This is a genomic window from Stenotrophomonas sp. SMYL11 (assembly GCF_036320005.1).
Classification (GTDB): Bacteria; Pseudomonadota; Gammaproteobacteria; order Xanthomonadales; family Xanthomonadaceae; genus Stenotrophomonas; species Stenotrophomonas maltophilia_A.
In genome coordinates, this window is record NZ_JAWIRS010000004.1 from 132,655 (window position 1) to 188,422 (window position 55,768).

Consider the following 55,768-nt stretch of genomic DNA (forward strand, 5'->3'; position numbering starts at 1 on the left):
CGATGACCACGGTGCCGGTACGCGAATTGACCACCACCTTGGCCGGGGCGCTGCCCGGGGTCAGCTCCAGGTTCTCGATGCGTGCCAGCAGGCCGATGCGTGCGCCCGGATCGGTCGGCGCGGTAACCGCTACGGTCACGCCGTCGACCGCACGCGCGGCACCTTCGCCGAAGGCGTTGTTGAGCGCGGCGACCATGCGCGAGACCGTGGTGAAGTCGTTGTTGTGCAGGTTCAGGGTGATGTCGCCGCCGTTGGCCAGCGGGTCGGGCAGGGCGCGTTCAACGGTGGCACCGTTGGGAATGCGGCCGACGCTGGGCACGTTAACCGAGACACGGGAACCATCCTTGCCCTGCGCACCAAAGCCGCCGACGATCAGGTTGCCCTGGGCGATGGCATAGATCTGGCCGTCAGCACCGCGCAGCGGCGCCATCAGCAGCGAACCGCCGCGCAGCGACACCGCGTTGCCGATCGAGGACACGGTGATGTCGATCGGCTGGCCCGGCTTGGCGAACGGCGGCAGTTCGGCGTGGATCGCCACGGCGGCCACGTTCTTCAGCTGCGGGTTGACGTTCGGCGGCACGTTGACGCCCAGTTCGCCCAGCAGGTTCTTCAGGCTCTGCACGGTGAAGGGTGCCTGGCTGGTGCGGTCGCCGCTGCCATCCAGGCCGACCACCAGGCCATAACCCACCAGCGCATTGCCGCGCACGCCGCCGACCTGGGCCAGGTCCTTGATGCGCTCGGCACTGGCAGGGGCGGCCACGATCAGCAGCATCAAAGCAGCAAACGACGCCGCGCGGCGCTGCCAGGAAGACGAGAAGAAGGAATTCATGGCCATACTCAGAACGGCGTCAGGCCGGAGTTGAAGAAGCGGCTCAGCCAGCCCATCGCGTTGGACTGCGCGACAGGGCCGCGGCCGCCGTAGACGATGCGGGCCTCGGCCACGCGGCTGGATGGAATGGTATTGTCCTGGCTGATGTCGCCGGGACGCACGATGCCCTGCACCTGCACCAGTTCATCGCCCTGGTTGAGACGCAGGTTCTTCTGCCCCTGCACCACCAGGTTGCCGTTGGGCAGGCGCTGCACTACGGTGACGGTGACGCTGCCCTGCAGGCGGTTGCTCTGCGCGCTGTTGCCCTTGCCGGTGAAGTCACGCGCGCCCTTGGCCGTGGCACTCAGGATGTCCTTGCCGCCGAGGGTGACCGGAGCGCCGAGAATGGACGGCGTACCCAGGCTCAGGTTCGATTCCTTGTTGGTGGCCGTGTTGGCGCTGGTCTGCGCGGTGGTGTTTTCCAGCAGGGTGATGGTCAACAGGTCGCCGACATCACGCGCGCGGCGGTCCGAATACAGCTGCAGGGTCGGGCCGGCAGCGTAGATCGCACCGGCGGTCGGCTGTGCCTGCGGCGGCATGATCGGCTGGATCGGTGCCATCGTCGGGTAGGGGCGCACGTCACCCGCGATCACGCAGCCACCGAGCAGGGCGGCCACGGCGCAGGCGAGGGCAGTGCGGGCGAAGTTGGAAATCGGCGACATGGCAGTTTCCCGGGTTGGCCGGTCAGAGCTTGTTGTTGAGATAACCGAGCATCGAGTCGGTGGTGGAGATCGCCTTGGCGTTCATCTCGTAGGCGCGCTGGGTTTCGATCATCGACACCAGCTCTTCCACCACGTTGACGTTGCTGCCTTCCAGCGCGCCCTGCACCACAGTGCCGAGGCCGTTGAGGCCGGGGTTGCCGTTCTGTGCCGGGCCGGACGCAGTGGTCTCCAGGAACAGGTTCTCGCCACGTGCCTGCAGGCCAGCGGGATTGACGAAGTCGGTCAGGGTCAGCGCGCCGACTTCCACCGAGGCGGCGCCGTCGGCCATCTTCACGCTGATGGTGCCGTCGGTACCGATGGTGACCGACTGCGCGCCTTCGGGAATCTGGATTCCCGGCTGCACCGGATAGCCGCTGTTGGTGACCAGCTCGCTGTCCTGGTTGATCTTGAACGAGCCATCACGGGTGTAGGCCGAGCTGCCATCAGGCATCTGAACCTCGAAGAAGCCGCGGCCGTTGACCATCACGTCCAGGGCGCGGCCGGTCTGCTGCTGGCCACCCTGTTCAAAATTCTTGGCGGTGGCAACCACGCGCACGCCGGTGCCGAGCTGCAGGCCGGTCGGCAACTGGGTCTGCGCCGACGAAGAGCCGCCGGGCTGGCGCACCTGCTGGTACAGCAGGTCTTCAAAACTGGCACGGTCCTGCTTGAAGCCGGTGGTGTTGGTGTTGGCGAGGTTGTTGGAAACCACCGACATGCGCATCTGCTGCGCATCCAGTCCGGTTTTCGCGATCCACAATGCCTGGTTCATCTTCGATGTCCTGTCTGGTGAAGCCGGCCGCGTGGTGCGGCCCTTGTATGCGGGTGTGCAAGCGGTGTGCCAGCGCCGGCATCAACCGGCGCCGGAATTCCGTCAGCTGCCCAGGCGCAGCATGCTGTTGGCGCTGCGCGCGTTTTCGTCGCCGTGCTTGATCACCTGCACCTGCATTTCGTACTGGCGCTGCAGCTGGATCATCTGCACCAGCGCGCCAGCGGCATCCACGTTGCTGCCTTCCAGCTGGCCGCTGTGCACGGCCGTGCCCTGTGCCGGTGCGAACGGTTGTAGCGGGTCGGTGTTGCGGAACAGGCCATCCAGGCCACGCTCCAGGCGTTCATCCGGTGCCTGCACCACTTTGATGCGACCGATCTGCGCCATGGTCTGCGGACCTTCGCCCTGCGGGATGATCGAGAGCGTGCCGTCTGCACCGATCTCCATCGCCTGGTAGGGCGGAATGGCGATCGGGTTGTTGTTGTCATCCAGTACCGGACGGCCGCTGGAGGTCACCAGCTGGCCGTTCGGCGTCACCGACAACGCCGCGCCGCGCGTGTACGCCTCGCTGCCGTCACTGGACTGCACGGCCAGCCAGGTGCCGGTCTGCAGGGACAGGTCCAGCGGCTTGCCGGTGATGTGCTGCGAGCCGGGCGTGCGATTGAATCCGGCGTCGACATGCAGCGCATCCACCCGCGAGGCAAAGCCCGGGCCACGGATCGGGAAGGCTTCCGTGTTGGCCAGCGCTTCCTTGAAGCCGGGGGTATCGGAGTTGGCGAGGTTGTGGCTGAGCGTGCCCTGCGCCTGCAGGGAGGCGCGGGCACCGGTCATCGCCACGTAAAGGGCTTTATCCATGCGGGGAGTTCCGTGACGGGGTCAGCAGGTCATCAACGGATGTTGATGACGGTCTGGGTGATCTGGTCCTGCGTGGTGATCATCTGCGCGTTGGCCTGGAAGTTGCGCTGCGCGGTGATCATGTTGACCAGCTGCTCGGTGAGGTCGACGGTGGACGCTTCCAGCGAGCCGGCCTGGATCTTGCCGAGGTTGGAGGTGTCCGGCATGCCGGTGCGCGGGGTGCCCGAGCTGAAGGTATCCACCCACAGGTTGTTGCCCTTCGATTCCAGTCCCTGCGGATTGTTGAAGGTGGTCAGCGCGACCTGGCCCAGCGGCTTGTCGGCACCATTGGAGTAACGCGCGTAGACCACGCCGGTTTCCGACACGGTGATCTCGTTGAGCTTGCCGGCGGCGTAGCCGTCCTGCTGGGTGTTGCGCAGCGCGAATTTTTCGCCGTACTGGGTCGAGCCGCTCACATCCAGCGTCATGTTCAGCACGCCCGCACCGGTGGTCGGGGTGAAGGTGCCGAGGCTGACCTTGCCGTTGGCCGGATTGGTCAGCTTGCCGCTGTTGTCAAAGGTGACCGGGGTCGGCGCGCCGGCCGGCTGGCCGTCAACGTAGTTGCGCACGGTCCACTCGTTCGGGTTGGCACCCTTCACGAAGTACGAAACCTGGATGTGGCTGACACCCAGCGAGTCGTACACGGTGATGCCACCGCTGGAGTGGTTGTAGCTGTTGGAGTCGGTCGGGTCGAATGTTGTGACGGTCGGCTGCTTGGCGTTGGCCGGCAGGGTGAAGCCGACCTTCACTTCGCTGGTCTGCTTCGGCGGGCTGTCGGTGGTCAGCAGCTGCAGGTCGACCATGCGGCCGGCATCGAAGTTGGTGCCATCGGCATTCGGTGCGAACACCTGCAGGCGAGCGCCTTGTGGGTTGACCACATAGCCGGATGCATCGGTCTGGAAGTTGCCGGCACGCGAGTACACGCGCGAGCCGTTCATGTTCATGGTGAAGAAGCCCTCACCGGAAATGGCCATGTCCAGGCTGCGACCGGTCTGCTCGTTGTGGCCTTGCTTGAACTGCTGGGCGACATTGGAGACACGCACACCGGAACCCACCGCGTTCTTCGACAGGCCGTAGCCGGTGGCCGAGAACAGGTCGGCGAACTCAGCGCGCGATTCCTTGAAGCCGGTGGTATTGACGTTGGCGACGTTGTTGGCAGTGACGCTCAGGTCGGAATTGGCGGCATTGATGCCGGACAGCGAGACATTGAAGCCCATGGGATGCTCCTGGTAAGTACGGGGTGTGCGGCTCAGCTGACGCGGAGCACGTAGTCGATCGGGGCCGTGCCCAGGCCCTTGAGATTCAGGTACAGGCCGTCGGAGCCGACAGTCACGCTCTCCACCGGGGCCTGTACGTAGGTGGACAGCTTTGTGCTCTTGCCGGCGGTGTCGACGTGGTTGGCGACAACCGAGTACTTGCCCGGTTCCATGCGCTTGCCGTTGGCGTCCTTGCCGTCCCACTTGAAGGCGGTTTCGCCGGCGGCCTTGGCTTCAACGCTCAGCGAGGTGACCTTGGTGCCGTTGGCATCGGTGATGTCGACGGTGATGATGCCGGCCGAGGGCGCGGCCACCGTGCCTTCGACGCTGCCTTCCTTTTCCAGCACCAGCTTTTCCGACGGCACCAGTACCTGGTGGCCAACCAGTGCGGCACCGCGCAGCACCTGGTCGCTGGCCATCGATTCCTGGAAGCCCTTTACCGTCTTGTTCAGATCGGTGATGCCCTGCACGGTGGACATCTGCGCCATCTGCGCGACCATCTGCGTGTTGTCCATCGGCTTCAGCGGATCCTGGTGCTGCAGCTGCTCGGTCATCAGGCGCAGGAAATCGGCCTGGTCCAGCGTGTTCTTCTTCTTGGTGGCGTTGCTGTTCGGGGCGTTCAGGCCGAGCGCGGCGTAGACGTCCTGGTTGGTCTGGTTGTTGACGGCGGTGGTCATGGCGATATCCGGTGCTGCGGGCCTCAACGGCCCATGGTCAAGGTGGCCAGGGCCAGTTCCTTGGCGGTGGTCAGCATCTCCACGCCAGCCTGGTAATTGCGCGAGGTCGAGATCAGGTTGACCATCTGCGCCACCGGATCGACATCGGGCTGGTAGATGTAGCCATCGCCATCGGCCAGCGGGTGGCCCGGTTCATAGCGCTTGATCGGCGCGGCTTCGCTCTGGGTGATCTCCTTGACCTTCACCGAGGTGATGTTCGGGTCGTTCTTGCTGGTCACCGCCTGGAAAATCGGTTCCAGCGGCTTGTACACGGCGTCGGCGGAACCGGCGACGGTGTCGGCGTTGGAGAGGTTGGAGGCGATGGTGCTCATGCGCACCGACTGCGCCTGCAGCGCGGAGCCGGCGATATCGAAGATCGGCAGGTTGCTCATGGCTTATTGCCCCGTGATCGCGGTCAGCATGGAACGCACCTTGCTCTCGACGAAGCTGAGCGAGGCGCGGTATTCCAGTGCGGCGCGACCATAGGCGGCACGCTCGGCATCGGGGTCGACGGTGTTGCCGTCCAGGCTGGGCTGCACGCCTTTGCGCGCGATCTGGAACGGGTTCAGGCCACTACTGATTTCGTAGTGCTGCTCGTGGGTGGTGGTCATCAGGCCGTTGGCATCCTGCCCCTGCGCATGGCGCAGGGCGGCATCGAAGTCCAGATCCTGGGCCTTGTAGCCGGGAGTGTCGGCATTGCCGAGGTTGCTGGCGATCAGCTTCATCCGCTGTTCGCGCAACGGCATGGCCTGGGCGTGGACGCCCAGGTAGTCGGTAATCAGGTTGCGCACGGTGCACTCCCACAGGAACGTTGCCCGGGAAGCTGCAAGGGGTGTGCCAAATTCGAGAGGGTAGTGCCGGCCGCTGGCCGGCTTCCCGGATTGTCCGCGGTTGCCGGCCAGGGGCCGGCACTAGCGGATCAGAGGCCTCAGGCCGCCATCGCGACCTTGCGCAGACGGTCCAGCACGAAATCGGCCAGTTCGTGCGGCGAGTACTTGGCGACGAAGGCGTTGGCGCCGACGCGCTCGACCATCGCATTGTTGAATACGCCCGACAGCGAGGTGTGCAGCAGGACGTACAGGCCGGCCAGGCCCGGATGGCGCCGGATTTCCGTCGTCAGCGTATAGCCGTCCATGGCCGGCATCTCGATGTCCGAGATGACCATGGCGTAGCGCTCGGCGGGGTTCTCGCCCGAGGCGTGGATCTGCAGCAGGTGGTCCAGCGCCTGCTTGCCGTCGGAAAGCAGGGTGGCGCCCACCCCGAGCTGGTCCAGTACGCTTCGGATCTGTTGGCGGGCCACGCGCGAGTCGTCCACCACCAGCACCTGAAGTTGCGGGCCGTCGGCGGGCATTGCCATCGCCGGGTCGAGTACTGCTTCACTGCGCACCTGGGCGATATCGGCCAGCACGCTTTCAACGTCGATCACCTGGATCAACTCGCCCTGGAAGCGGGTCACCGCCGTCAGGTAGCTCGATTCGGCGCCCAGTTCCGGAGGCGGGTGGATGTCTTCCACCGCGATGTTGACGATGCGCTCCACGCCGCTGACCAGGAAACCCTGGATCGAACGGTTGAATTCGGTGACGACCAGGTAGCCGGGCGAGGTGTCCGCATCGGGCTCACGCTCGGGGTGGCCGATGGCCAGGCCCAGGTCCAGCACCGGCACCGAGCGGCCACGGACGTCGGCCACGCCGGCGAACTGGCTGGGCAGTCCGGGCACCTGGAACAGCTCCGGGCGGCGCAGGACTTCCTGAACCTTGAAGACATTGACGCCAAAAAGCTGACGTCCGCCGAGGCGGAACAGCAGCAGCGCCAGGCGATTGTGGCCGGCCAGTCGGGTCCGCTGGTCGATCCGGTTGAGCAGGTCATGGGACATGGCTGCTGTATCGGCGGGGTGGGCGCCGAACTTGAGCGCTCTGTCGACCGCGCGTTCCCCACCGTTTTTGTAGAGTCGACTGTTAGTCGACTTCTCTTTGATCCGATCGCGGAAACTCCGCGCTTCGCGCGAAAGTCGACTAACAGTCGACTCTACCCATCCGGCCCCATTCCCATTCCCATCCCGGTCCCGATCAACCCGCCCTGTCGCTCTGGCACACCCCTTGCACGCACCAGGGCCAGATCCCATCAACAGGAGGCGCCATGCGCCGGGTCACATCGCTCTTCGCCATCGCGCTGGCCCTGGCCACGCCGTGGGCGGTTGCCGCCGACTGGCAGCCGGTGGCCAGTATCCGCACCGCGGCGTTGTCGACGCTACCGGCAGGCAGCGAGGGCGAGGCCCAGGTGGCCGATGCGCTGCGTTTGCCCAGGTGTGGTGGCGCGCTGCAGGTGCAGCCCACCGCCAACACCACGGTTGAAGTCAGCTGCCCCGATGCCGGCGGGTGGCGCCTGTTCGTGCCAGTAAAGGTGCGGCGCAACCAGACCGTGCTGGTGCTCAACCGCGGAATCGGCACTGGAGAAACCCTCACCGCCGCCGATATCACCACTGCCCAGCGTGACGCCGCCCGGATTGCCGGTGCGGTGCTGGCCGATCCAAATGCAGCGATCGGCCGCATCGCCCGCCGTCCGTTGCAGGCCGGAGCCCTGCTGTCGAACAACGATCTGGTGGTGCAGCGTCTCATCAAGCGAGGAGACAATGTGGCCCTGGTTTCGCGTCGCGGCTCGGTGGAGGTCCGTATTGCAGGCCGTGCGATGGGCGATGCCGGTGAAAACGAACGGGTCTCGGTGGAGAACCTGTCCTCGCGGCGGATCGTGCAGGGCACGGTCGATGCCGCTGGTGACGTAATCGTGGCGCGTTGATTTACCGCAAAGTATCCCTAAAGATCACGGCCCTGCGGCCGTTATCCCTTGTGAACGGCAACTCCAGGACACCCCATGAGCCAGAAAATCGACGGCAACCTGCAGGTCCCCCAGGCACTGCGCAGCGTGACGACCCCGGCCAACAAGCCCGGCGTCAGCACCGATGCGGCGGCGCGCCCGGTCGAAGCGGCCGACAGCCTGCGCCTGACCGGCGAGGCCACCAATCTGCAGGCCATCGAGCGTGAGCTGACCACCGCCCCGGCAATCGACGCCCAGCGTGTGGCCGCGGTGCGCGAGTCACTGCAGAACGGCACCTACAGGATCAATCCGGACGCGATCGCATCGCGCATGCTCGAGCTGGACCAGCAGCTGCACGGATGACTGCGGCGATGAGCGAGCCGCTGCAGCGTCTTGCCCAGGCCCTGGACGTTGAACGCCAGGCCCTGGTCGAGCACGACGTGCACGCCCTGATCCGGGCCACTGGTGCCAAGCTGGAGGCGCTGCGTGCGCTGGAAGGCGCGCCGCCGGTGGGCGAGGGTGAACAGCTACAGGAACTGGCCGAGCGCAACCGTGCCAACGGCGTACTGCTGTCGCGCCGCCGCCGCGAGGTCAACTGGGCACTGCGCCAGCTCGGCCGCACCGAAGATGCCTCGGCCTACGATGCCAAGGGCCAGGCGCACACCGTCACTGCGCGCCGCCCACTCGCCGTCGCCTGACGCGACGGCGGTCGCACATCCCATCCCCGCGGGCTGAAGCCCGCCGCACGACCGCGTATATTGGGCGCCTGTTCGAATGCCCCGAGTCGCCGTGTCCGCTGCCAACGCCCTGGTTACCGCCCCCCTTCCGCCGCAGCCGGTGCTGCAGGCGCTGCTTGAGCGTCTGCGTGAAGGGCTGCTGCTGTTCACCGAAGACGGGCAGGTGGCCCTGGCCAACCCGGCCGCGCAGAACCTGCTGGCCAGTGGTGAGGGCGGCGGCCTGCCACCGCCGCAGCGCCTGCGTGAACTGCTGCCGCCTGATGCATTGGAGCAGGCGCGCCAGCATGGTCACTGGAACGGCAGCCTGCCGCTGGGCGAGGGCGTGGTCATCGCCCATCTGTATCACCACGGCCCGGTCGGCCAGGGCCACTTCCTGGCGTTGTTCCGCCATATCGAGGGGCAGGAAGACTATGAGCGCGAACTGCAGCAGCGCCATGCAGAGCTGCGGCAGGCCTACCTGCGCCTCAACGGTACCCAGGAAAAACTGCTGCAGTCGGAGAAGATGGCCTCGATCGGCCAGCTCGCCGCTGGCGTCGCGCACGAGATCAACAACCCGATCGGTTACGTGCACTCCAACCTGGGCAGCCTACAGGAGTACCTGCGCAGCCTGTTCACCGTGATCGAAGCCTACGAGCGTGCATTGCGGGCGCCGGACCCGAAGGCGCTGATCCCGGAAATCGACGATATCCGTGACCGCCTGGACATCGATTTCATCAGCCGCGACCTGCCGCAGCTGATGGCCGAGTCGCGCGAAGGCATCGAGCGGGTGACGCGCATCGTGCGTGATCTGAAGGACTTCTCGTATTCCGGCCGCGACGAGTCGTGGAAGCTGGTCGACCTGCACGCGGGCCTGGAATCGACCATCAACATCATCTGGAACGAGCTGAAGTACAAGGTCACCCTGGTTCGGGAGTTCGGCCAGTTGCCGCTGGTGGAATGCCTGCCGTCGGAGTTGAACCAGGTCTACATGAACCTGCTGCTCAACGCGGGCCATGCCATTGCCGAGCGTGGCACGATCACCGTGCGTACCGGTGTTGATGGCGATCACGTATGGGTGGAGTTCGAAGACACCGGCGGCGGCATCTCGCCGGATTTGCGCCAGCGCATCTTCGATCCGTTCTTCACCACCAAGCCGGTGGGCAGCGGTACCGGGCTGGGCCTGTCGATCTCCTACAGCATCATCAACAAGCACCATGGCCGCATCGACCTGGACAGCACCCCGGGCGTGGGCTCGCGCTTCCGCGTGGTGCTGCCGGTGAAGCAGCCGCGCTGACCGTTTCTGGTAATGCCGGCCGCTGGCCTGCAACCTCATTGAACCCGGCATCCAGAGCAGCCGGCCAGCGGCCGGCTCTACCAGAGGGGATCGTTACCGCAGCGGGCGATCCTCGCCGCCATCTCCGCTCTCCACCGGCGCCGGGCCAGCATTGCTGCGGCGCTGCTCCTCATAGGTGCGGAACGCCTGGTGGATGTGCTTGCGCAGCTCGTCGTCGTTCCATGGCTTGGTCAGGAAGCGATAGATCGCGCCGCGGTTGATCGCGTCGGTCACGGTGTTCAGATCGGTGTAACCGGACAGCACCAGGCGGATCGTGTCCGGGTACAGCATCTTCACCCGGCCCAGGAACTCGGTGCCGCTCATGTCGCTCATGCGCTGGTCGGACAGGATCACCTGCACGTCATTGATTGCCAGCAGGTCGAACGCATCGCGCACGTTGCCGGCGGCCAGGATGCGGTAGCCGTCGCGGCGGAACAGGCGCACCAGCGAGCGCAATACGTTCTCTTCGTCGTCCAGCAACAGCAGCGTGCGGTCCGGACGGGTCTCGGCAAAGGCTTCCGGACGCAGGTAGCGGCGGCGCAGGGTCATGCCGGCGGCATCGGCCGACATCGGTTCGCCGAACAGGTAGCCCTGGAACACATCGCAGTCGTTGCGGCGCAGGAAGCCCAGCTGGGCCTGCGATTCAACGCCGTTGGCGATCACGGTCATGCCCAGCTGATGGCCCATGGCGATGATCGCGCGGGCGATGGCCGCCTCACGGTTGCCGGCCGGCGCGCTCTTGATGAAGCTGCGGTCGATCTTGAGCTTGTCCACCGGGTAGCGGACCAGGGCACTCAGGCTGGAATCACCGGTGCCGAAATTGTCCAGGCTCAGGCTGATGCCTTCGTTGCGCAGATTGGCCAGCGTCTCGTGCACGAAGTTGACGTTGTTGGTCAGCGCGCTTTCGTTGATCTCCAGCGTCAGCATCTGTGCCGGCACGCCCGCGGCCTGGATCAGGCCCATGACTTCAGCGAAGAAGTTGGGACGCAGCAGCTGCAGGGTGGAGACATTCACCGCGATGGTGAAGTCGTCGAAGCCCTGATCGCGCCACAGGCGTGCCTGCTTCAGTGCCCCTTCCAGCACCCAGGTGCCGATCTGCACGATGATGCCCAGCCGCTCTGCCGTGCGCATGAAGCGCTCCGGCACCAGCATGCCCAGCGTCGGCGACTGCCAGCGAAGCAGCGCTTCCATGCCGACCACGTGACCATCGCGGGCGCTGACCAGCGGCTGGTAACGCAGTTTCAGTTCGCCGTTGGGAATGGCGTCCACGATCTGGCGGGCGATGATGCTTTCGCTGTGCGCGCTGGGCGGGGTATCCACCGCGTGGATGCGCACCGCGTTGCCGCCTTCGCGGGCCGCCTGGTACAGCGCGTCCTCGGCATGGTCGAGCAGGCGCGAGGTGCTGCTGGCATGGTCCGGGCACAGGCTCACGCCCAGCTTGCCGGTCATGAACAATGTATAGGGCAGCACCGACAGTGGCAGCTCCATCTGCTGGCGGATCTCTTCGGCGAAGTCCTCCGGCAGCGGAACGTCGGCCGTGCGTGGCACTGCGATCAGGAACTCATCGCTGCCGTGGCGCCACAGCTTGCCGCGACCACGCAGGTAGGACTGCAACCGCTGCGCCACCAGCACCAGGGCCTGGTCACCCACCTCGGCGCTCATGTTTTCGTTGACCGAGGCGAAGTGGTCGATGTCCACGTGCATCAACATCAGTGCGGTGCCGCCCGAGGCCGCCTCGGCGACCATCGCCTGCAGCTCGGGATTGCCGGCGCCAAGCCGATCAGGCGCATCATCGATGCTGACCGGGGGCTGGTTGGGATTCCACATAGGCTCAGTAGTCCGGTGACTCAACGGCGGCCATGCTGGCCGCCTGGTAGGGGAGGTGAACGTCGATCAGGGTGCCTTCGCCGTGTGCGGATTCGATCCGCACATGGCCACCGACGCTCTGCGCACGCTCACGCATCACGATCAGGCCCAGCCCGCGCGGGCCATCGGGGTCGAAACCCTCGCCGTCGTCGCGGATCTGCAGGTGCAGGCCGCGCTGGCCGACATCGCGCAGCTGCAGCAGTACCTGGCTGGCGCGGGCGTGGCGCAGCACGTTGGTCAGGCTTTCCTGGGCGATGCGGAAGCAGGCCTGCTCGATGCTGTTGTCGGGACGATGCGGCAGCGGCTCGATCTCGGCCAGCAGTTCCACCGGCGACGAACGGAACAGCACCCGTGCCTGCCAGCTCAGGGCTGCTTCCAGGCCCAGCGCGTCCAACTGTGGCGGGCGCAGCAGGGTAGAGATGTCGCGCAGCTTGGCCACCGTGGTATCGGCCAGGCTGACGATCTGTGCCAGGTCCTCGCCGCGGCGCTGCGGATCGTCCTCGTCCTGAGCGGCATACGCAGACAGTTTGATCGCCGTGATCGCCTGGCCGATATCGTCGTGCAGGTCGCGCGAGATCGCGCGGCGCTCATCCTCCTGCAGCGAGAACAGGCGGCCGGCCATCGCCTGCAGTTCACGGTTGCTGGTTTCCAGTGCACTGCGGGTGCGCTCGGAATCGCTCAGGTCGCGCACGATCAGCAGCTTGCAGTCGCGTCCGCCATAACGCACTTCGCCCACCGCCAGGCCGGCATGGAAGCTGCGGCCATCCGCGCGTTGCATCGCCACCACGCTGCTGTGACCGGGCCCCAGGTGTGGCTGGCCTGCACGCAATTGGCTGCGCACGCGGACCAGATCGGCGCTGTCCACCAGTGCTGACAGGGGCTCGCCCAGCAGAGTGTGGCTGCCATAGCCGAACAGGCTGGCGGCCCAGGCGTTGGCGTACAGCACGTGTTCGTCGGAGAGGATGACCACGCCGTCGGGCAGTACCCGTACCAGCTCGCGGAACTGTTCCTCGCGCTCGCGCAGCAGGCGTCGCGACTGCTCGCGCTCCGTCACGTCCTGCAGGGTGCCCAGCACGCGGTTGCGGCCGGCCTCGTCGATGCCGCTGGCAGCACGCAGATGCACCATCAAGGCGCGCCCATCCATCGACAGCAACGGCAACAGCACGTCCACCTGGACCGGCTCGCCGGAGCAGAGCTCGGCCAACAGCTGTTCGGTCTGGGTGGCGGTGGCCGGGTCTGCCGGGACCAGCAGTTCGTCGAAGCGATGCCAGCGCCGCGCCTCGGGCGGGCGGCGACCGAGCAGGCGATATACCTGGTTCGAATAGCGGCCAAGTCCCGTGGAGGGGTCCAGTTCCCAGGCGCCGATGCGCGCCAGCTCGTGGGCTTCTTCGACCCGCGCCAGCGCCTGGTCACGGCGCAGCTGGGCCAGGTCTTCAGCGGTGCGGTCGATGGCAATCAGCAAGCGGGCGTTGTGGCCGTCGTAGCTGATCGCGTTGGAGCGCAGTTCCATCTGCCGCAGGGAGCCGTCGCGCAGCTGCAGCTGGGTACGCAGGATGCACAATTCCTCCGGTGCCTCGCGGATCGCCTCCAGCTTGGTCTGCAGTGCCTGGTCCTGGCCTGGCGGCCACAGCGAATCGATGGTCTGCTCCAGCAGTTCGTCACGGTCCCAGCCGAAGGCCGTACAGGCCGCCGGATTGGCATCGAGGATCGCCAGCGTATCGAGGTCATAGACCAGGATCGGGCCGGGGTTGCCCTCGAACATCTGCCGCAGGCGCAGCTCGGAGGCCTGCTGGCGTGCATGGGTGTGCAGCACGTGCTCGGCCAGCGGGCGCAGCAGCAGATACAGCAGGCCCGCGCTGGCAAGGGCGAAGAACGAGCCCTTCAGGCCCTGCCACAGGGCCGCCTGCTGCGGGTCGGGCACCAGTGCCTGCACTGCGCTGTCGGTGGAGATCATCCAGGCCAGCGCCATTGCCAGGTAGCTCAGCACCACCCGACGCCGGTCGCGGCTCAGCGCCTGCGCCATCCGCGGGTCGGGAACTGGGGCGTTGCCGGTCGGTTGAGCGGGCATGGACAGGGCGGAAGAAAGGGGCGCCGGCCATCTTACCGCGCAGGTGCGCCCAGACCACTCAATTATCCGCCGCAGGCGCCGTTAACCACTGCGTGCCCCGCTGACGGGCGTGTCATCCGGAGCAAGATCGCGTGGACCAAGGGATCATCGCCAGCCTGCTGCAGCACCCGCTTGCGTCGGCGCTGGTCATCGTCGACCGCACGGGCCGCCCGCTGGCGGCCAATCCGGCTGCGCGCGAGCACGGCCTGCCGGCGACCGTGGCTGCGTATGCGCCGATGCTGGAAGATCTGCGCCTGATGGCCGCCGATGGCGGCATCGTGGCCTGCACGCTGCCCGGTGGCCCGCACGGGCACTACGACGGCCACCTGCGCGCCGTGCATGATGGCGCCGGCAACCTGCTGGCCTTCACGCTGAGCATTCCCGAGCCGGTGCCGCTCGGCGGCGGTGGGCGCTGGGAGCTGGCGCTGGACAGCGCCGGGCACAGCCTCTGGGACTGGGACATTCCCAGCGACCGTGTGGTGCGCACCCCGGCATTGGGCGATGAAACCGCCACCGAGATTCTGGCCCGTGTGCACAACGAGGACATCGCCCAGGTGCGTGCCGCGCTGGACCAGCATCTGCGTGGGCAGAGCGAGCAGTACAGCGCACAGTTCCGCTTCCGCCAGGCCGATGGCCAGTGGCGTTGGGTACTGGACCGCGGGCGCGTGGTCGCGCGCACCGCCGATGGCCAGCCGCTGCGCATGGTCGGCACGCATACCGATATCGAACAACAGAAGCAGCTGGAAGGGCTGCTTCAGGAACAGCAGCTGCACCTGAGCGAGGCCCAGCGCATCGCCAGCATGGGCAGCTGGTCGTTCGACCCCAACAGTGGTCATTTCTGGTGGTCGCCGGAGCTGCGTTCGCTGCTGGCGCTGGAGCAGGGCGCCGTACCCGGCCAGCGGCGCTGGCTGAAGCAGCTGCACCCGCGTTCGCGTGGCGCGTTGCGTGCGGCCTGGCGACGCCTGTGGCGCGATGGTCGCGCCGCCAACCTCGAGCTGGAGCTGACCCGCGGCAATGAGCCGTCACAGCATCTGCGGCTGTGGATCCAGCCGCTGCTGGACATGGACGGCCAGCCCAAGCGCCTGCTCGGCCAGGTGCAGAACATCACCGAGCAGCACCAGACCGACGCGTTGATCCGCTGGCGCACCGAGCTGCTCAATCGCGTGTCCGCGCTGGGCCGCATCGGCGGCTGCGAGATCGAGGTACAGACCCGGCACATGCAGTGGACAGAGGAGTGCTACCGCATCCATGGCCTGCGCAAGGAACCGATCACCCTCGACCAGGCGTTGGCGCTGTACACGGAGGACTCGCGCAACGCGTTCGAGGCGGCACTCGCCCGTATCGCCAACGGCGGCCTGCCCGAGCAGCTGGACCTGTGCTTCTACCGCCAGTCCGGCCTGCGTGTCTGGGTGCAGGTGCTGATCGAGCTGGATCGTCGTGACGGACTGCCGCCGCGCTTCGTGGTGCTGTTCCGTGACATCACCCGCGAGCGCGAGGCCAACGAGCGCATTGAACTGCTGGCCCACTACGATCTGCTGACTGGCCTGCCCAATCGCGTGCTGCTCGGCGAGCAGACCGCCGAGGCCATCGAGGAAGCACGCGATCGCGGAACCTCGCTGGCGATGCTGTTCATCGACCTGGACGGCTTCAAGACCATCAACGACAGCTTCGGCCACGCCACCGGCGATGCGCTGCTGAAGGCGGCGGCCACGCGCCTGCACCAGAACCTGCGCAACAACGACCTGTTCGGCCGCTTCAGTGGCGACGAGTTCATTGTGGTGCTGCGCGACCTGGCCGAGCCGGAAGACGCCGGCCACGTGGCGCGCAAGCTGATCGCCTCGTTGGCCGAGCCGCTGCGCCGTGGCGAGACCACGTTGAAGGTCGGCGCCAGCGTCGGCATCGCGATGCTGGGCGATGCGCAGACCGACTTTGATTCCCTGCTGCGTGCTGCCGACGCCGCGATGTACGCGGCCAAGGAAGCCGGGCGCAATACCTACCAGTACTACAGCCAGGACGCATTGGCCCGCATCCAGCGCCGGCTGGACGTCGAGCATGCCCTGCATGGGGCCATCGAGCGCGAAGAGTTCAGCCTGGCGTACCAGCCGCTGCTGCACGCCCACCACGGCGAGCCACCGGCGATCGAGGCACTGTTGCGCTGGCACCGGCCTGGCATCGGCTACTGCAGCCCGGCCGAGTTCATTCCGATTGCGGAGAAATGCGGTGAGATCGTGCGCATCGGCGACTGGGTGCTGAATGAAGCCTGCCGCCAGGCGACCGCCTGGGACCGTGCTGGACTGCATTTCGACCGCATCGCGGTCAATGTGTCGGCGGTGCAGCTGCGCGACCGCGGGTTCGCCGAGCGCGTAATCGAGATCTGCCACGCCCACGGCTGGCCGCCGCAGCGGTTGGAGCTTGAGCTGACCGAGTCGGCACTGATCCGTGACACCGACATTCTGCGGCATTGCTTCGATGTGCTGGAACGGCACGGCGTACCGCTGGCGGTGGATGACTTCGGTACCGGCTTCTCCAACCTCAATTACCTCAACCGCTTCCCGGTGGGGCGCCTGAAGATCGACCGCAGTTTCGTGCAGGGCATGCTGCACGATTCGGGCACGGCCGAAGTGACCCAGGCGATCGTGCACCTGGGCCACGCGCTGGGCATGAAGGTGGTGGCAGAAGGCGTGGAAACGCACCAGGAAGAAGACATGCTGCGCCGCCAGGGCTGCGACGAGATTCAGGGCTACCTCTACTCGCGCCCGCTCAGCCCGCGCGACCTGGCGCAATGGCTGCGGCAGCAGCACCCGGCACCTGGGCGCACAGATGCTGCCAGCGAGGTCGTGCTGGCACGCTGAGGGTAGCGCCGGGCCTTGCCCGGCGGGATCGCCGCACGCCGACGCACCGCTCTGGTAGGTGTCGACCTTGGTCGACACGAATGCCCGAGCTCGCGCTCATCCACGCATGGCTTGGAGCTACCGGTTATCGCCATCCGGTTGGGTCGGCGGCTTCCCAGGTGCTATCCCGGCAAGAGCTTCCAGCTCGGCGAGGCGATCCGCCTTCACCAGGTGCGCAGCGTTCCAACCGCCTTCGGAAACCGCGGGCGAAAAACTGTAGATCTCATTCGGAGCCAATGGCCCAAGTCGGTCACGTGCATGGGCATGCAGGGGCCGCTCATCGTCGTCGGTGACGTCAAGATAGGGCCCATCCAGGGCCTCCAGCAGGAACGCCAGTTTCCAGTTGCGTTCCACCGCATCGGCGGGGTCTGGTAGATCCGATTCTGTTGAGACGTGTCCGCTGTGCGGATCGATGCTGATCTGCGCGGAGGTGTTCTCCCCACACAGAAGAATCTGGCCGAAAGCCGTCACCGCGTAGACATGGAAAATATCGGCACCCTCCATGGGATTGCCTTGCAGGAACGCGGTAGCAATCTCCGCATACAGGTGGGGATCGACCAAGGCGAGCCTGTCGTCGCGATAGCGTGCGAGGCCATCGCGTCGCCACAGTGCCAGCAGCAGGTTGGGTAGCACGCCTTCCCATGCCGCCAGGGTGGCTTCGGGAACTGCTTCAACCTTGGAGCTCGGAATGAAGCCCTGAAGGAACTCGTCAGGATTCAACTCCGTTACTGGAAACGCGGTGTTCGGTACGGCCAGTGCATTCCAATCCGTGCTGATTGGCAGGTAGTCCAGGAAGGCGAGTAGTGTCTCAGCCCGTGCAAGTTCCGGGCTGCCCTCGTGGGTTGGAATGACGGTCACCGAGCTTCCTGAGACAAGCAACAACGTGCCCGCAGGAAGGCCATGCCAAGGCTTGGCCAGCACCAGATACCGCTCCGGCGCCTCGTCGACATCAACGTCCAGGATGATGACCTGTGGACCACCCTGCAGGCAGCCGGTGGAGACCTCGACGGTTGCGTCGGTCGCACCTGCATCAGGATCGTTCACATCCATAGGCGCGGAGTACGGCTGCTGGAAATCGCCGAATGACTGGAGAGCTTGATGAAGCGCAAGCAGGGAGTCCGGACCCAGGGCAAGCGGTTCTGCGGCAACCGGGAGTTGCAGGGCAAGTGAAAGGCAGAGGGCGGTGCTGGTCATGGGCTGTGGGCTGATCTGAACTGAAATCGGCCCTGCACGATGAGGGGCTGTCCGGCCCAGGTCCATGCAAACAATCCGAATCTGCGCGTCTTTATCAGCGACATCCACGCATGGCGTGGATCTACTGCAATGCGGCAACCGTTCGCTGCGGAAATTCGGAGCGAAGCCGTGCGCGCACTGCTTCGACCACGTGTGCATAGCGTCGGCGCTGGATGAAATAGCCCATGTGGAACAGCAGCAGGGCCACCAGCATCGGCGACGCAGCCGGGCGGACCAGGATGATCCGCACCAGCATCACTGTCAGGCCCAGCGCGAACCAGCTGCACCGCCCGACCACCCGCACTTCCCTGCGTCGTGCGTCGATCATCACCCGCGCAGCAGCGGAAAGTAGCGGCCGCTAAAGCTCGGCGCGAAGCTCTCGCGAAAGGCGATACTGCCGTCAGGCAGCGCGCGGAACACCAGGCGAAGCCAGGTATCGGCCGGCAGATCATGCTCCAACCCAGCCAGCTAAAGCTGCGCCAGCTCTGCTGGCGCAGCGGCGATGCGCTGATTGAACAGTACGATGCCGGTGCGGAAGAAGAACGGCGCCCACAGCACCAGCAGCAGGCCTTCGATCAACAGCACTGCGATCAGGGCGATGGCCATCGGTCTTCCATGAGCGGGACCGGGGCATCATGCCACAGCGATTACGCCACGCCAGTAGATCCACGCCATGCGTGGATGTTGCCCGGAACGAGCCGCGGTCCTGGCGGGGTCGTCCAGTGAAACGAGCAGTCTCCTAGGTTCAATCCTCTTCCACCAGATCGCTGAGATCCAGGATCTGCGGATCAACACTGTGCGCGACGATGCTTCGGAGCATTCCAGCCTTTGGCCTTAGGGCGTAGCAATGCATCGTATGGATGGGATTGAATTCCAGCCACGGGCAGGACGAGTGCCCCACGATAACCGGCATGTTGAAGTTTATGTCCTTGGGGTCATCGAGTGGCAGAGTCCACTTCCCGCCGTGATGCTCCCACACGACATCGCCCAGATATCGTGCAAACACAATCCTCAGGCCCTCCTGTTCGTCCTCCGACTGCGTTGCAGCCATCGTCGTGTACAGGGTCTCCAGGCGATCAAGGCTCTCCAGGCTGCGGTCAAGGTCGACGCCGCGCTGCTGCGCTTGTTCGATCAGCCATTCAATCTGATCGTCCATGATGATCAGAAACTGTTCGAAGGCTTCTCGCGCTTCTTCGGAATTGAATGCCATGCGGCCACCAGGGAGGGAGAGCGACGAGTGTGCCCCGGGCCTGTGATCCACACCATGCAACAAGTCCGAAAGGGTGGAGGGGCGATCGCATGCACCCACGCATGGCGTGGATCTACCGGTTCATCAATGCGATGCCCGCCATGGAATAGCTGGCGATCAGGAGCCCCAGCAAGTACTCCGCCACAATGATCAGCCAGTAGGTCATCGGCTCGATCTCGCGCCACACATCAATGGTGCCGTAGCGGTGGTGGCTTAGATGGACGTGCCCGGTATGGATGGCCGTTGCCGCCGCCCAGGCAGCCAGGAAGGCCATCAGCATGAAGAGCAGGCTGCCGAACAGGAATGCGACAGGTCGATGCCGGGGTGGCCGCAAAGTGGCGTAGGCGGGGCGCCAGGTGAAGGTGACCGCGATGAGCACCATCACAGCAAATCCCAGCCAGGTCATGAACGTGGTGCTCATGCGACGACACTCCGTGTCCAGCCGTAGGTGGCATGGGCGGATCATGCCATGGGTTTGGAGCGGGTGGTGGTGAAGGCCATCCACGCATGGCGTGGATCTACCTCAAGGCTTCCCCATCCAACCCCAGGTCCCACGCCAGACCCAGCAGCGCGTCGTCCGTGCGGGACAGGGCAGGGCGCGCATCGGCCAGCTGCTGCAGCTCGCGGATCTCCTCACGTGCCACCTCTTCCAGCTGCTGCAGCTGCTCACGCACGCTCGCGTTGCGCGGGCGCTCGGTGTCGGTGAGGGAGGGCAGGGCGCGGATCAGGGTCATGGTGCGTGTACAGGATGCATCCAATGGCGGGTCACAGGCAAAGGCCCCGGACGAACCGGGGCCTTGCGGGCTGCCGGTGGCGGCAGCGGACATCAGGATCAGAACAGCTCGACGGTACCGGCGCCCATGCTCTGCTGGGCAACCGGCTTGTGCGGCGGGCGTTCCCATTCGCTGCGCAGCTCGCGCAGGCGGCTGCCGGTGCGCTGCAGGGCGGTGGCGATCTCTTCGTCGAACACGCCGCCATTGCGGTGCAGCAGCTCCTGCAGCGCCACCGCCTCGCGGTTGATCGCGGTCAGGCGGTCCAGGTGAGTGTGCACGCCGCCCAGCGCCTGGGTGGCGATGTCTTCGAACTGCAGGGCGCGCACGGCCTCGGCCACGCTGCCATCGATCGAACGGGCGCACTCGGACACTTCGCGCATGCCATCGCCCAGCGAGGCATTGATCTGCGCGACGTTGTCGAGCATGGCCGCCGCTTCCTGACGCGCTTCGCGGGAGCGGTCCATGTCACGCGAGGCCATGTGCGAGACCGTCTCGCGCACCTTGGCGATGGCGTCCTTGGAGCTGTGCGCCAGCTTGCGGATCTGCTCGTTGAAGGTGGTCGAGCGCTCGGACAGGTTGCGCACTTCGTCGGCCACCACCGCGAAGCCACGACCGGCTTCACCGGCACGCGCGGCTTCGATTGCGGCGTTCAGGGCCAGCAGATTGGTCTGGTCGGCAATCGACTTGACGTCTTCCAGCAGCGCGAAGATGCCATCCAGGTGCTGCGCCATCTGGTCGATGTGCTGCACGGTGGTGCTGCTCTGGCCGCTCACCTGTTCCAGCGCTTCCACCAGCTGCTCCATGCGATGGCTGGCGTGCTGGGCGAAACGGGCAACGTCGAGGCCGGCATTGCCTTCATCACCGGCGCGGTCGACGATGCGCGACAGGGCCTGGCTCTGCTGGCGCGACTTGCGGTTCATGGCGTCGAAGCTGCCGCCCAGGCTGGACACCGCCTGGCGGATCAGGTCACGGGCGCGTTCCACTTCGCCGCGCGAACCGTCGATCTCGTTGCCGACGAAGTTGCGCAGTTCGGTCAGCAGCTGGTCCTGCTCACGCAGGACGCGGGCATGTTCCGGGGAACGGTGCGCCTGGGCGCGGGTGGTCCACCACGCAAAGCCAAGCCAGCTCAGCGTCATCGTGGTCAGGATCGCCCAGCGCAGGGCGGCCGGCCATTCGAAACCGATGGCGAAGGGGAGCAGCAGGGTCAGAGCCAGGGGGGCGGCCAGACGGATGAAAATGCGTGAGTACATGGACGTTCTCGGGAGGTGCACGGAGGATGTATCGGCCGTACCCCCTTTCTCTTTAACGTCGATGTGCCTCGAAGTGCATTCTGAATGCGCCGGTGTTCCGACGCCTTGGCGGCTTCGGGGTCAGAGCCCTTTCCGTGCCGGAAAGGGATCCGACCCCATGGCGGTCAGGCCAGCTGCCGGTCCACAGCCTCGATCATCGCCTTGCGGCTGAACAGGAAGTCCCAGTAGCTGCCGCCCAGCTGGCGCCACAGCACCGCCGAGCGCACCGCGGCCAGCAACAGGGCGCGGATCTCGGCGACCACGCCGGCCTGGCCCAGGTAATGCGGGTTGCCTTGGACCATCACCCGCGGCTTCAGGTGGCTGATGGTGTCGGCGTACAGCCCCCCCAGGTTGGCCAGCACGTCCGGGTGGCCGCTGTCGCCCAGCTCGACGGCCTGGCGCTGGGCGCGCTCGATGCCCGAGGCGACCTTGTTCACGGTGGCGCCATCCTGCACGAAGCGGCGCTCCAGCTGCAGCACCGACAGGGCCAGCTTGGGCAGGATCGGGTCCTGGCCCTGGCTGCGGAAGTAGTTGTGCAGCAGGCGCAGGCCGGCCTTCAGCGCATGGCGGTCACCGAACACCTCCTGCGGCGAGGAGGCATCGACGCGGAACACGCTGTCCACGGCGGTGCGCACGGCGGCGGCGTCGGAATGGCCGGTATCGGCGATACGGCGTACCTGCTGCAGGGCCTGGGCAATGCCGGCCAAAGCCAGGACGCGGTCGTCGACAGTGAAACTCATGCAGCGATTACCTCAAAAGGGGAAGGGGTGGTGCGCAGGCGCTGTTCCAGCGGCGCATCGGTGGCGGCGATCACCGCGCCACCCAGGCACACATCACCGTCATACAGCACCAGTGATTGACCTGGAGTAACGGCGCGCTGCGGGCGCGCGAAGGTGACCAGCACGCTGCCATCGTCCAGTACCTCGACCGTACACGGCTCGTCGGGCTGGCGGTAGCGGGTCTGGGCGGTGCATTCAAAGCGCCGTGCCGGCGGCGAGCCGGCGATCCAGTGCGCGGCTTCCGAACGCAGGCGCTCGGACAGCATCCATTTGCTGTCGCGGTCCTGGTCGACGTACAGCACGTTGCTGGCCACATCCTTGCCGACCACGTACCACGGCGCGGCCGGGCGTCCACGCACGCCGCCGATGTTCAGGCCTTCGCGCTGGCCCAGGGTGAAATAGAACACGCCCGGATGTTCGGCGATCACGCTGCCGTCGGCCGGGTCGAGGATCTGGCCTGGCTTGGCTGGCAGGTAGCGGCCGAGGAATTCACGGAAGTCGCGCTCACCGATGAAGCAGATGCCGGTGGAGTCCTTCTTGGCGTGGGTCGGCAGGCTGACGTCACGCGCGATCCGGCGCAGGTCGGTCTTTTCCAGGTCGCCGATCGGGAACAGGGTGGCCGCCAGCTGCGCCTGGCCCAGCTGGTGCAGGAAGTAGCTCTGGTCCTTGGAACGGTCGGCACCACGCAGCAGCAGCCACTGGTGGCCGCGCTGGGTCACCCGCGCGTAGTGGCCGGTGGCGATGCGTTCGGCGCCCAGCTCGCGGGCGGCATCCAGGAAGTGCTTGAACTTCACTTCGCGGTTGCACAGCACGTCCGGGTTCGGGGTGCGGCCGGCCGCGTACTCGGCCAGGAAGTGCTCGAATACGCCCTGCCAGTACTCGCTGGAAAAATCGCGGAAGTGGAACGGGATGCCGAGCAGGCCGCAGACGGCCACCGCATCACGGCGGTCGTCTTCGGCGCGGCAGTCGCCGCTGCCGTCGTCGGCCCAGTTCTGCATGAACAGACCGGCTACGGCCTCGCCCTGCTGCACCAGCCGCCAGGCGGCGACCGAAGAGTCGACGCCACCGGAGACGCCCACCATCACGCGCGGAGTGCTCATGCGACCTCCCGGACCAGCGAAAGCGGATGGCGCTGGCCACCCAGGAAATCAGCCACCACCTGCCAGACCAGCCGGCTGCGCAGGCGCTCCGTGGCTGCCTGCAGCTCGGCCGGGGTCAGCCACAGCGCGCGATCGATGCCGGTGTCCAGCGGCTGCGCCGGGTCGTGCGAGACCGGACGCGCCGCATAGCAGAAGCGCAGGAAGGTGGTGTCGTCGCCGGCCGTCCACTGGTAGCAGCCGATGAAGTGGGTCAGCTGCACCGTCCAGCCGGTTTCCTCGCGGGTCTCGCGCAGGGCTGCCTCGGCCAGGCTTTCGCCCGGCTCGAGGTGGCCGGCCGGCTGGTTCAGCACCTGGCGGCCGTCGATGGTCTCCTCGACCAGCAACACGCGGCCGCCGTCGACCACCACGGTGGCGACAGTGGCGTGCGGTGCCCAGCGCGGGTCCGGCGTGGTGTTCAACTCAGAACTCGTCCTTCTTGGTCAGTTCCAGCTCCATGGCGTCGGCGGTGCGGATGGCCGCATCGATGGCGTCGCTGAGCTGGTCGGCCGTGGCATCGGCGTCGATCTTGACTACGAACATGGCGGTAGTGTCCTGCTTCACCCAGCCACCCATCTTGGCGTCCTGCGAATCTTCCAGCAGGCGGTTGGCCACGGCCACCGGGAACTGCTTGGTCTTGGCGCTGTAGGCCGGCGACCAGATTTCGCGGATGTTGTGGGTGCCGAAGTCCTCCACCGACGAACGCACGTAGACCATCTGGGTGCGGTCACCCTCGACGTCGAACACCATGCGGTAGTCGCCGTCCTCGTCGACCTCGTAGGTATAGCCCAGCTTGTCCAGGTGGCGGGCCACGGCCTTGTCGGCCTGGGTCTCGGCGGCGGCGGAGCCGGCGGCGGCCAGGGCGATCAGCAGGGCGGGAAGAAGGGTCCTTTTCATGAAGATCCTGTGAAACAGTGTTGAGAGAGGCTGCAATTGTGACGGTGGGCGTGCGTGCCGTCCAATTTGCGGCAGGCCGACGCAGGCTGGCCCGTGCCTCTATAATGGGCAGATGCCCCATGAGCCTTCCCCCGATTCCCATCACGAGCACGGCGTTGCCGTGGAGCCCGCGCGCCCGGAAGTGGCGCCGCCGCCGTTCTACCAGGTGATGCTGCTCAACGACGACTACACCCCGATGGATTTCGTGGTGGACGTGCTGCAGCAGTTCTTCAGCATGGACCTGGACAAGGCCACGCAGGTGATGCTGCACGTCCATACCCGCGGCCGCGGCGTGTGCGGGGTGTTCACCCGCGAAGTGGCCGAGACCAAGGTCGCCCAGGTCAACGAATACTCGCGGATGAACCAGCACCCGCTGCTGTGCACGATGGAAAAGGCCTGACCGCTGCCGATCCTCGTCCGGGTACATCGAGTCCGGACCCGGTGTACCCACCAAGGTGGGCACCTACCAAGGCAGGGGCCTGTATCGATTGTGGATGGGGCGTGCCCACCAAGGTGGGCATCTACCAGAACGCGGGATCACCCCTCCGCCAACGCCTCCAGCGCCATCCGCGCCACCGCCTCGTCGACTTCGGCGGGGTCGCCATCATCCCGGAACCACACCGCTGACAGTCCCGCGCTGGCTGCGATCCAGCGCAGCAGGCGCGTGCGTTCCAGGCCCGCCAGCGCACCGACCTGTTCCAGTCGGGCGACAAACCGCTCGGGCCGGGTGGCCACATGGATGCCGGGGCCGCACAGGTCCGGATTGCTGAACATCGTCGTGTAATCGAACGCGCGGTCGCCCAGCAGCCGCTTCGGGTCGATCGCCAGCCAGCCACGCGCGCCGAAATCCAGCACGTTGTCGTGGTGCAGGTCGCCGTGCAGCGGCCTGATCTCGCGCTCGTCCTGCAGCAGGCCTTCCGCCAGCGATCTGCACTGTTCCAGTAGTGGTGGCAGCGGCGCCCTTGGCTGCAGCAGGTCGACGAACCATCTACGCAGGGAGACCAGGTCGTCTGGTGGCGCGCTCCGTGGCCGGTGCAGCCGCTGCAGGACCTGGCACAGGATCGTGGTGCAGGCGTCATCGTCGCCGTCGATCGAGCGTTGCCGCAGCGAGTTGCCGCCGGCGCGCTCGATCAGGATCGCCGGTCCCTCGTGGGCCAGCAGGCGGGCGGCGCCGTCACCGTCCCACCAACGCAGCAGGCGATGGCTGTTCTGCTCTTCGGTTTCACTGCTGATCTTCAGCATGGCCGGCTCGCCGGCGGCGGTCAGCACCGGCCAGAGCCGGGCATGGGGCGTTTCGATGGCTGCACCATCACGCCGCAATCGCCAGCGGCTCAGGTAGGGTTCGCTCATGCTGGGTGGGCTGTCCTGGAGTGAATGAAGATCAAGCAATTCGCACTGCTAACGCCATCTGAACGCAGCAATCCGCTAGGGTGATGGAAATCGCGTAGTCAGGCCGCATATTGTCCCTATCTGCCGCCGGAGTAATCCATGTTCAGCAAAGACCTCGAACACACCATCGGCCAGTGCTACAAGCGCGCCCGTGAGGCCCGGCATGAGTTCATGACGGTCGAACACCTGCTGTTGGCACTGCTCGACAACCCGTCCGCCCAGGCCGTGCTGAAGGCCTGTGGCGCCGACGCCGAACGCCTGCGCCAGGAGCTGGAGCAGGCCATCGAGGCCTCCGTGTCCCGCCTGGCCGAAGATGACGGCCGCGATACCCAGCCGACCCTGGGCTTCCAGCGCGTGCTGCAGCGGGCCGTTTACCACGTGCAGTCCTCGGGCAAGAAGGAGGTCACCGGCGCCAATGTGCTGGTCGCCATCTTCGGCGAGAAGGACTCCCATGCCGTCTACTACCTCAACCAGCAGGATGTCACCCGGCTGGATGTGGTCAATTACCTGTCCCACGGCATCGCCAAGCTGGGCGAGGAAGGCGAGCAGCCGTCGTCCTCCTCCGAGGGCGAAGGCCGCATCGAAGGCGGGGAGGGCGAGCCGAAGGGTGATGCCCTGACCGAGTTCGCCAGCAACCTCAACGAACAGGCCCGGGCCGGTCGCATCGACCCGCTGGTCGGCCGTGCCGACGAGATCGAGCGCACCATCCAGGTCCTGTGCCGCCGCCGCAAGAACAACCCGCTGTACGTGGGCGAGGCCGGCGTGGGCAAGACCGCCATCGCCGAGGGCCTGGCCCGCCGTATCGTCGAGGGTTCGGTGCCTGAGGTGCTGGCCGATGCGGTGATCTATTCGCTCGACCTGGGCGCGCTGGTGGCCGGCACCAAGTACCGCGGCGACTTCGAGAAGCGCCTGAAGAGCGTGCTGACCGCGCTGAAGAAGGTGCCCAATGCGGTGCTGTTCATCGACGAGATCCACACCATCATCGGTGCCGGTTCGGCGTCGGGTGGAACCATGGATGCGTCCAACCTGATCAAGCCGGCGCTGGCCTCCGGCGAGCTGCGCTGCATCGGCTCGACCACCTTCCAGGAGTACCGTGGCATCTTCGAGAAGGACCGGGCGCTGGCCCGACGCTTCCAGAAGATCGACATCGTCGAGCCGACGGTGGGCGAGACCTATGAGATCCTGCAGGGCCTGAAGTCCAAGTACGAGCTGCACCACGGTGTGACCTATTCCGACGAGGCGCTGCAGGCTGCGGTGGACCTGTCGGTGAAGCACATCGGCGACCGCCTGCTGCCGGACAAGGCCATCGACGTGATCGACGAGGCGGGCGCCCGCCAGCGCCTGCTGCCGGAAGGCCAGCGCAAGGAGCTGATCGACGTCGAGGAAGTGGAGGCGATCGTCGCCAAGATGGCGCGCATCCCGACCAAGCAGGTCAGTGCCACCGACAAGGATGTGCTGCAGCACCTGGAGCGCAACCTGAAGATGGTGATCTTCGGCCAGGACCCGGCCATCGAGACACTGTCCTCGGCGATCAAGCTGGCCCGTTCGGGCTTGGGCAACCCGGAAAAGCCGATCGGCAACTTCCTGTTCGCCGGCCCGACCGGTGTCGGCAAGACCGAGGTGACCAAGCAGCTGGCACTGCAGCTGGGCATCGAACTGGTCCGCTTCGACATGTCCGAGTACATGGAGCCGCATTCGATCAGCCGCCTGATCGGCGCCCCTCCGGGCTACGTCGGCTTCGATCAGGGCGGCCTGCTGACCGAGAAGATCGTCAAGACGCCGCACTGCGTGCTGCTGCTGGACGAAATCGAGAAGGCGCACCCCGACATCTTCAACATCCTGTTGCAGGTGATGGACCGCGGCGTGCTGACCGATACCAACGGTCGTGAAGCCAACTTCAAGAACGTGGTGCTGGTGATGACCACCAATGCCGGTGCGGCGCAGGCCTCGCGGCGCTCGATCGGCTTCACCAAGCAGGACCATGCCACCGACGCGATGGAGACCATCCGCCGCAGCTTCACCCCGGAATTCCGCAACCGCCTCGACGCGGTGGTGCAGTTCCAGGCGCTGGGCTTCGAGCACATCCTGCGCGTGGTCGACAAGTTCCTGATCGAGCTGGAGATGCTGCTGCAGGACAAGCACGTCAGCCTGTCGGCCACCCCGACCGCGCGCGACTGGCTGGCCCACCATGGTTTCGACCCGCTGATGGGTGCCCGCCCGATGGCCCGCGTGATCCAGGACAAGATCAAGCGTCCGCTGGCCGACGAGCTGCTGTTCGGCAAGCTGGTCAACGGTGGCAAGGTCAGCATCGACGTCCGCGACGACGAGCTGGTGGTCGAAACCCAGGCCGAGCCGGAGCGGCTGCTGCCGGTCACGGTGGAGTGAGCTGATGCCATAGGCTTGGCGTGAAAGACTGGAAATGACAAGGGCGGCTTCGGCCGCCCTTGTCCTGTCTGGGGTCAGCGGCTGCGCCGGCGTGCTTCACGCTTGAACCGCTCGGCATCGATTGGCTCGATGCGCGCAACCTCGCAGCTGCCGCGACCGGTGTCCAGAGCGCTTCGGCCCTTGCTGCACAGCTCGTCAGCCTCCTTGCCGTCGGTCTTGAAGCCGAGGCGGGTGGCCAGCACGGCAGAAGGGCAGCTGTTGCGGAAATGCACGACATAGTGGTCTTCGCCGGAGCGAAGCAGGATGTTCTTGTCGGCGCCGGCGCGAACGATCTGCTGTTCGCCGGTCAGCGATACGCACTGTGCCGGCGCGGTGTCGGCGGCATGGACGGACGACGCCAGCAGGGTGACGGCAGACAAAGCCAGGGGGATGAGCAGGGAAGACAGGTTCATGGCGGGGCAGGGGGCAGCGATCCGGACTGGATCGGATCCCAAGATGCCGCCGCCGCTGCAAATGCGAATCTGCCGCAAGCAGGGCTGACCGACGCCACGGTGAGATCGGTCACGATGACCTTTGGCGCATCAGGCCGCGAGCGGCCTCGGTGCCGGCCGCTTTCTTACGCGCACGACAAAGGGCCAGCAGCGAGGCCGGCCCTGTCGGAGTGGCGCAATGCGCCGACCGCTTACTTCATGCGGTAGGTGATACGACCCTTGGTCAGGTCGTACGGGGTCATTTCAACCTTGACCCGGTCACCGGTGAGGATGCGGATGTAGTTCTTGCGCATGCGGCCGGAGATGTGGGCGATGATTTCGTGCCCATTTTCCAGACGAACGCGGAAAGTGGTGTTCGGCAGCGTCTCGCTGACGGTGCCCTCGAACTCGATGGAATCGTCTTTCGACATGTAGTCCTGTGCGGTTCAGAAAACGGCCACGCTGGGCCTAAGGCGCAGTATTTTACGCGTGATGGGCCCGGCTTGCAAAGTTTGTGTTAACCCCCGGCCAAACGCTGTGCTGGCAAGCGTCCTACCGCCTGGGTCCAGGGGCCTTCACGGCCGTCACGGTGTACGGCCTGACGGACGTGCTCCAGAAAGTCCGCGCGTGGCAGGTGTTCGGCGCCCATTCGCAGCAGGTGCGGATTCTCCACCTGGGCATCGATCAATTCCCAGCCCCAGCCACGCAGGGTGGATGCGAGGGCGGCCAGGGCGATCTTGGAGCCGCCGCTGGCGGCACTGAACATGCTCTCGCCGAAGAACATGGCACCGATCGCGACGCCATAGATGCCGCCGACCAGCGTCTGCCGGTCCCAGACCTCGAAGGAGTGGGCAAACCCCAGGTCGTGCAGCTGGCTGTAAGCCTCGACCATCGCCGGGCTGATCCACGTACCGTCCTGGCCGGGCCGAGGTGCCGCCGCGCAGGCGCGCATCACACGACTGAAGGCGGTGTCGGCGGTGACTTCCCAGGTGCTGCTGCGCAACTGGCGGCGGAAGCGGCTGGACAGATGCACGCCGTCGGTGCGGAACACCATGCGCGGGTCCGGCGACCACCACAGGATTGGCTCGCCCTCGCTGAACCACGGAAAGATGCCGCCGGCGTAGGCATTGAGTAGACGCACCGGATGCAGGTCGCCGCCCACCGCCAGCAGGCCATCGGGCTGGCGCAGTGCGGTCTCGGCCGGAGGGAAGGGGGCGTCTGGCGCATCGGCCAGGCGCCAGGGCAGCTGGCGGGTCATGCCGCCATTGTATTCGTCGTGGTGATCGCTGATGTCTGGCACCATCAGCGTCCTACGGCAAGGAGTCCACGCATGAGTGACGCGATCACCGCCATCCTCGATGTGCACGACATCCCGCGCACGTGCAGCGACAGCCAGAGCATGCTGCTGATGCTGGCCACCGAGCAGCCGGACCAACTCGGTTCGCTGATGCTGCTGGCCCTTGCCCGGCGTTCACCCAGCTCGGCCTTTCTCGACATGGCGTTGGATCTGCTGCCCGACGAAGCGGTTGAGCCGGTCTGCACCGAGGCCTGGCGTCGCTATCGTGAGGGCGAGCGCGGCGAACTGCTGACGAGCGTGATGGAGTTTGCAAGCTATCAGGCGCCACAGCTGCTGCAGGACGACTGGGAGGCATTGCTGGCGATCGCCAGTGAGGATGAGGTGCAGTTGGCCTCGCAGGTCTGGCAGGGCCTGCCCGGTGCAACGGCAGCGCACTGGGCGCAGATTCTGGCCGAAGCTGATGACGACCGCGAAATGGCGCGGGCCCGGGCGCTGCTGCTCGCCGCCCAGCCCGAGACCTACGCCGTTGCTCGCGGATACCTGGTCGACTGGGGGCGGTTGGATGCCGAGGTCTGGGCACACTGGGCCGGCGTCGCCGAGGGGCCGCTGCCGCGCCGCCTGCATGGTGAGCGACCGCTGCACATCCGCTTTGGCCGCGAACAGCATCGCGCGCAGCAGGAGGACGAGCCGAGCTGGCGCAAGCGCATCTGGCGCCTGCACCCGACCTGGAGTGGTGGGCGGGTGCATCACGCCGGGCACATGGGAGGACCGCTGGAAGCGCTGTGTGGCAGCTGCCATGCGCCGCTGCAGCGCCTGCTGCGGACCGATGCCGCCGCGCTGCAGCCGGACGCGGCGGGCGAGATCACGCTGGGGCTGTGCCTGGACTGCTGCGGGTGGGAAGACCCGCCCGTGCGTTTCTATCGCCACGATGCCGACGGCCTGCCTGCCTGCCATCCCAGCCAGCACCGTGAAGTGCCGAACACGCCTACCGACAGTGGCGATCTGATGCGGGCCGAGGTCGGCCTGGCCGCCATGGACACCTCGCGCTGGCGGCAGCAGGACTGGGGACAGTCCAACCATCGGCAGAACCTGTCGCGTGTGGGCGGCGCGCCTAGCTGGGTGCAGAGTGCCTGGTATCCGCCGTGCATCGATTGCGGCGAGGAGATGCCCTTCGTGATGCAGCTGGACTCGACGCTGCCGACCAACGGTGGAGGCACGCTGCTATGGGGCAGTGGCGGCATGCTCTACACGTTCTGGTGCGCGAGGTGCCAGGTGAGCGGGCACTTCTGGCAGTGCACCTGAGCGTGGCGCGCCCGTCATCGCTCAGGTAGATGCCAACCTTGGTTGGCACGCTTTTCGGCACCGCGCCAGTCGAGCAAGCTCGACTCTACGTTCCTGCGCGGAACGGCCCATGCCCCTGCAGCTCCTGCTGGTAGCGCCGCACACTCTGTCGCTCCTGCCGGCACCAATCCTGCAGTGCGTCTGCGAAATCCGGATCGGCCACCCAGTGCCGGCTGCGCACCAGTGTCGGCTGGAAACCCCGCGCCAGCTTGTGCTCGCCCTGTGCACCCGGCTCGAAGCGGGTCAACCCTTCGCGCAGGCAGTATTCGATGCCCTGGTAGTAACAGGCCTCGAAGTGCAGGCCGGGCAGGGTGGCGCCGCCCCAGTAGCGACCGTACAGCGTATCGCCGCCGCGCAGGCAGAGGGCGCCGGCAATCGGCTCGCTGTCCTGTTCGGCCAGGAACAGCACCAGCCCGCGCCCCAGGGATATCGCCAGATGGCGCAGGAAGGTCTCGGTCAGCGCCGGGGCATTGCCGTACTCTAGGAACGTCTGCAGGTAGAAGCGGTACATCGCCTGCAGGTCGGCGCGGCTGGCCTCGTCGCCGTGCACCATGCGGAAGGTGATGCCCTGGCGAACGACCTTGGCGCGTTCCTGGCGGATGTTCTTGCGATGCTTGTGGTCCATCGCGCCGAGGAACTGCTCGAACGTGGCCCAGTCGCCCGGGTTCTGCCACTGGAACTGCACGTCCTCGCGCAGCAGCCAGTCATCGCCGAACAGCGCCTCGTCGCCGGCGGTATGGAAGTTGATGTGGGCCGACGACACGCCCAGTGGCGGCAATGCGTCGTGCAACGCCGACAGCAATGCGGTGCGCTCTGAATCGTGACGGGCCAGCAGGCGCGGGCCGGTGACCGGGGAGTAAGGCACCGCGCCCAGCCACTTCGGATAGTAGTCGCGGCCATGACGGGCATACGCGTTGGCCCAGGCATGGTCGAACACGAACTCGCCGTGCGAGTTGGTCTTCAGATAGCCCGGAATGGCGCCGACCAGCGTGTTGCCCTCCCACAGCGTGAAGTGCCGGGGCTGCCAGCCCCAGTCCTCGCGCAGGCAGCCGTGCTGTTCAAGCCCGGAAAGGAAGGCATGACTGACGAAGGGGTTGCGGCCGTCGTGCAGGGCATCCCAGTCGGTTGCGGAAACGGACTGCAGGGAGTCGAGGAAGCGGGGGGGAAGGCATGAGGGAAGGATAGGGCAGATGAAACAGAAAGGCCGACGCACTGGCGTCGGCCTTTTGCCTGGGTCGAGCCTGGCTCGACGCTATAGAAGCAGGTTCGCCCCTCAGCTGGCCTTGCCCTGCGCGTCCAGGTAGCGCTCGGCGTCCAGTGCGGCCATGCAGCCGAAACCGGCCGAGGTGATCGCCTGGCGGTAGTGCTGGTCGGCCACGTCGCCGGCGGCGAACACGCCTTCCACCGAGGTCTGGGTGGCGTTGCCGCCCAGGCCCGAGCGGATTTCCAGGTAGCCGTTGTTCATCGCCAGCTGGCCGTCGAACAGGGTGGTGTTCGGGTGGTGGCCGATGGCCACGAAGAAGCCGTGGGCGTCGATGTCGCGGGTGCTGCCGTCCAGCGTGGACTTCACGCGCACGCCGGTCACGCCGGCATCATTGCCCAGCACTTCTTCCACCTGGTGGTGCCAGACGGTCTCGATCTTGCCTTCGGCGACCTTCTTGAACAGCTTGTCCTGCATGATCTTTTCCGCCTTCAGGGTGTCGCGGCGGTGGACCAGGTAGACCTTGCGGGCGATGTTGGACAGGTACAGCGCCTCTTCCACGGCGGTGTTGCCGCCACCGACCACGACCACGTCCTGGTCGCGGTAGAAGAAGCCGTCACAGGTAGCACAGGCGGACACGCCGCGGCCCTTGAACTCGTCCTCGGTCGGGATGCCCAGGTACTTGGCGGTGGCGCCGGTGGCGATGATCAGGGCATCGCAGGTGTACTCGTGGCTGTCGCCGATCAGCTTGAACGGGCGCTGCGACACGTCGGCGGTGTGGATGTGGTCGAAGATGACCTCGGTCTCGAAGCGCTCGGCATGGGCCTGCATGCGCGCCATCAGGTCCGGGCCCATCAGGCCGTGGGCGTCGCCGGGCCAGTTGTCCACCTCGGTGGTGGTCATCAGCTGGCCGCCCTGCTGCAGGCCGGTGATGACGACCGGCTTCAGGTTGGCGCGGGCGGCATAGACGGCGGCGGTCCAACCGGCCGGGCCGGAACCGAGGATGACGAGGCGCTGGTGGCGGGAGGGCAGGCTGGTGCTCATGTAGACTCGCGAAAAGGTAGATGGGACAAGGCGCTGGCGATGTTTGCGCAGCATCCGTGGCTGGTCATAGAGTGGCGGCTGGGGCAGGGCGATTCAAGCCGATGAACAGAACGCCGTCATCCAGCAGTGATTCCGGCCCTCTGATTGCCCTGTCAGATGTCGCATAACTGAAAACTGACGCCGTCTCATTTATTATCAATCACTAACAGCGCATTCCAAAGGTATGGTCTAAGGTGGCGAAGCAGGTCCCCGAACGCTCCAAGTCCGACGACAGCAAGGCGTCACGTCGCACGGCCGCGGCGGCGACGACCGACAATCCACGCCGCCAACGCCTCTGGCGCGACCTTGGCCTGATCGCCATCGCGCCAGCGCTGCTGTACCTGGCGGCCAGTCTGTTCACCTATTCAGCGACCGACCCGGGCTGGTCGCACACCGGCAGCGTGGTCGCACCGGTGCACAACCTCGGCGGTCGCGCCGGGGCCTGGATCGCCGACGTGCTGCTGCAGCTGTTCGGCTACATCGCCTTCCTGCTGCCGGTGGTGCTGGGCGCGCTGGCGTGGATCGCCATGTTCGGCCTCAAGCGCGAGAGCAAGGGTGACAACGACCTGGACCCGGCGCTGCGCCTGGTCGGCCTGGTCGGTTTCCTGATTGCCGGTACCGGTTTCCTGCACGTGCGCCTGTTCAGTGGCGACGTGGCCCATGCTGGCGGCATCCTCGGCAAGCTGGTCGGCAATTCACTCACGGTGGGCTTCGGCGCGCTGGGTGCGAACCTGTTCGTGCTGGTGCTGCTGCTGGCCTCGATCACCCTGGCCACCGGGCTGTCCTGGTTCACGGTGATGGAGAAGATCGGCCGCGGCGTGATGTCGCTGGCGCCGTTGCTGGCGCGCAAGAAGGAAGAAGTCACCGAGTGGCAGCAGACCCGGGTGATGCGCGAGGAACGCCAGGAAGTGCGCAAGGCCGATGCCGAGGTGCGAGCCAAGCGCGAGCCGGTGAAGATCGAACCGCGCCCGGAACCGGTGATCGAGAAGAGCGACCGGGCCAAGCGCGACACGCAGATTCCGATGTTCCGCGGCGTCAACGGCGACGGTTCGGACCTGCCGCCGCTCGCGCTGCTGGATGACCCCAAGCCGCAGCCGGTGGGTTACGACAAGGAAACCCTGGACGCGCTGTCGCGGCAGATCGAGTTCAAGCTGAAGGACTTCCGCATCGATGCCCAGGTGGTCGGCGCCAACCCCGGCCCGGTCATCACCCGCTTCGAGATCGAGCCGGCGCCGGGCATCAAGGTCAGCCAGATCAGTTCGCTGGACAAGGACATCGCGCGCGGCCTGTCGGTGAAGTCGGTGCGCGTGGTTGACGTGATTCCGGGCAAGTCGGTGATCGGCCTGGAAATCCCCAACGTCACCCGCGAGATGATCTACCTGTCCGAGCTGCTGCGCTCGAAGGAATACGACAAGTCGGCCAGCGTGTTGACCCTGGCGCTGGGCAAGGACATCGCCGGCCGCTCCACCGTGGCCGATCTGGCGCGCATGCCGCACCTGCTGGTGGCCGGTACCACCGGTTCGGGCAAGTCGGTGGCGGTCAACGCGATGGTGCTGAGCCTGCTGTTCAAGGCCTCGCCGAAAGACCTGCGGATGCTGATGATCGACCCGAAGATGCTCGAACTGAGCGTCTACCAGGGCATCCCGCACCTGCTGGCGCCGGTGGTCACCGACATGAAGGAGGCCGCCAACGGCCTGCGCTGGTGCGTGGCCGAGATGGAGCGCCGCTACAAGCTGATGAGCGCGGTGGGCGTGCGCAACCTGGCGGGCTTCAACAAGAAGGTGAAGGAAGCGCAGGACGCCGGCCAGCCGCTGATGGATCCGCTGTTCAAGCCGAACCCGGAACTGGGCGAGGCACCGCGGCCGCTGGAAACGCTGCCGTTCATCGTCATCTTCATCGACGAATTCGCCGACATGATGATGATCGTCGGCAAGAAGGTGGAAGAGCTGATCGCGCGCCTGGCACAGAAGGCGCGTGCGGCCGGCATCCATCTGATCCTGGCCACCCAGCGCCCGTCGGTGGACGTGATCACCGGCCTGATCAAGGCCAACATCCCGACCCGCATCGCCTTCCAGGTCAGCTCCAAGATCGATTCGCGCACCATCCTCGACCAGTCCGGCGCGGAAACCCTGCTGGGCCACGGCGACATGCTGTACCTGCCGCCGGGTACCGCCATGCCTGAGCGCGTACACGGCGCCTTCGTCTCCGACGAGGAAGTGCATCGCGTGGTCGAACACCTCAAGGCGATGGGCCCGGCCGACTATGTCGACGGCGTGCTGGACGAAGTGCAGACGATGGGCGACGGTGTGGTCGTCGGCGCCACCGGCCTGCCCGAGAACAGCTCTGCCGGCGATGAGTCCGACCCGCTGTATGACGAAGCGCTGCGGGTGGTCACCGAGACCCGCCGTGCCTCGATTTCCGGCGTGCAGCGCCGGCTGAAGATCGGCTACAACCGTGCAGCGCGACTGATCGAGGCCATGGAAGCGGCCGGCGTGGTCAGTCCGCCCGAGCACAACGGCGACCGCACGGTGCTGGCACCGCCGCCGCCGAAGTAAGACCCGGCGTATCCCCCACGACGTCCAAGGAACCGACGCATGCTTCACCCCGTACCAAGCGCGCTGGCACTGGCGCTGGCAGCCTTCCTGGCTGCCGGCCCGGCACTGGCAGACACCGCCACCTCCGCGCCCGCCACGGCGCCGCCTTCCACCAGCGGCGATACCGAAGCCAGCAATAATTTCAGCATTGTCCGTTACCGCGCCGACTACCAGGTGCGGCCGGATGCGGGCAATGTGCAGACCGAAACCTACGAAGTCCTGCTCAAGACCAAGGCCTCGGTCGAGCAGTTCAGCCAGGTGCGGCTGAGCTACAGCGAGAAGATGGAGACGCTGGAAGTACTCGGCGCCTACACCATCACTGCCGACGGCCAGCGCCGCGACGTACCGGCCGACCGCATCTACACCCAGGAGAGCTATTCCAGCGCCTCGGCGGCGATGTATGCCGACCGCAAGGTGCGGGTGATCGTGTTCCCGAACCTGGCACCCGGCACGCGCCTGTTCTACCAGGTGCGCCGTACCCAGGCCACGCCGTACTTCCCGGGCTACTTCGGCCTGTGGGAAACCTTCAATGTGTTCACCGAGTACGAGGACGCCGAGGTCACCCTGAGTGCGCCGGCCAACCTGCCGATGTTCGTCGACAGCCGCGGCGTGCAGGGTAGTGATCGCCCCACGGTGAAGAACGGACAGGCACAGTGGCGCTGGCGCTACCAGCGACGCGAAGCCATGCCAGCACAGAACTGGTCGGCGGCGGGGTGGGAGTTTGGCCCGAACATCATGGCCAGCACCTATCGTGACTGGTCGCAGATGGGTCGCGCCTACCAGCTCAAGGCCGGCCCGGCCGCGCAGGTCACGCCGGAACTGCAGGCGCTGGCCGATGAGATCACCGCTGGCATCAGCGACCGTCGCGAGCAGGCCGACGCGTTGTACCGCTGGGTGGCGCAGAACATCCGCTACGTGGCGGTGTACCTGGGTAATGGTGGCCTGGAGCCGAACAGTGCGCAGAGCATCCTCGACAACCACTATGGTGACTGCAAGGACCATGTGACGATCCTGGAGGCGCTGCTGGCGGCCAAGGGGATTGCGAGCTCGCCGGTGCTGATCGGTGCCGGCGGTGGCCCGACGCTGCCGAAGATTCCGGTGCTGGGCCGCTTCAACCACGCCATCACCTACATCCCCGAGTTCGATCTGTACCTGGATTCGACCACGGCGTGGGCGCGCTTCGGGCAGTTGCCGGAAGGTGACCTGGGCGCCCCGGTGATGCGTACCCGCGATGCCTCACTGGCGCGCACCCCGGCCAATACGCCGGAGCGCAATGCCACCTCGATGGAGGTGCGCTTCACCTTCGACGCCAACGGCAACCTGCGCGGCGAGACGATTCCGAAGCTGGGCGAGAACGCCGAGATCGGCATGCGCGCCCAGTTCTCCCAGCTCAACGCGCAGAACCGTGCGCGCGCTGAAGAGCAGATCATGGCCGCGTCCGGTTTCGATGGGCGAGGGCAGCTGCAGATCCAGGGCGTGCCGGTCGACCTAACCCGACCGTTTGGCTACCGCATGGCCTTCCAGGCCGAGGACTACGCCGACTTCAGCGTGGCCGGCGGCATGGCGGTGCCGGATCCGCCGGGGGGTGAATCGGTGCGTGGCCTGTACGCCACCGCGTCGGCGCCGGCCAACGAGACGCCGTTCTACTGCAATGCCAGCCTGCGCGAGGAAACCTATCGCCTGCAGTTCCCGGCCAATGCGCCGATCATCGCCATCCCGGCCAGCCAGCGTTTCAGCAACGCCGCCGGCGAGTACCGGGTGGACTGGAGCCGCGAGGGCCAGGACGTGATCGTGCATCACCGCCTGCAGCAGAACGCGGTGCGCGGCCCGGAGGCGTTGTGCCAGCCGCAGGACTATCCGGCGTTCCGCGCGCTGTACCGCGAAGTACGGCGTGGCTTCCGTGGGCAGGTGCTGTACGGCAAGCTGCCCGGCTCCGGAGGCTGAATCGCCGATGGACGTTCAGGGCGGCATAATGTCGCCCTGATCGCCCATTCATCTTTATCCGGGCACACTGGCAACCACTTTTCCTGGCGCCCGCGCCCACAGGATTCCCGCATGAACTTCCGCTTCCGCCGTTTCCTTGCCACCACCACCCTGGCCGTGGCCTGCGCCGCCGCCGGCGGCGCCTGGGCTGGCGCCCGCGATGACCTGAAGGCCTTCACCAGTGGCCTGAAGGGCTTGGATGGCCAGTTCAGCCAGCAGGTGTTCGACAGCCGCGGCAAGGTGAAGGAATCGACCAGCGGCCGCGTGGCCCTGTCGGCGCCGCGCCTGTTCCGCTGGGAATACGTGCGTCCGCACGAACAGTTGATCGTGGCGGACGGCAAGAAGGTCTGGATGTACGAGCCGGACCTGGAGCAGGCCACCGTGCGCGAGCAGGGCAAGGAAGAACAGAACAGCCCGCTGACCGCGCTGATCAACCCGGCGCTGCTGGAGCAGCAGTACGACGTCAGTGAAGAGGCTGCGCAGCGTGACGGCCTGCAGTGGCTGTCTCTGTCGCCGAAGCGCGAGACCGAAGCCAGCTTCCAGTACGCCGCGCTGGGCTTCAACGCCCAGGGCCTGGCCAAGATGGAGATCACCGACGCCGTCGGCCAGCGCACCGTGATCAGCTTCAGTGGCTGGAAGCGCAACCCGGGCTTCGCTGCCGGCACCTTCAGCTTCACCCCGCCGAAGGGCACCGACGTCATCGGTAATTGATCGGGGACGCCGGGCATGGCCCGGCGCTACCGGCTCTGGTGGGTGCCAACCGTTGGTTGGCACGCTTTCGGTCGCCTCATCCGTTGTCCGGATGAACGATCACCTGCCACGCGGTGCCATCAAATCGAATCAGGTCCCAGGGCGTCAGTACCCACAACACGTTACCGGCAGAACTGATGTCAACGATCGTCGCCTCTCTCAGTTCTTCGGGGATGCCGTCCAACAAGGGTTCAACTACGCCGGTTTCGAGGCTGTAGACGTAGAGGCCTCTATTCTCCGAGCCGATGTAAACCTGTTGCTTGTACTGGCACGCAGAGTTGAAGTTGATGTCTTCGCCGACGTCGTGGTGCAGGCACTCGAATCCAGTGGAGATGTCACCCGTGACGATGGTGCCGTCCATGCCTACAAAGACGAGGCGGCCTTGGTCTGTCCTGCAGGCATGAAACAGGTCCGCAGCGGTGACTTGTTCGGGCACGGTCCAGCTCGCGCCATCCCAGTGGGCAATCAGGCCATGCGAGCCGATGGCGTAGAGGTCAGCAAAGCCCGATCCGCAGAGATCGTTCACGCTGCCCACGTGAAAATCAGCGAGTAGCTGGTTGAATCCTCCGTCCTCCCGGACATCGGTCATGTGGGCGCGCCAATCGGCGAATCTCCGGCGAAGCTCTGCGTCGCGTTCCATTGGATCTTGAGGAAGTGCGGGAACATCGCCCAGTTCGAGCAGGTGGCCGAAATCGTCGAGCCAACTGTCGAAGTCATCCAGATCCGACTCGTCTTCGTCCTCCTCGCAGAAGGCAGTCGTGAACTGGGTTGGGAGCTGCTGCCATCCGCCTCCATCCCGATGATGGATCTGTCCTCTTGTGCCCGCGCAGAAAAGGTCCTCGCCCAGCAGTCGCAAACAGGTAAGACCTCCGGGAAAGTTGGCGCCTTCAGCCGAGACGTACTCGATCTTGGCCCCAGCACGGGAGTAATCTTCCAGCTGCCCATAAAAGTCCAGGGCAAGCACACGACGGGGGCGACCGCCTTCTTCCTCTGGGACAAGCTGTGTGGACATGACCTGGAAGTCCTGCAGGTCATGGTAGAACCACTCCTCTTTGGGGGTGCGGCCAAAGACGAACATGCGGGTGGGTGGGCCGGGATCCGGGTCGTAGTATTCGTGCCCTGGCCCAATCGCCGCGGCCAGATAGTAAATATCTGCGTCGACCGCGCAGCCTGCAATGAACTCCAGGGTATTGGACTCGGGATCGCGCACGCCATGGGTCCTTGATGGTTGAACTGCGGATCTTCGGTCACTGCTTGCGGCACTTGGCATCGCGGGGAATTGGGTCTATTGGAATCAGTGGTTTACTGTCGACCCGTAGCACTGGGTACGGTCCATTTCCGACAGCTTGCGGGGCTGCCGGCCGGCGGCCGGCACTACCGATCATGGCCCGGCTGCCGTGGTGGGTACCAACCTTGGTTGGCACGGTTTCGGTCGGCTCATCCGTTGTCCGGATGAACGATCACCTGCCACACGGTGCCATCAAATCGAATCAGATCCCAGGGCGTCAGTACCCACAGCACGCCATCGGCGGAACTGATGTCGTTAATTGCAGCATCCATCAGTTCTTCAGGAATGCCCGCCTTCAGGCGTTCAACCACTCCAGAGTTGGGGCTGTAGAGATAGAGTCCATTCTCTGAGCCGATGTAGATGGCTTGTCCGTACCTGCAAGCGCAGTAGAACGGGACTTCGGGGCTGATCTGATGCGGGATCGGCGTGAAACCCGTATTGATCTGCCCCATCAAGATAGTTGCCTCGGTACCGACCAGGAACAGTTCGCCCGAATCCGTTCTGGATGCATGCAGCAGTTCGGCAGAGGTGATTGGCTCTGGAATATTCCAGGCGGCCCCATCCCAGTGCGCAATCAGGCCGTCAGAGCCAATCGCATAGAGATCGGTAAAGCCGGTTCCGCAGAGATCATTCACGCTGGCCAGATCCAACTCAGCGAGTAGCTGCTCGAACGCTTGATTCTTGCCGATCTGCGCCAGATCGGTGCGTGATTCTTCAAATCTTCGCCGAAGCTCTGCGTCGCGTTCCGCAGGGTCAGCGGGTAGTGGTGGCACACCGTCCAGTTCGAAAAGATGGCCAACGCAACCAAGCCAGTTGTCGAAATCAATCGACTCAAGATCGTCCTTGAGGCTCCCGCGATCGGGTGCGGGGAAGTGGGTGGGAACTTGCTTCCAGCCAGTTTCGCTACGGTGATAGATCATTCCGTGCACGCCGCAGCAGAAAAGATCCTCACCGAGCTGCCGAATCCGGGTCAGCCCCCCGGAGAAATCATCACCTTCATGTGAAATGTACTCGCATGTCGTGCCTGCCCGGGCGAGATCCTCAAGCTGGCCGTAGTAGTCAAGGGCCAGTACTCGACGAGCGCGCCCGTCCTGTTGTTCAGGGATGAAGATGGTGGACTCGACCTGCCAGTCGGACAGGTCGTGATAGAACCATTTCTCCTCCGTCTGATGTTGATAGAAGAACATCCGGGAGGGCGGGCCGGGATCAGGGTCGTAGCATTCGTGCCCCGGGCCAATCCTTGCAGCCAGGTAGTAGATGTCCGCGTCGACGGCGCAGCCAGCAACGAACTCGAGAACATTGGAGTCGGGATCGCGCACGGGTGGGTCCTGAATGGTTGAGTTCCAGATTTTCGGTTACTGATAAGGATGCATGGGCCCCGCGAAAGCATGCTCCATGTGAATCAGCGGCTTACCGATGTATCGGTGGCGCCCGCTTCGGCCCATTTCCGACACGCGGGGTTGCCGGCCAGCGGCCGGCATTACCGCCATTCGTCCGGCCCTGCTTGGCGAAAGCGGTACAATGACCGCGTGCCAAGACATCGCTCCACTTCCTTTCCCGGCCCCGATCTGCTGAGCGTCGATCGGGAACACATGCGCCCGCTGGCCGAGCGCATGCGCCCGCGCACCCTCGACGAAATGGTCGGTCAGAAGCGCCTGCTGGCGCCGGACAGCGCGCTGCGTCGCGCGGTCGAATCCGGTCGCGTGCATTCGATGATCCTGTGGGGGCCGCCAGGCTGCGGCAAGACCACGCTGGCACTGTTGCTGGCCGAGTACTCCGACGCCGAGTTTCGTGCGATCTCCGCCGTGCTGTCCGGCCTGCCGGAAGTGCGCCAGGTACTGGCCGAGGCTGCGCAGCGGTTCGCCGAGGGCCGGCGCACCGTGCTGTTCGTGGACGAGGTGCACCGCTTCAACAAGGCGCAGCAGGATGCGTTCCTGCCGCACATCGAACGCGGCACCATTCTGTTCGTCGGCGCCACCACCGAAAACCCGTCCTTCGAGCTGAACTCGGCGCTGCTGTCGCGGTGCCGCGTGCACGTGCTGGAAGGCGTTTCGCCCACAGACATCGTCGAGGCGCTGGAGCGTGCGCTGGGTGACCGCGAACGCGGCCTGGGCGAGGAGGGCATCGAGGTCGCCCCCGAGCTGCTGCTGGAAATCGCCACCGCCGCCGACGGCGACGTGCGCCGTGCGCTGACCCTGCTGGAAATCGCCGCCGAGCTGGCGGGCGGGGAAGGCGGCCGCATCACCCCGCAGACCCTGACCCAGGTGCTGGCCGACCGCACGCGCCGCTTCGACAAGGGCGGCGAGCAGTTCTACGACCAGATATCGGCGCTGCACAAGTCGGTACGCAGTTCCAATCCCGATGCCGCGCTGTACTGGCTGACCCGCATGCTCGATGGCGGCTGCGATCCGTCCTATCTGGCGCGCCGGCTGACCCGCATGGCCATTGAGGATATCGGCCTGGCCGATCCGCGCGCGCAGAGCATGGCGCTGGAGGCCTGGGACATCTACGAACGGCTGGGCAGCCCGGAAGGCGAGCTGGCCTTTGCTCAGCTGGTGCTGTACCTGGCCAGCACCGCCAAGTCGAACGCCGGCTATGCGGCCTTCAACCAGGCCAAGGCCGACGTGCGCGAAAGCGGCACCGAAGAGGTGCCGTTGCACCTGCGCAATGCGCCGACCAAGTTGATGAAGGAGCTGGGCTACGGGGCCGAGTACCAGTACGACCACGATGCCGAAGGTGGCATTGCGCTGGACCAAACCGGCTTCCCGGATGCGATGGGCGAGCGCGTGTACTACAACCCGGTACCGCGTGGGCTGGAGATCAAGCTGAAGGAAAAGCTGGACCGGCTGCGCGCGGAGCGCGAGGTGGCGCGGGCCGCGAAGGGCCGCTGAGTCGGCTTATGTAGAGTCGAGCCATGCTCGACTTCGCTCTTGCGCGGGTTACGGGTGCCTTCTGGAACAGCAGTCGAGCATGGCTCGACTCTACAGGGGGCAATGGCAGCCGAGCGTGGTTCGTCGCAACATTGTCCAGCGTGCGTTCATTTGGCACACTGCGCGGCTTCTCTTTCAAGGATCGATGCCGTGCAGGAAATGATTCTGCCGTTGAAGCGCTATGCCCAGTTCGAGGGCCGCGCCAACCGCCGCGAGTACTGGATGTACCAGCTGTTCCTGTTCCTGGTGGCAACCGCGGTGATGCTGCTGGCCAGTGTGCTGGCGATCCTCCTGCGCAATAGTCCCGATGCACTGGCCGGCATCCTGATCGGCATGGTGGTGCTGTTGTGTGTGATGTGGCTGGCCACGATCGTGCCGCTGATTGCGGTGACCGTACGCCGCCTGCATGACTGCAACCAGTCGGGTTGGCTGTTCCTGCTGGCGCTGGTGCCGGGCGGCGGGATCGTGATCATGATCTTCTCGCTGCTGCCGGGCACGCCGCAGGAGAACGTTTATGGTCCGGTGCCTTCGGGGCCGTGATCTTGCATGAGTCGAGCATGGCTCGACGCTAGAGAGGCAACGAAGAGAAGCCGGCGTTTCGCCGGCTTCGTCTTTACTTGATGGCGCAATCGCCGAAGGACAGGTGGTCCGTGCCGGAACTGAACTGCAGCGTGCAGCTGGCGGTGAACACGGCGCCTTCTTCCAGTGCGCCGAGCTTGGCGGCCTGCTGCGCATCGTCGGTGGTCAGCCGGGCCAGGACATTGCCCTGGTCATCACCGGCCTCGATCAGCGGTTCGCCCGCCAGGTTGCTGGAGACGCCCAGCGCCACAGCGGTGAAGGTCACCGTCTGGTTGAGTTCTTCCATGCCCAGTGACGAATTGCCGGCCTCTTCAAAGGCCTGGTAGAGCGTTGGCAGATCCTGTGCGGCATGGGCGGCCAGCGGTGCAAGCAGGCCGAGGGAAAGGGCGATCAGGGCGGTGCGCTTCAAGGTGTTCTCGCAGTCACGGGATTCATTCCCGTGGATGGTGTCAGTAGATCCACGCCATGCGTGGATGGGTTTGGCAAAGGACAGGGCGCGGCCGGCGGCTCGATTGCCCATCCATCCGCAGCCCTGCGACGGAAGGGCGCTCCTGCGCCCCGCTGGCCGGCAAAATAGTGGATTCGGTGTTTCCGACGCAACCGGGAAAATGAACGCATCGCGCGCGTGATACACAGCGTGACGTTCGATCGATGTGATAATCATTCGCGTTTAAGGTAGACTGCGGTCCCTTGTGAACCGGCGGCCCTGGGCCGCTTCTGCCGCCGCTGATGAAGCATTTCGTCCCGCCTTCGCGCCGTGGTCCGCTGGCCCGCGGCCTGGCCGCCTTGATGATGGGTCTGCTCCTGGCCACCCCGTACGCCCATGCTCAGCAGCGCAATCCGCTGCAGAAGATCGGCCAGACCGTGCTCGACGAGCCGGCGGCCAGCTATCGCTTTGAGCATTTCGTGGTGGACAGCCCCGACCAGCAACGCCGCTGGCGGGTGAATGTGGCCATTCCCGCCAAGGCCGGCAAGGCGCCGCTGCCGGTGCTGTATGCGCTGGATGGCAATGCCGTGGCGATGGTGCTGGACCAGCCGATTCTGGCTGAGCTGGCGGCACGCAAGGCGCCACCGGTGCTGGTGCTGATCGGCTACGACAACGACCTGCGCATCGATTCCAAGGCGCGCACCCGCGACTACACTGCGTGGATCGACCGTGCCGACGATGAGAGCGGTACGACCCAGGCGGTCGGCGGCGGTGCTGCCGCGTTCCTTGATGTGATCGAACGCCGCATCAAGCCCGAAGTCGAGCGTCGCGCACGCATCGATACGCAGCAGCAAGCGCTGTGGGGCCACTCGCTGGGTGGGTTGTTCGTGCTCAATGCGCTGTACACCCGGCCCGCCGCCTTCCAGTCCTATCTGGCCGCCAGCCCGTCGCTGTGGTGGAGCCAGGGCGCGGCGCTGGGCGATCCGGAGCAGCAGTTCGTGCAGAACGTGCATGGCCAGCCAGCAAAGCTCTGGCTGATGCTGGGTGGCGCCGAGCGTGTCGGTGATCGCGGCAAGCGTGACATGAACAACCCGCGCGTGGTCGCGCACCTGCGCCGCATCGGTGGCGCTACCCCGGACGCGGCAATGCAGTTGTCCGGACGGCTGGGCAAGGTGCCGGGCCTGAGCGTGCAGTACCGCGAGTTCCCCGGCCTCGGCCACGGCCCAATGCTGCCGGCCTCGTTCCATGCAGCACTGCATGAGCTTTACGGTGTGACCGATCGCAGCACTGGCGACGGCGACCCCACTGGCGGTGACAACGCCGCCGAATGAATCCCTTCGCACGCCTCGTCGTGCGACCCCACTACCCAGGCGAGGCTGCCGATGTGCAGCGGCCCAGGCAACCGATGAATCCCGCGTCACGTGGCGCGGCCTACGTGTGCAAGGAGCCTTCCATGTCGTTCCGTCCGTCTTTCCGTCTTACTTCTCTCGCCGCTGGCCTGTTGCTGGCCGTGACTGCCACCGCGCAGCCGGTGTTCGATCAGCCGGCCAATGCCACCTTCAAGGGCCAGGTGGTCTCACGCGGTGAGAATGTGGTCCCCGGCAGCACCGCGGACGTCGTTGGACGCGGTTTCGTACCGGGCCAGAAGGTCAGCCTGCTGCGTGGCGACAGCGTGCTCAACACGCAGCCGCTGGTGGTCGATGCCGATGGCAACTTCAAGACCCAGCTGAGCATTCCGGCCGACGCCGTGCCGGGCACCCACCCGGTGGTGGTGCGTGCCAGCCAGCCAGCTGCAGCCACCGTACTGAAGCTGCGCGTCTCGCCGCAGCTGCCGCTGTCCGGCCAGGCGCAGTTCGCAACCCAGTCCAACAAGCTGGTGCCGGGCCTGTACCAGTCCGCTTACAGCGCTGCCAGCAACGCGGTGTTCGTGACCTCGGCCGTGGGCCGCCCGCCGGTGACCCAGTCGCAGCTGCTGAAGCTGGACCCGAAGTCGCTGAAGGTGACCAAGGCGATCACCCCGGCGCAGGTGCCGGGCAGCACCAACGGTGCGGTGTACGCGGTCTATGGCGTGGGCGTGGATGACACCAACGGCAATGTCTGGGTGACCAATACCCGCCAGAACTCGATCGCGGTCTATCGCCAGAAGGACCTGTCGCTGGTCCACCAGTTCCCGGTCGATGCCGTGCCGCATGCGCGCGATGTGGTGGTCGACGGCACCCATGGCAAGGTGTTCGCTTCGGCCACCGGCGAGGACCACCTGTCGGTGTTTGATGCCAAGACGTTCAAGGAACTGCCGGCGGTGACGCTGGAATCCGGCGTGGACGACGGCAAGTTCACCCCGATGAGCCTGGTGCTGGACGAAAAGTCCGGCAAGCTGTTCACCGTCAGCATCGGCACCCCGGAAGCTGCAGTGATCGATGTGGCCAGCGGCAAGGTCGACAAGGTCATCGACCTGGGCAACTCGATCAGTGCCTCGGGCGTGGCCTTCGACGCAGCGCGCAATCGCCTGTACGTGGCCTCGCAGGGCACCGACAACCTGCTGATCATCGATGTGGCCGCCGGCAAGGTGCTGCACGACGTGCCGGTCGGCGCCGGTGCACTGAACGTTGCCTTCGATGATGCTTCCGGCCTGGCCTACGTGAGCAATCGCGGCGCCGGCACCGTCACCGTGGTCAACGGCGACGGCAAGGTGGTCGCCAACCTCGATGGCGGCACGCTGCCGAACCACGTCCGTGCCGATGGCAAGGGCAACGTGTTCGCGGTGAACAAGTCGCGCGGTGCTGAAGACCCGAAGGGTGACCGCATCACCCGCATCACCCCGAAGCAGTAAGTCACACGGCAGGGCGGCGTGCGCGTCGCCCTGCCAGCAAGGAGAACGAGCATGAACATCGCGTCCCGTCTGCGCCTGTGTGCGCTTCCATTGGCTGTTTCGCTGGCGCTGTCTGCCTGTGGCGGCTCCTCGGTCCCCTCGGATGCTGCGAAGCCTGCCGAGCCGGCGGCCGCAGCGCCGGCTGCGGAAACCGCGTTGCCGGCAGGCTGGCAGCGCGTGGCCGGTGCCGAGATGCAGGCTGTGCACGACCAGAAGGCCGTGCTGCCGGCCAAGGTGCATTCCGACGATGGCGCCGACGTCGAAGTGGCCGACACCAGCCGCATCATCGCCGGTGGCGACGATGTCATCGCGGTGATCGAGGCGCTGGGGCTGGGCAAGCAGGTGTTCGCCGCGCCGACCAACACCACCACCCAGGCCGGCCTGGCCGCACCGCACCAGTTCCTGTTCAACCGCACCACGGGCGTGGAAGGCGTGCTGAGCCTGAAGGGCTCGCTGTTCCTCGGCAACAGCCTGCGTCGGCATACCGAGCTGGCAAAGAAGCTGCGCGAAGTGGGCGAGCCGGCGGTGGTCATCGATGACCTGCAGCCTGCACCGGAGAAGGTGCGCAAGGTTGCCGCCGCGCTAGGGCTGGCCGAGGCCGGGCAGGCGCTGGCCACCCAGGTGCAGCGTCAGCTCGACGAGGCTGCAGCGATTGGCAAGGGGCTGGGCCATGCGCCACGAGTGATCCACGTCTCGGCAACAGGTGCCGGTGGCTCACCGACCGTGGCGGGTGCCGACAGCGCGTCGGCGCAGCTGATTGCCCTGGCCGGTGGCGTCAACATCGGCACTGAGGCTGGGGTGAAGAACTACTCGCAGCTGAGCAATGAGGGTGTGGTTGCAGCCGCACCGGAGGTCATCCTGGTGACCGAGCATGACCTGCAGCTGTTCGGCGGTGCCGAGGGCCTGTGGAAGGCGTACCCGACGCTGAAGCAGACCCCGGCCGGGCAGGCCAACCGGGTCTGGGTGATGCCGGATGTGCAGCTGAAGTACACCAGCGTCGGCTCCGGTGCCGGTGCGCTGGCGCTGGCCAAGGCGTTCGCGGCGATGCCGAAGGCATGAGTCCAGCGGATCGGCGCCGCCGTCGCGGGCGGACGATGTTGATGGTGGCGTTGCTGGCACTGTTGGGGGCAGTGCTGGCGTCGTTTGCCGTGGGTCCGCTGCGCTTGCCGCCGCTGGAAGTGATGCAGGCGCTGGCGGTGAAGCTGGGCCTGCTGGATCCGCAGGCGGTCAGCAGTCGCGATCTGGCCGTGGTCTGGCAGCTGCGCATCCCGCGTGCCCTGCTGGGTGCGATGGTGGGCGCGTCACTGGCGATGGCTGGTGCCAGCCTGCAGGGCTTGTTCGGCAATCCTCTGGCTGATCCAGGCATCGTGGGTGTCAGCCAGGGTGCGGCGCTGGGTGCGGTGGCCGCGATCGTGCTGGGCGCTGCCGGTGCCGCCGGCTGGCTGGTGCCGGTAGCCGCATTTGCGGGCGGTGCGCTGGCGATCGGCCTGACGTATGCGTTGGCCCGGCCCGGCAAGGGCACGGGTAACGCCACGCTGCTGCTGGTCGGCATCGCGATGGCCGCGTTCTGCTCGGCGCTGATTGGTTTCCTCACTTACATCGCCAGCGAAAGCGAACTGCAGTCGCTGGTGTTCTGGCAGATGGGCTCGCTGGCGCGCGCCAACTGGGCCGATGTGGCAGCCGTGGTGCCGTTGTTTGCCATCGGCGTGTTTGCGTTGCAGCGGTTGGCCACGCCGCTGGACATGCTGGCACTGGGTGAACGCCAGGCGCAGCACCTCGGGCTGGATGTCACTCGCACCCGTCGTCGTCTGGTGGCGTTCAGTGCGCTGCTGGTGGGGGCGGCGGTGGCGTTCGCTGGTTCGATCAGTTTCGTCGGCCTGGTGGTGCCGCACGTGGCACGCCTGCTGGTCGGCCCGGGACACCGCTGGCTGATGCCGTTGTCCGGGCTGCTCGGTGCGCTGTTGATTGTGGTGGCCGACACCGCCGCGCGCACATTGGATCCGCCGGCCGAGATTCCGCTGGGCCTGTTCTCGGCCGCGCTGGGTGCGCCGTTCTTCCTCTGGCTGGTGCTGCAGCAGCGCCGCAAGGCCGCGCCATGAGCGTGCTGTTGAAGTTGCATGAGGTGGTGGTACGCCGCCAGCAGCGCGAGATCCTGCACGGCATCTCGCTGGCGTTCGAACCGGGTACGGTCACCGCGCTGGTTGGCCCGAACGGCGCGGGCAAGTCCACGTTGCTGGCCGTTGCCGCAGGTGACCTGCGTGCCGACGCGGGCGAGGTAAGCCTGCTCGGCAAGCCGTTGGCCGGTTACAAGGCCGGGCCGCTGGCGCGCGAGCGTGCGGTGATGCCGCAGGAGCACGGCGTGCGCTTCGCCTTCAGCGTGGAGGAAGTGGTGGCGATGGGGCGACTGCCACACCCGCCGGATCCGGTAGTGGATGACGCGCAGGTGGAAGCGGCCATCGATGCCGCCGAACTGCAGGCGCTGCGCCTGCGCGAGGTGCAGCAGCTGTCCGGTGGCGAGTCCGCCCGGACCACGTTCGCACGCGTGCTGGCGCAGGACACGCCGCTGCTGCTGCTGGATGAGCCGACCGCAGCGCTGGATCTGCGTCACCAGGAACGCACGCTGCGCAGTGTGCGCGCCTGTGCCGAGGCCGGTGCGTGCGTGATCGTGGTGCTGCACGATCTGAATCTGGCCGCCGGCTATGCCGACCGCATCGTGCTGCTGGAGCAGGGCAGGGTGGCAGCCGATGGCACGCCGTTGCAGGTGCTCACCGAAGACAACCTGCAGCGGGTCTACCAGCAGGATGTGGTGGTGCTGGAGCACCCGCGGCGCGGGGTGCCGCTGGTGGTGGTGACGTAGTCCGGAACTGCCTGCGAAGGTGGAGGGCGCACGTAGTTGCGCCTCTCAATTTTGACGCAAATGGACCGGCGTTAGTGGCTTGCTGCTTTGGCAGTTACATTGCGCCCAACGGGCGATGCTCCGGCGGGCGGCGCATCGGCTTTACTTCTTGAATGCTCTGCCTCATTGATTGGCCTTCGCCGAAGATTCGAGAGGGGTGCTCAGTGTGGGTGTGATGTTTAATGAAGTGTGGGGCACGCGGGCGGCGGTACTCTGCGTGGCAATGGGGCTCTCATTTCCGACTCAAGCGCAGCAGGATGTATCGTCGACCCTGTCCCGCTTGTTGCAGTGCCAGCTGACTCACCAGGAATTGGACAACTTCACTGATCGGATTGCAGCGGGCGACCTGACGGATTTCAGTCAGAGCAAGAAAGGTAATGGCGCGGCACTGATGCTCTGGGAGGCTCGGGCTCCTGTCATGGCGTGGGGAGAATCCTCGACGCTTGTGCATGTTTCGGGTGTTCAGGAGATGCTTCTTGCAATTCCGGTGCCCGTTGGAGAAGAGATGGAGCGGGGGAGATCCATTGCGAACCATATCGGGGGTATGTCATCGCGCTGGGATGCCGAGGCCATGGAAAGAGTGTATGGCTGGAAAGGACTCAATCTGTACAAAACGCTCCCTGGTGATCGACATGTACGGATGATTGTTGATCTTTCCTATTCACCGGGATGGGTGACGGTAGGCTGCACCTACGGGGAAATGAGCTGATCAGGGCCGCACGGGCGCATCGTGCCTTGCTCGACTTATCATGGTGCATCTGAATTTCTCAATGGACTGATGCAATGATCTGTAATGTTTCGCGTGGGGTGCTGCTGGCCGTGATGGCCGCCTCCGCAGGCGCCGCCAATGCGGCATCGAGTTCGCCGGTGTCGCTGATGAGCGCGGCCGAGCAGGCCTCGCTGATCGAGAGCCGGTATTCCGCCGGCGGGGGCGCTCCGGTGGTTCCGGTGACGACCCGCTATTTCGCCAGTGATGAAGTGCTCATCAGCTGGGATGACCAGCAGGTGCTGATGCTGTGCAGGGAGGCGGTGTACCTGCAGAATCCTGCCGGCAAGGCAGGTGACGTTGCGCTGGCCGCTGAACAGCGGCAGATGATTGCCTATCAGGCAATGATGTCCGGCCTGGGTTCGCTTGCGACCGTGGCCGAAGCGGCGGGGGATTCGGTGGTGGTGGCAGACGACGGTAGCGAGACCCGTCGCGCAGGTGAGAGCAGCTGGGCCTACGGGGTGGAGCGCCATGACGTCACTACCCAGCGCATGGCCGATGGCGCGCTGCGGATCCGGGCGCGCAAGACCGAGACCGTGAACAAGGCCAAGCCTGCGGAGCCGGACGACATGTTCAGTACCGAAGACGACCAGGCGGCGCGACTGTCGGAGCTGGCGCCGGTCGGCAGCTGGACCGAGGTGGTGGTCCATGGCGGCCCGCGCCAGGCGCAGGTGGATCCGGCGATGTCGTTGAAGGGATGGATCTCGATGGGGGGCGACCAGGCTGCGACCGTGGCTGAGGCGCGCAAGCTGCACGACTGCAAGTAAGGCAGGGCAGGCGTCAGAGCCCTTTGCATTGGGCAAAGGGATCTGACCCCGATCGTTGCCGGCCTCATCGTTCCATTTATGTGCGCAATATTCACTTGCACGCCAGATTGGCAGGTCTAGAATGCCCCCTATGAACCGGATGCCGCTCCTGAAGTTTTTCACCCTGACCCGCGCAAGCGCGGAACGGGCGTGTCTGCCTGGAGCCCCACGAGGCCGTTGAGACGGCCATCGCTGGACCTTCTACAGAGCGCCCTCCGGGGCGCTCTTTTCGTTTCCGCAGTTCCATTTCCCGTAACCCGATGTACCGCAAGGAGAACGTGCCATGCACCAGATCGCCGAGACCGAACGCTAGCCGCGCACCCTGTCGCCAACCGGGGTGTGCGGCCCCCGAAGTTGGCTTTGCAGGAACCTTTCTCATGAACACCCAAGTCCTTTCCCGCCGTCGCAACCTTGGCATCATTGCCCACATCGACGCCGGCAAGACCACGCTGACCGAACGCCTGCTGTGGAAAAGCGGCGAGATCCATCGCGTCGGCGAAGTGCACGACGGCAATGCGACCACCGATTTCTCGGCGATCGAACGCGAACGTGGCATCACCATCGGCGCTGCCGCCGTACAGGCGCAGTGGGCGCCGCGCGACCTGCCGCCGCATAGGCTGACCCTGATCGACACGCCCGGCCACATCGACTTCGCCATTGAAGTCGAGCGTTCGCTGCGTGTGCTCGACGGTGCCGTGGCCGTATTCTCGGCGGTGGATGGAGTGCAACCGCAGTCCGAGACGGTGTGGCGCCAGGCGCGCCGCCATCGCGTACCGCTGATCGCCTTCGTCAACAAGATGGACCGCGTCGGCGCTTCGTTCGAGCGCGTGCTGGAGCAGCTGCAGGACAAGCTGCAGGCGCGGCCGTGGGCGCTGGGGGTGCCGTTGGGCAGCGAAAGCGGCTTCAACGGCTGGGTCGATCTGGTCGAGGAGCGCGTGGTGCAGTGGCAGGAGGGTGCCGCAACCACGGTGACCCCGTGGGACGCCGCGGCGTGCGCCCAGTGGCAGCCGCAGCGCGATGCGTTGGTCGAGGCCGTGGCCGACCACGACGAACTGCTGGCCGATGCCTGGCTGGAAGGCCGCGGAATCGATGCCGAACTGCTGCGCGCGGCGATCCGCCGGGCGACGCTGGCGGGTGCAGGCGTGCCGGTGCTGGCCGGTGCGGCCTTCAAGGACAAGGGCATCGAGACGCTGCTGGATGCGGTGGTCGATTACCTGCCGTCGCCGCTGGATCGCCCTGCCGTGACCGCCGAAAGCGAGAGCGGCGAGGTGGTGCTGCCGCCGGATCCAGATGGTCCACTGGCCGGTCTGCTGTTCAAGATCACCCACCAGCAGCACGGAGCGCTGAGCTTCGTGCGGCTGTATTCGGGCACCTTGAAGGTCGGCGATGCCGTGGCCAGTTCGCAGCATCCGCAGGGGCGGCGTGTCAGCCGCCTGGTGCGGGTGCAGGCCGACCAGACCCACGACATCGAGCAGGCCGTGGCCGGCGATATCGTCGCGGTGCTGGGCTGGAAGGATGCGGTCAGCGGTGAAACGCTGAGTGGGCGTGCGCAGCCGTTGCGCCTGGAGAGCATCCAGGCCCAGATGCCGGTGCTGGCCTGGCGGTTGGAACCGGCGCGTGCGGCCGACCTGATCCGGATGGCGCAGGGTCTGGCCAGCCTGGCCCAGGAAGATCCGTCGTTCCGCGTCGAAACCGATCGCGACACGGCGGAGACCCTGGTCTGGGGCATGGGCGAGCTGCACCTGGAGGTGATGGTCGAACGCCTGCGCAGCGAGTGGAAGGTTGATGTGGGCGTGGGTGCGCCGCGCGTGGCCTACCAGGAGACACCGATGCGCGCGATGTCCGGCGTAGTCGGGCGGCTGGTCAAGCAGACCGGTGGCCAGGGCCAGTTCGCGCACGTGGTGCTGGATGTATCGCCGCGCGAGGACGACCAGGTGGTGTTCAACGACCGAATCGTCGGTGGCGTGGTGCCGCGCAGCTTCATCGTCGCGGTGGAAAAGGGCGTGCGTGCCGCGCTGTCGGAAGGTCCGCAGGGCCATCCGGTGGTCGGTATCGAGGTCAGTCTTGTCGATGGCCAGACCCATGCGAAGGACTCCTCCGAAATGGCGTTCCATCGCGCGGGTGCCGAGGCGATCAAGGCGGCGCTGGCCGAGGGTGGCACGCAGCTGCTGGAGCCGGTGATGGCGGTGACGGTACATTCGCCGTCGGCGTCGGTGGGTGACGTTGTTGGCGATCTCAACCGCCGCCACGGCCGCATCACCCGCATCGACGACCAGGAAGGTCGCGCCGAGGTCAGTGGTTTCGCACCGCTGGCGCAGCTGGTGGGGTACACCACCTCGCTGCGTTCGCTCAGCCAGGGGCGGGCCAGTAGTGAGGCGCACCTGCACGGCTATGAGCCGGTGCGGGTTGCATAAGGAGAGGCGAGGGGAGCCCGTGAGCGGGCTCCCTTTTTTTGAGCTGGCGTGGGTTTGCGTATCCACGCATGGCGTGGATCTACCGAGCGTCGACGGATTCGCATACCGGGCGATCGGGCGCGAGCTCTTCAATAGATCCACGCCATGCGTGGATGCCGTTCTCAGGGGATCCGCTTTTTTTGCACTGCATCGCAACAAAACTGCAGAAAAAGCTGGATTAAAGTGATGCCTCACGATAAATTGCGCACCCCCCGTTGCTCGCCGCCGCCCGCACCCCTCTCATGCGTGATGACAAAGACCCCGGAACCCTGGAGCTGACCCTGCCGCGAAAGCGCGGTCGTCCGCCCAAGTTCGGGTACGCAATGAGTGACGCGCAGCGCGCGGCGCGCTACCGCGCGCGCCGGGCCGGGCAGGCCAACCACGCCGATGTGCGCTCCTGCTCGGACATGGTGCTGCTGGACAAGATTCGCGCCGCGGTCAGCGCGCGCGACACCGAGCTGGCCGGGTTCCTGGTCCACGTCCTCTGGCAGCGCTACCCCCTGCAGTTGAAATAGGCCGTCGGTGGGGTGGCCGTTGTCATCGAGCTTGTTGATAATGCGGGATTCAGGTTGTTCCCGCTGGCGCGCCCGGGATGGCAGGCGCGCATGATCGAACGGTTCCCAAGATGACGACCACCAGCGACACCACCACCGAAGCGGCGCCGAGCAGCGCCCCCCTGTTCTACACCCGTCCGGTGCCGCTGCAGGCCGATGTGCATGCCGATCTGCGCATCCTGCCGGGCAGGCTCGAGTTTGCCGCCGGCAACAACGCCATTCCGCTGGTGCTGGGCGAGTTCTCGCTGGCCCTGCACCACTTCCCGATCCTGTTCGCCGGCCCAACCGCCGTGCCGATGGCCGCCGTCGGCGTTTCCGACCAGAACCTGTTCATCAAGGACGGCCTGTGGGAAGACGAGGCCTATATCCCGGCCTACCTGCGTCGCCACCCCTTCATCTTCATCGACACCGGGGCAGACAACGACTTCCTGCTGGGCATCGACGAAGAGAGCGCGCGCGTGGTCAAGGGTGGTGACGAAGGCCAGCCGCTGTTCGTTGATGGCAAGGCCACCGACATGGTGCAGCAGGCGCTGGAGTTCTGCGGCCAGTACACCCGCGAACACGAACAGACCCAGGCCTTCTCCAAGGCCCTGATCGACAACGGCCTGCTGGTCGAGCGCAACGCCACCGTCCGCACTCCGGATGGCCGCGAGTTCAATCTCAACGGCTTCCTGGTGGTGGACGTCGAGAAGTTCGTGGCGCTGCCGGAAGCGACCGTGGTCGAGTGGCACCGCAGCGGCTGGCTGGCGCTGATTCACCAGCACCTGATGTCGCTGGGTCGCTTCAATGACCTGACCCGTCGCCAGGTCGAGCGCCTGGCGGCCTGATCAGGCCGATGGTGCGGCTTCCGCCTTGCGGGAGCCGTGCCACTGCTGCAATCCCCGCAGCAGTCGCCGCGCCTCGACCCAGTCAGGCGCGGCCTCATGCCCCAGTTCCCACAGGTCGGCCGCTGTGCCGGCCTGATCCGTTGCCCGGCACATCTGCAGCGTTCCCTGCAGCCGGTGTGCATGATGGCGCAGTGTCGAGGTATCGGCCTCCTGCACGGCCTGTTCAATCCTGGCCAGCTCATGGGCAATGTCCGCAGCATAATCCGGCTCGACGCCAGGGGGGTCATCGGGCGCAGTGCCGTGCGCCGAGGGCGGCAGGTCCAGCGCCTGCAGCAGGCTCGCAACCTGCAACGGCTTGATCAGGATGGCGTCGAAGCCGGCCCTTCGGCAGCGTGCCGCGTGCCGGCGCCCCATGCGGGCGGACAGGGCAATCACTCGCAGAGGTGTCTGTGCCTGCGCGCGCAGCTGCTGCGCCAGTGCATAGCCATCCGAGCCGCGAAGCCCGATATCCAGTACTACCGTGCCGCGCGGTCGCAGCGCATGCTCGGCCAATGCGGCGT

At 65.9% G+C, this 55,768-nt stretch carries 56 protein-coding genes (2 of these 56 running past the window's edge); 23 read left to right on the forward strand and 33 right to left on the reverse strand.

The features are described 5' to 3' along the window. The 9 genes from V3B46_RS09375 to V3B46_RS09415 all read right to left on the reverse strand — a co-directional run. Window positions 1-835, reverse strand: partial view of a flagellar basal body P-ring protein FlgI gene (locus tag V3B46_RS09375; RefSeq protein WP_154263461.1) — the 5' portion only. The gene continues 302 nt to the left of window position 1, outside the view; the window shows 835 of its 1,137 coding nt (coding positions 1-835); the start codon lies at window positions 833-835; the stop codon falls past the left edge of the window. A gap of 2 nt (window positions 836-837) precedes the next feature. Continuing rightward, window positions 838-1,530 (reverse strand): flagellar basal body L-ring protein FlgH, encoded by a 693-nt coding sequence (gene flgH / locus V3B46_RS09380; protein ID WP_010485899.1) that lies wholly within the window; start codon window positions 1,528-1,530, stop codon window positions 838-840. Window positions 1,531-1,552: 22 nt separating this feature from the next. Continuing rightward, complete coding sequence (flgG, locus tag V3B46_RS09385) at window positions 1,553-2,338, reverse strand: flagellar basal-body rod protein FlgG (protein ID WP_005409571.1); 786 nt, start codon at window positions 2,336-2,338, stop codon at window positions 1,553-1,555. A 102-nt stretch (window positions 2,339-2,440) separates the two neighbouring features. After that, a complete protein-coding gene (locus V3B46_RS09390) occupies window positions 2,441-3,190 on the reverse strand; it encodes a flagellar basal body rod protein FlgF (protein WP_032127377.1) in 750 nt (249 codons plus the stop codon). Between the two features lie 32 nt (window positions 3,191-3,222). After that, the gene (flgE, locus tag V3B46_RS09395) at window positions 3,223-4,446 is read right to left on the reverse strand and encodes a flagellar hook protein FlgE (protein WP_154263462.1); all 1,224 of its coding nucleotides are present in this window, start codon (window positions 4,444-4,446) and stop codon (window positions 3,223-3,225) included. 32 nt (window positions 4,447-4,478) lie between these two features. Beyond that, entirely contained in the window at window positions 4,479-5,162 is a 684-nt protein-coding gene (locus V3B46_RS09400; protein ID WP_154263463.1) for a flagellar hook assembly protein FlgD, read from the reverse strand. 23 nt (window positions 5,163-5,185) lie between these two features. Further along, on the reverse strand, window positions 5,186-5,593 hold the full coding sequence (gene flgC, locus V3B46_RS09405) for a flagellar basal body rod protein FlgC (RefSeq protein ID WP_010485892.1): 408 nt from the start codon (window positions 5,591-5,593) through the stop codon (window positions 5,186-5,188). 3 nt (window positions 5,594-5,596) lie between these two features. Continuing rightward, window positions 5,597-5,992, reverse strand: a complete 396-nt coding sequence (gene flgB, locus V3B46_RS09410; protein WP_329891768.1) for a flagellar basal body rod protein FlgB — start codon at window positions 5,990-5,992, stop codon at window positions 5,597-5,599. Between the two features lie 137 nt (window positions 5,993-6,129). Further along, window positions 6,130-7,074 carry a chemotaxis protein gene (locus V3B46_RS09415; protein ID WP_154263465.1) on the reverse strand — a complete coding sequence of 315 codons (945 nt, stop codon included), beginning with the start codon at window positions 7,072-7,074 and terminating at the stop codon, window positions 6,130-6,132. A 263-nt stretch (window positions 7,075-7,337) separates the two neighbouring features. Here V3B46_RS09415 and flgA point away from each other — a divergent pair, with 263 nt between their 5' ends. From flgA to V3B46_RS09435, 4 genes are all read left to right on the forward strand, one after another. Next, window positions 7,338-7,994, forward strand: a complete 657-nt coding sequence (flgA, locus tag V3B46_RS09420; RefSeq protein ID WP_329891769.1) for a flagellar basal body P-ring formation chaperone FlgA — start codon at window positions 7,338-7,340, stop codon at window positions 7,992-7,994. 75 nt (window positions 7,995-8,069) lie between these two features. Continuing rightward, window positions 8,070-8,375, forward strand: coding sequence for a flagellar biosynthesis anti-sigma factor FlgM (gene flgM, locus V3B46_RS09425; RefSeq protein ID WP_154263467.1), 306 nt, complete (start codon window positions 8,070-8,072; stop codon window positions 8,373-8,375). Continuing rightward, window positions 8,372-8,710, forward strand: coding sequence for a flagella protein (locus V3B46_RS09430; protein WP_010485882.1), 339 nt, complete (start codon window positions 8,372-8,374; stop codon window positions 8,708-8,710). Before flgM ends, V3B46_RS09430 begins: the two co-directional genes overlap by 4 nt. A 91-nt stretch (window positions 8,711-8,801) precedes the next feature. Further along, the gene (locus V3B46_RS09435; RefSeq protein WP_154263468.1) at window positions 8,802-10,022 is read left to right on the forward strand and encodes an ATP-binding protein; all 1,221 of its coding nucleotides are present in this window, start codon (window positions 8,802-8,804) and stop codon (window positions 10,020-10,022) included. Window positions 10,023-10,115: 93 nt separating this feature from the next. Here V3B46_RS09435 and V3B46_RS09440 read toward each other — a convergent pair whose 3' ends face one another. Then, window positions 10,116-11,888: an EAL domain-containing protein gene (locus V3B46_RS09440; protein WP_032127372.1), complete on the reverse strand. Its 1,773-nt coding sequence runs from the start codon at window positions 11,886-11,888 to the stop codon at window positions 10,116-10,118. 4 nt (window positions 11,889-11,892) lie between these two features. Beyond that, window positions 11,893-13,995: a sensor histidine kinase gene (locus tag V3B46_RS09445; protein ID WP_329891770.1), complete on the reverse strand. Its 2,103-nt coding sequence runs from the start codon at window positions 13,993-13,995 to the stop codon at window positions 11,893-11,895. 131 nt (window positions 13,996-14,126) lie between these two features. Between V3B46_RS09445 and V3B46_RS09450 the strand changes: the two genes are divergently transcribed. Beyond that, window positions 14,127-16,886 (forward strand): bifunctional diguanylate cyclase/phosphodiesterase, encoded by a 2,760-nt coding sequence (locus tag V3B46_RS09450; RefSeq protein WP_154263470.1) that lies wholly within the window; start codon window positions 14,127-14,129, stop codon window positions 16,884-16,886. A gap of 117 nt (window positions 16,887-17,003) precedes the next feature. Here the strand turns inward: V3B46_RS09450 and V3B46_RS09455 are convergent, their stop codons facing one another. The 12 genes from V3B46_RS09455 to V3B46_RS09510 all read right to left on the reverse strand — a co-directional run bounded on the left by V3B46_RS09455 (window position 17,004) and on the right by V3B46_RS09510 (window position 24,281). Continuing rightward, complete coding sequence (locus V3B46_RS09455) at window positions 17,004-18,119, reverse strand: GAD-like domain-containing protein (RefSeq protein ID WP_329891771.1); 1,116 nt, start codon at window positions 18,117-18,119, stop codon at window positions 17,004-17,006. A 121-nt stretch (window positions 18,120-18,240) separates the two neighbouring features. Next, window positions 18,241-18,486, reverse strand: a complete 246-nt coding sequence (locus tag V3B46_RS09460) for a hypothetical protein (RefSeq protein ID WP_229655303.1) — start codon at window positions 18,484-18,486, stop codon at window positions 18,241-18,243. After that, the gene (locus V3B46_RS09465) at window positions 18,486-18,617 is read right to left on the reverse strand and encodes a hypothetical protein (RefSeq protein ID WP_329891772.1); all 132 of its coding nucleotides are present in this window, start codon (window positions 18,615-18,617) and stop codon (window positions 18,486-18,488) included. The genes V3B46_RS09460 and V3B46_RS09465 overlap by 1 nt, the downstream gene beginning before the upstream one ends. A gap of 9 nt (window positions 18,618-18,626) precedes the next feature. Next, window positions 18,627-18,764 (reverse strand): hypothetical protein, encoded by a 138-nt coding sequence (locus tag V3B46_RS09470; RefSeq protein WP_329891773.1) that lies wholly within the window; start codon window positions 18,762-18,764, stop codon window positions 18,627-18,629. Between the two features lie 139 nt (window positions 18,765-18,903). Then, on the reverse strand, window positions 18,904-19,368 hold the full coding sequence (locus V3B46_RS09475) for a hypothetical protein (protein ID WP_329891774.1): 465 nt from the start codon (window positions 19,366-19,368) through the stop codon (window positions 18,904-18,906). Between the two features lie 112 nt (window positions 19,369-19,480). Beyond that, on the reverse strand, window positions 19,481-19,828 hold the full coding sequence (locus V3B46_RS09480; RefSeq protein WP_106467984.1) for a hypothetical protein: 348 nt from the start codon (window positions 19,826-19,828) through the stop codon (window positions 19,481-19,483). A 97-nt stretch (window positions 19,829-19,925) separates the two neighbouring features. Beyond that, window positions 19,926-20,141: a hypothetical protein gene (locus V3B46_RS09485; protein WP_088025911.1), complete on the reverse strand. Its 216-nt coding sequence runs from the start codon at window positions 20,139-20,141 to the stop codon at window positions 19,926-19,928. Between the two features lie 98 nt (window positions 20,142-20,239). After that, window positions 20,240-21,430 carry a methyl-accepting chemotaxis protein gene (locus tag V3B46_RS09490; RefSeq protein ID WP_010485867.1) on the reverse strand — a complete coding sequence of 397 codons (1,191 nt, stop codon included), beginning with the start codon at window positions 21,428-21,430 and terminating at the stop codon, window positions 20,240-20,242. Between the two features lie 164 nt (window positions 21,431-21,594). After that, a complete protein-coding gene (gene hflD / locus V3B46_RS09495) occupies window positions 21,595-22,209 on the reverse strand; it encodes a high frequency lysogenization protein HflD (RefSeq protein WP_032127363.1) in 615 nt (204 codons plus the stop codon). Further along, a complete protein-coding gene (gene mnmA, locus V3B46_RS09500; protein WP_329891775.1) occupies window positions 22,206-23,348 on the reverse strand; it encodes a tRNA 2-thiouridine(34) synthase MnmA in 1,143 nt (380 codons plus the stop codon). Before mnmA ends, hflD begins: the two co-directional genes overlap by 4 nt. Further along, window positions 23,345-23,806, reverse strand: coding sequence for an NUDIX hydrolase (locus V3B46_RS09505; RefSeq protein WP_329891776.1), 462 nt, complete (start codon window positions 23,804-23,806; stop codon window positions 23,345-23,347). Before V3B46_RS09505 ends, mnmA begins: the two co-directional genes overlap by 4 nt. 1 nt (window position 23,807) lies before the next feature. Then, entirely contained in the window at window positions 23,808-24,281 is a 474-nt protein-coding gene (locus V3B46_RS09510) for a hypothetical protein (protein WP_088025914.1), read from the reverse strand. A 112-nt stretch (window positions 24,282-24,393) separates the two neighbouring features. Here V3B46_RS09510 and clpS point away from each other — a divergent pair, with 112 nt between their 5' ends. Beyond that, window positions 24,394-24,720, forward strand: coding sequence for an ATP-dependent Clp protease adapter ClpS (gene clpS, locus V3B46_RS09515; RefSeq protein WP_329891777.1), 327 nt, complete (start codon window positions 24,394-24,396; stop codon window positions 24,718-24,720). 137 nt (window positions 24,721-24,857) lie between these two features. Here the strand turns inward: clpS and V3B46_RS09520 are convergent, their stop codons facing one another. Beyond that, window positions 24,858-25,670 (reverse strand): APH(6) family putative aminoglycoside O-phosphotransferase, encoded by an 813-nt coding sequence (locus V3B46_RS09520; protein WP_329891778.1) that lies wholly within the window; start codon window positions 25,668-25,670, stop codon window positions 24,858-24,860. A gap of 138 nt (window positions 25,671-25,808) precedes the next feature. Here V3B46_RS09520 and clpA point away from each other — a divergent pair, with 138 nt between their 5' ends. Further along, the gene (clpA, locus tag V3B46_RS09525) at window positions 25,809-28,094 is read left to right on the forward strand and encodes an ATP-dependent Clp protease ATP-binding subunit ClpA (protein WP_010485852.1); all 2,286 of its coding nucleotides are present in this window, start codon (window positions 25,809-25,811) and stop codon (window positions 28,092-28,094) included. Between the two features lie 74 nt (window positions 28,095-28,168). Here clpA and V3B46_RS09530 read toward each other — a convergent pair whose 3' ends face one another. The 3 genes from V3B46_RS09530 to aat form a co-directional block, all read right to left on the reverse strand. Then, window positions 28,169-28,546, reverse strand: a complete 378-nt coding sequence (locus tag V3B46_RS09530) for a hypothetical protein (protein ID WP_329891779.1) — start codon at window positions 28,544-28,546, stop codon at window positions 28,169-28,171. Between the two features lie 230 nt (window positions 28,547-28,776). Continuing rightward, on the reverse strand, window positions 28,777-28,995 hold the full coding sequence (infA, locus tag V3B46_RS09535) for a translation initiation factor IF-1 (RefSeq protein WP_005409596.1): 219 nt from the start codon (window positions 28,993-28,995) through the stop codon (window positions 28,777-28,779). A gap of 86 nt (window positions 28,996-29,081) precedes the next feature. Further along, entirely contained in the window at window positions 29,082-29,822 is a 741-nt protein-coding gene (gene aat, locus V3B46_RS09540) for a leucyl/phenylalanyl-tRNA--protein transferase (protein ID WP_154264946.1), read from the reverse strand. 72 nt (window positions 29,823-29,894) lie between these two features. Here aat and V3B46_RS09545 point away from each other — a divergent pair, with 72 nt between their 5' ends. After that, complete coding sequence (locus V3B46_RS09545; protein WP_329891780.1) at window positions 29,895-31,163, forward strand: hypothetical protein; 1,269 nt, start codon at window positions 29,895-29,897, stop codon at window positions 31,161-31,163. Window positions 31,164-31,248: 85 nt separating this feature from the next. Here the strand turns inward: V3B46_RS09545 and V3B46_RS09550 are convergent, their stop codons facing one another. Both V3B46_RS09550 and trxB read right to left on the reverse strand, forming a co-directional pair. Continuing rightward, window positions 31,249-32,415, reverse strand: coding sequence for a GNAT family N-acetyltransferase (locus V3B46_RS09550; RefSeq protein WP_329891781.1), 1,167 nt, complete (start codon window positions 32,413-32,415; stop codon window positions 31,249-31,251). Window positions 32,416-32,475: 60 nt separating this feature from the next. After that, a complete protein-coding gene (gene trxB, locus V3B46_RS09555) occupies window positions 32,476-33,447 on the reverse strand; it encodes a thioredoxin-disulfide reductase (protein ID WP_014037154.1) in 972 nt (323 codons plus the stop codon). Between the two features lie 233 nt (window positions 33,448-33,680). Between trxB and V3B46_RS09560 the strand changes: the two genes are divergently transcribed. From V3B46_RS09560 to lolA, 3 genes are all read left to right on the forward strand, one after another. Beyond that, window positions 33,681-36,041: a DNA translocase FtsK gene (locus V3B46_RS09560; RefSeq protein ID WP_154263482.1), complete on the forward strand. Its 2,361-nt coding sequence runs from the start codon at window positions 33,681-33,683 to the stop codon at window positions 36,039-36,041. 39 nt (window positions 36,042-36,080) lie between these two features. Further along, window positions 36,081-38,024, forward strand: a complete 1,944-nt coding sequence (locus V3B46_RS09565) for a DUF3857 domain-containing protein (RefSeq protein WP_329891782.1) — start codon at window positions 36,081-36,083, stop codon at window positions 38,022-38,024. 111 nt (window positions 38,025-38,135) lie between these two features. Then, window positions 38,136-38,774: an outer membrane lipoprotein periplasmic chaperone LolA gene (gene lolA, locus V3B46_RS09570; protein WP_329891783.1), complete on the forward strand. Its 639-nt coding sequence runs from the start codon at window positions 38,136-38,138 to the stop codon at window positions 38,772-38,774. A gap of 76 nt (window positions 38,775-38,850) precedes the next feature. On the opposite strand, the gene V3B46_RS09575 is transcribed toward lolA, so the two are convergent. Together V3B46_RS09575 and V3B46_RS09580 are read right to left on the reverse strand one after the other, a co-directional pair. Continuing rightward, the gene (locus tag V3B46_RS09575) at window positions 38,851-40,023 is read right to left on the reverse strand and encodes a hypothetical protein (protein ID WP_329891784.1); all 1,173 of its coding nucleotides are present in this window, start codon (window positions 40,021-40,023) and stop codon (window positions 38,851-38,853) included. 227 nt (window positions 40,024-40,250) lie between these two features. Further along, window positions 40,251-41,420, reverse strand: coding sequence for a hypothetical protein (locus tag V3B46_RS09580; RefSeq protein ID WP_329891785.1), 1,170 nt, complete (start codon window positions 41,418-41,420; stop codon window positions 40,251-40,253). A 273-nt stretch (window positions 41,421-41,693) separates the two neighbouring features. On the opposite strand from V3B46_RS09580, the gene V3B46_RS09585 reads away from it, so the two are divergent. Together V3B46_RS09585 and V3B46_RS09590 are read left to right on the forward strand one after the other, a co-directional pair. Beyond that, window positions 41,694-42,992, forward strand: a complete 1,299-nt coding sequence (locus tag V3B46_RS09585) for a replication-associated recombination protein A (protein ID WP_329891786.1) — start codon at window positions 41,694-41,696, stop codon at window positions 42,990-42,992. A gap of 189 nt (window positions 42,993-43,181) precedes the next feature. Then, window positions 43,182-43,571 carry a DUF805 domain-containing protein gene (locus V3B46_RS09590; RefSeq protein WP_329891787.1) on the forward strand — a complete coding sequence of 130 codons (390 nt, stop codon included), beginning with the start codon at window positions 43,182-43,184 and terminating at the stop codon, window positions 43,569-43,571. A 73-nt stretch (window positions 43,572-43,644) separates the two neighbouring features. On the opposite strand, the gene V3B46_RS09595 is transcribed toward V3B46_RS09590, so the two are convergent. After that, a complete protein-coding gene (locus tag V3B46_RS09595; RefSeq protein ID WP_106467998.1) occupies window positions 43,645-44,019 on the reverse strand; it encodes a hypothetical protein in 375 nt (124 codons plus the stop codon). Between the two features lie 320 nt (window positions 44,020-44,339). Here V3B46_RS09595 and V3B46_RS09600 point away from each other — a divergent pair, with 320 nt between their 5' ends. From V3B46_RS09600 to V3B46_RS09645, 10 genes are all read left to right on the forward strand, one after another. Then, window positions 44,340-45,368, forward strand: coding sequence for an alpha/beta hydrolase (locus tag V3B46_RS09600; protein WP_329891788.1), 1,029 nt, complete (start codon window positions 44,340-44,342; stop codon window positions 45,366-45,368). A 122-nt stretch (window positions 45,369-45,490) separates the two neighbouring features. Next, window positions 45,491-46,867 (forward strand): ATP-binding protein, encoded by a 1,377-nt coding sequence (locus V3B46_RS09605; RefSeq protein WP_329891789.1) that lies wholly within the window; start codon window positions 45,491-45,493, stop codon window positions 46,865-46,867. Window positions 46,868-46,918: 51 nt separating this feature from the next. Continuing rightward, window positions 46,919-47,965: a heme/hemin ABC transporter substrate-binding protein gene (locus V3B46_RS09610; protein ID WP_329891790.1), complete on the forward strand. Its 1,047-nt coding sequence runs from the start codon at window positions 46,919-46,921 to the stop codon at window positions 47,963-47,965. After that, entirely contained in the window at window positions 47,962-49,005 is a 1,044-nt protein-coding gene (locus tag V3B46_RS09615) for a FecCD family ABC transporter permease (RefSeq protein WP_329891791.1), read from the forward strand. Before V3B46_RS09610 ends, V3B46_RS09615 begins: the two co-directional genes overlap by 4 nt. Further along, window positions 49,002-49,763: a heme ABC transporter ATP-binding protein gene (locus V3B46_RS09620; RefSeq protein WP_329891792.1), complete on the forward strand. Its 762-nt coding sequence runs from the start codon at window positions 49,002-49,004 to the stop codon at window positions 49,761-49,763. The genes V3B46_RS09615 and V3B46_RS09620 overlap by 4 nt, the downstream gene beginning before the upstream one ends. Before the next feature lie 169 nt (window positions 49,764-49,932). Next, a complete protein-coding gene (locus V3B46_RS09625; protein WP_232528340.1) occupies window positions 49,933-50,511 on the forward strand; it encodes a hypothetical protein in 579 nt (192 codons plus the stop codon). A 74-nt stretch (window positions 50,512-50,585) separates the two neighbouring features. Continuing rightward, a complete protein-coding gene (locus V3B46_RS09630; protein WP_329891793.1) occupies window positions 50,586-51,335 on the forward strand; it encodes a hypothetical protein in 750 nt (249 codons plus the stop codon). A gap of 416 nt (window positions 51,336-51,751) precedes the next feature. Next, window positions 51,752-53,788: an elongation factor G gene (gene fusA, locus V3B46_RS09635; protein WP_329891795.1), complete on the forward strand. Its 2,037-nt coding sequence runs from the start codon at window positions 51,752-51,754 to the stop codon at window positions 53,786-53,788. A gap of 281 nt (window positions 53,789-54,069) precedes the next feature. Continuing rightward, window positions 54,070-54,342 carry a hypothetical protein gene (locus tag V3B46_RS09640; protein WP_005409616.1) on the forward strand — a complete coding sequence of 91 codons (273 nt, stop codon included), beginning with the start codon at window positions 54,070-54,072 and terminating at the stop codon, window positions 54,340-54,342. 110 nt (window positions 54,343-54,452) lie between these two features. Then, window positions 54,453-55,208 (forward strand): SapC family protein, encoded by a 756-nt coding sequence (locus V3B46_RS09645; RefSeq protein ID WP_032127340.1) that lies wholly within the window; start codon window positions 54,453-54,455, stop codon window positions 55,206-55,208. On the opposite strand, the gene V3B46_RS09650 is transcribed toward V3B46_RS09645, so the two are convergent. Beyond that, window positions 55,209-55,768, reverse strand: the 3' end of a protein-coding gene (locus V3B46_RS09650; RefSeq protein ID WP_329891796.1) for an ATP-binding protein. The gene runs 1,765 nt beyond the window's last position; the window shows 560 of its 2,325 coding nt (coding positions 1,766-2,325); its start codon lies off the right edge, out of view — the gene reads right to left on this strand; it ends in the stop codon at window positions 55,209-55,211.

What these genes read in the sequence shown, in the direction of transcription:
- V3B46_RS09400 (WP_154263463.1), bottom strand. Translation starts at nt 5,162, where the DNA reads ATGACCACCGCCGTCAACAACCAGACCAACCAGGACGTCTACGCCGCG.
- flgG (WP_005409571.1), bottom strand. Translation starts at nt 2,338, where the DNA reads ATGAACCAGGCATTGTGGATCGCGAAAACCGGACTGGATGCGCAGCAG.
- V3B46_RS09620 (WP_329891792.1), top strand. Translation starts at nt 49,002, where the DNA reads ATGAGCGTGCTGTTGAAGTTGCATGAGGTGGTGGTACGCCGCCAGCAG.
- trxB (WP_014037154.1), bottom strand. Translation starts at nt 33,447, where the DNA reads ATGAGCACCAGCCTGCCCTCCCGCCACCAGCGCCTCGTCATCCTCGGT.
- V3B46_RS09640 (WP_005409616.1), top strand. Translation starts at nt 54,070, where the DNA reads ATGCGTGATGACAAAGACCCCGGAACCCTGGAGCTGACCCTGCCGCGA.
- V3B46_RS09565 (WP_329891782.1), top strand. Translation starts at nt 36,081, where the DNA reads ATGCTTCACCCCGTACCAAGCGCGCTGGCACTGGCGCTGGCAGCCTTC.
- V3B46_RS09485 (WP_088025911.1), bottom strand. Translation starts at nt 20,141, where the DNA reads ATGACCCTGATCCGCGCCCTGCCCTCCCTCACCGACACCGAGCGCCCG.
- V3B46_RS09390 (WP_032127377.1), bottom strand. Translation starts at nt 3,190, where the DNA reads ATGGATAAAGCCCTTTACGTGGCGATGACCGGTGCCCGCGCCTCCCTG.
- V3B46_RS09645 (WP_032127340.1), top strand. Translation starts at nt 54,453, where the DNA reads ATGACGACCACCAGCGACACCACCACCGAAGCGGCGCCGAGCAGCGCC.
- V3B46_RS09610 (WP_329891790.1), top strand. Translation starts at nt 46,919, where the DNA reads ATGAACATCGCGTCCCGTCTGCGCCTGTGTGCGCTTCCATTGGCTGTT.
- aat (WP_154264946.1), bottom strand. Translation starts at nt 29,822, where the DNA reads ATGACCCGCCAGCTGCCCTGGCGCCTGGCCGATGCGCCAGACGCCCCC.
- hflD (WP_032127363.1), bottom strand. Translation starts at nt 22,209, where the DNA reads ATGAGTTTCACTGTCGACGACCGCGTCCTGGCTTTGGCCGGCATTGCC.
- flgC (WP_010485892.1), bottom strand. Translation starts at nt 5,593, where the DNA reads ATGAGCAACCTGCCGATCTTCGATATCGCCGGCTCCGCGCTGCAGGCG.
- V3B46_RS09615 (WP_329891791.1), top strand. Translation starts at nt 47,962, where the DNA reads ATGAGTCCAGCGGATCGGCGCCGCCGTCGCGGGCGGACGATGTTGATG.
- flgH (WP_010485899.1), bottom strand. Translation starts at nt 1,530, where the DNA reads ATGTCGCCGATTTCCAACTTCGCCCGCACTGCCCTCGCCTGCGCCGTG.
- fusA (WP_329891795.1), top strand. Translation starts at nt 51,752, where the DNA reads ATGAACACCCAAGTCCTTTCCCGCCGTCGCAACCTTGGCATCATTGCC.
- V3B46_RS09470 (WP_329891773.1), bottom strand. Translation starts at nt 18,764, where the DNA reads ATGGCCATCGCCCTGATCGCAGTGCTGTTGATCGAAGGCCTGCTGCTG.
- V3B46_RS09605 (WP_329891789.1), top strand. Translation starts at nt 45,491, where the DNA reads ATGTCGTTCCGTCCGTCTTTCCGTCTTACTTCTCTCGCCGCTGGCCTG.
- flgE (WP_154263462.1), bottom strand. Translation starts at nt 4,446, where the DNA reads ATGGGCTTCAATGTCTCGCTGTCCGGCATCAATGCCGCCAATTCCGAC.
- V3B46_RS09600 (WP_329891788.1), top strand. Translation starts at nt 44,340, where the DNA reads ATGAAGCATTTCGTCCCGCCTTCGCGCCGTGGTCCGCTGGCCCGCGGC.
- V3B46_RS09530 (WP_329891779.1), bottom strand. Translation starts at nt 28,546, where the DNA reads ATGAACCTGTCTTCCCTGCTCATCCCCCTGGCTTTGTCTGCCGTCACC.
- V3B46_RS09520 (WP_329891778.1), bottom strand. Translation starts at nt 25,670, where the DNA reads ATGAGCGAACCCTACCTGAGCCGCTGGCGATTGCGGCGTGATGGTGCA.
- V3B46_RS09415 (WP_154263465.1), bottom strand. Translation starts at nt 7,074, where the DNA reads ATGTCCCATGACCTGCTCAACCGGATCGACCAGCGGACCCGACTGGCC.
- V3B46_RS09455 (WP_329891771.1), bottom strand. Translation starts at nt 18,119, where the DNA reads ATGACCAGCACCGCCCTCTGCCTTTCACTTGCCCTGCAACTCCCGGTT.
- V3B46_RS09545 (WP_329891780.1), top strand. Translation starts at nt 29,895, where the DNA reads ATGAGTGACGCGATCACCGCCATCCTCGATGTGCACGACATCCCGCGC.
- V3B46_RS09490 (WP_010485867.1), bottom strand. Translation starts at nt 21,430, where the DNA reads ATGTACTCACGCATTTTCATCCGTCTGGCCGCCCCCCTGGCTCTGACC.
- flgM (WP_154263467.1), top strand. Translation starts at nt 8,070, where the DNA reads ATGAGCCAGAAAATCGACGGCAACCTGCAGGTCCCCCAGGCACTGCGC.
- V3B46_RS09585 (WP_329891786.1), top strand. Translation starts at nt 41,694, where the DNA reads ATGCGCCCGCTGGCCGAGCGCATGCGCCCGCGCACCCTCGACGAAATG.
- V3B46_RS09510 (WP_088025914.1), bottom strand. Translation starts at nt 24,281, where the DNA reads ATGAAAAGGACCCTTCTTCCCGCCCTGCTGATCGCCCTGGCCGCCGCC.
- V3B46_RS09440 (WP_032127372.1), bottom strand. Translation starts at nt 11,888, where the DNA reads ATGTGGAATCCCAACCAGCCCCCGGTCAGCATCGATGATGCGCCTGAT.
- flgA (WP_329891769.1), top strand. Translation starts at nt 7,338, where the DNA reads ATGCGCCGGGTCACATCGCTCTTCGCCATCGCGCTGGCCCTGGCCACG.
- lolA (WP_329891783.1), top strand. Translation starts at nt 38,136, where the DNA reads ATGAACTTCCGCTTCCGCCGTTTCCTTGCCACCACCACCCTGGCCGTG.
- mnmA (WP_329891775.1), bottom strand. Translation starts at nt 23,348, where the DNA reads ATGAGCACTCCGCGCGTGATGGTGGGCGTCTCCGGTGGCGTCGACTCT.
- infA (WP_005409596.1), bottom strand. Translation starts at nt 28,995, where the DNA reads ATGTCGAAAGACGATTCCATCGAGTTCGAGGGCACCGTCAGCGAGACG.
- V3B46_RS09460 (WP_229655303.1), bottom strand. Translation starts at nt 18,486, where the DNA reads ATGATCGACGCACGACGCAGGGAAGTGCGGGTGGTCGGGCGGTGCAGC.
- V3B46_RS09475 (WP_329891774.1), bottom strand. Translation starts at nt 19,368, where the DNA reads ATGGCATTCAATTCCGAAGAAGCGCGAGAAGCCTTCGAACAGTTTCTG.
- clpA (WP_010485852.1), top strand. Translation starts at nt 25,809, where the DNA reads ATGTTCAGCAAAGACCTCGAACACACCATCGGCCAGTGCTACAAGCGC.
- V3B46_RS09430 (WP_010485882.1), top strand. Translation starts at nt 8,372, where the DNA reads ATGACTGCGGCGATGAGCGAGCCGCTGCAGCGTCTTGCCCAGGCCCTG.
- V3B46_RS09445 (WP_329891770.1), bottom strand. Translation starts at nt 13,995, where the DNA reads ATGCCCGCTCAACCGACCGGCAACGCCCCAGTTCCCGACCCGCGGATG.
- clpS (WP_329891777.1), top strand. Translation starts at nt 24,394, where the DNA reads ATGCCCCATGAGCCTTCCCCCGATTCCCATCACGAGCACGGCGTTGCC.
- V3B46_RS09630 (WP_329891793.1), top strand. Translation starts at nt 50,586, where the DNA reads ATGATCTGTAATGTTTCGCGTGGGGTGCTGCTGGCCGTGATGGCCGCC.
- V3B46_RS09480 (WP_106467984.1), bottom strand. Translation starts at nt 19,828, where the DNA reads ATGAGCACCACGTTCATGACCTGGCTGGGATTTGCTGTGATGGTGCTC.